Origin of the sequence: Methylocystis sp. WRRC1 (genome assembly GCF_020733155.1) — a bacterium.
GTDB lineage: Bacteria > Pseudomonadota > Alphaproteobacteria > Rhizobiales > Beijerinckiaceae > Methylocystis.
The window spans coordinates 725820-783490 of sequence record NZ_JAJFZJ010000001.1 but is presented as its reverse complement, the minus strand read 5'-3'; the positions used below and the strand labels follow the sequence as shown (position 1 = coordinate 783490).

General features: G+C 58.5%; 45 protein-coding genes and 3 pseudogenes (1 of these 48 only partly in view). 33 read left to right on the top strand and 15 right to left on the bottom strand.

The genetic code is table 11. The features are described 5' to 3' along the window. The first annotated feature begins 110 nt into the window (after positions 1-110). The 19 genes from asnB (LG047_RS03910) to LG047_RS03820 all read left to right on the top strand — a co-directional run bounded on the left by asnB (LG047_RS03910) (position 111) and on the right by LG047_RS03820 (position 22676). On the top strand, positions 111-1958 hold the full coding sequence (gene asnB, locus LG047_RS03910) for an asparagine synthase (glutamine-hydrolyzing) (RefSeq protein WP_227965563.1): 1848 nt from the start codon (positions 111-113) through the stop codon (positions 1956-1958). After that, positions 1943-3031 carry a glycosyltransferase family 4 protein gene (locus LG047_RS03905; RefSeq protein ID WP_227965561.1) on the top strand — a complete coding sequence of 363 codons (1089 nt, stop codon included), beginning with the start codon at positions 1943-1945 and terminating at the stop codon, positions 3029-3031. Before asnB (LG047_RS03910) ends, LG047_RS03905 begins: the two co-directional genes overlap by 16 nt. Further along, complete coding sequence (locus LG047_RS03900; protein WP_227965559.1) at positions 3000-3872, top strand: ABC transporter permease; 873 nt, start codon at positions 3000-3002, stop codon at positions 3870-3872. Before LG047_RS03905 ends, LG047_RS03900 begins: the two co-directional genes overlap by 32 nt. A gap of 3 nt (positions 3873-3875) precedes the next feature. Next, complete coding sequence (locus LG047_RS03895) at positions 3876-5132, top strand: ABC transporter ATP-binding protein (protein ID WP_227965556.1); 1257 nt, start codon at positions 3876-3878, stop codon at positions 5130-5132. A 3-nt stretch (positions 5133-5135) separates the two neighbouring features. Next, on the top strand, positions 5136-6134 hold the full coding sequence (locus LG047_RS03890) for a hypothetical protein (RefSeq protein WP_227965549.1): 999 nt from the start codon (positions 5136-5138) through the stop codon (positions 6132-6134). A 178-nt stretch (positions 6135-6312) separates the two neighbouring features. Continuing rightward, positions 6313-7284, top strand: coding sequence for a glycosyltransferase family 4 protein (locus LG047_RS03885; RefSeq protein ID WP_227965541.1), 972 nt, complete (start codon positions 6313-6315; stop codon positions 7282-7284). Positions 7285-7448: 164 nt separating this feature from the next. Beyond that, entirely contained in the window at positions 7449-8432 is a 984-nt protein-coding gene (locus LG047_RS03880) for a glycosyltransferase family 1 protein (protein ID WP_227965539.1), read from the top strand. Between the two features lie 86 nt (positions 8433-8518). Next, entirely contained in the window at positions 8519-9550 is a 1032-nt protein-coding gene (locus LG047_RS03875; RefSeq protein ID WP_227965538.1) for a glycosyltransferase, read from the top strand. 279 nt (positions 9551-9829) lie between these two features. Then, positions 9830-10897, top strand: coding sequence for a glycosyltransferase (locus LG047_RS03870; protein WP_370634985.1), 1068 nt, complete (start codon positions 9830-9832; stop codon positions 10895-10897). Then, positions 10882-11931, top strand: coding sequence for a glycosyltransferase family 4 protein (locus tag LG047_RS03865; RefSeq protein WP_227965536.1), 1050 nt, complete (start codon positions 10882-10884; stop codon positions 11929-11931). Before LG047_RS03870 ends, LG047_RS03865 begins: the two co-directional genes overlap by 16 nt. Continuing rightward, positions 11928-12662 carry an FkbM family methyltransferase gene (locus tag LG047_RS03860; RefSeq protein WP_227965535.1) on the top strand — a complete coding sequence of 245 codons (735 nt, stop codon included), beginning with the start codon at positions 11928-11930 and terminating at the stop codon, positions 12660-12662. Before LG047_RS03865 ends, LG047_RS03860 begins: the two co-directional genes overlap by 4 nt. Positions 12663-12665: 3 nt before the next feature. Continuing rightward, positions 12666-13985, top strand: coding sequence for a glycosyltransferase (locus tag LG047_RS03855; RefSeq protein WP_227965534.1), 1320 nt, complete (start codon positions 12666-12668; stop codon positions 13983-13985). 288 nt (positions 13986-14273) lie between these two features. Next, a complete protein-coding gene (locus LG047_RS03850; protein WP_227965532.1) occupies positions 14274-15164 on the top strand; it encodes a glycosyltransferase family 4 protein in 891 nt (296 codons plus the stop codon). Positions 15165-15205: 41 nt separating this feature from the next. Beyond that, positions 15206-16048 (top strand): FkbM family methyltransferase, encoded by an 843-nt coding sequence (locus LG047_RS03845; protein ID WP_227965530.1) that lies wholly within the window; start codon positions 15206-15208, stop codon positions 16046-16048. A gap of 3 nt (positions 16049-16051) precedes the next feature. Then, entirely contained in the window at positions 16052-17518 is a 1467-nt protein-coding gene (locus LG047_RS03840) for a hypothetical protein (protein ID WP_227965528.1), read from the top strand. Between the two features lie 6 nt (positions 17519-17524). After that, positions 17525-18673, top strand: a complete 1149-nt coding sequence (locus LG047_RS03835; RefSeq protein ID WP_227965526.1) for a glycosyltransferase — start codon at positions 17525-17527, stop codon at positions 18671-18673. Continuing rightward, complete coding sequence (locus LG047_RS03830) at positions 18667-19449, top strand: glycosyltransferase family 2 protein (protein WP_227965524.1); 783 nt, start codon at positions 18667-18669, stop codon at positions 19447-19449. The genes LG047_RS03835 and LG047_RS03830 overlap by 7 nt, the downstream gene beginning before the upstream one ends. Positions 19450-19821: 372 nt before the next feature. Further along, positions 19822-20889, top strand: a complete 1068-nt coding sequence (locus LG047_RS03825; RefSeq protein WP_227965522.1) for a methyltransferase domain-containing protein — start codon at positions 19822-19824, stop codon at positions 20887-20889. Then, positions 20784-22676 (top strand): carbamoyltransferase C-terminal domain-containing protein, encoded by a 1893-nt coding sequence (locus LG047_RS03820; protein WP_227965520.1) that lies wholly within the window; start codon positions 20784-20786, stop codon positions 22674-22676. Before LG047_RS03825 ends, LG047_RS03820 begins: the two co-directional genes overlap by 106 nt. Before the next feature lie 30 nt (positions 22677-22706). On the opposite strand, the gene LG047_RS03815 is transcribed toward LG047_RS03820, so the two are convergent. Then, a complete protein-coding gene (locus LG047_RS03815) occupies positions 22707-23246 on the bottom strand; it encodes a tyrosine-type recombinase/integrase (protein ID WP_227968425.1) in 540 nt (179 codons plus the stop codon). Positions 23247-23339: 93 nt separating this feature from the next. Between LG047_RS03815 and LG047_RS03810 the strand changes: the two genes are divergently transcribed. Further along, the gene (locus tag LG047_RS03810; RefSeq protein WP_227965513.1) at positions 23340-24449 is read left to right on the top strand and encodes an IS110 family transposase; all 1110 of its coding nucleotides are present in this window, start codon (positions 23340-23342) and stop codon (positions 24447-24449) included. A gap of 284 nt (positions 24450-24733) precedes the next feature. On the opposite strand, the pseudogene LG047_RS03805 reads toward LG047_RS03810, so the two are convergent. The 6 genes and pseudogenes from LG047_RS03805 to LG047_RS03780 form a co-directional block, all read right to left on the bottom strand. Next, positions 24734-25754, bottom strand: a pseudogene (locus tag LG047_RS03805) (IS66 family transposase). 69 nt (positions 25755-25823) lie between these two features. Continuing rightward, positions 25824-26177 (bottom strand): IS66 family insertion sequence element accessory protein TnpB, encoded by a 354-nt coding sequence (gene tnpB, locus LG047_RS03800; RefSeq protein ID WP_227965518.1) that lies wholly within the window; start codon positions 26175-26177, stop codon positions 25824-25826. After that, positions 26174-26608, bottom strand: coding sequence for a transposase (locus LG047_RS03795; RefSeq protein WP_227965516.1), 435 nt, complete (start codon positions 26606-26608; stop codon positions 26174-26176). Before LG047_RS03795 ends, tnpB (LG047_RS03800) begins: the two co-directional genes overlap by 4 nt. Positions 26609-26958: 350 nt before the next feature. Next, positions 26959-28068 carry an IS110 family transposase gene (locus tag LG047_RS03790; protein WP_227965513.1) on the bottom strand — a complete coding sequence of 370 codons (1110 nt, stop codon included), beginning with the start codon at positions 28066-28068 and terminating at the stop codon, positions 26959-26961. Between the two features lie 240 nt (positions 28069-28308). Continuing rightward, positions 28309-30885, bottom strand: a complete 2577-nt coding sequence (locus tag LG047_RS03785; RefSeq protein WP_227965512.1) for a cytochrome c peroxidase — start codon at positions 30883-30885, stop codon at positions 28309-28311. Between the two features lie 2152 nt (positions 30886-33037). After that, a pseudogene (locus tag LG047_RS03780) lies at positions 33038-33801 on the bottom strand (transposase); the annotation flags it as partial. On the opposite strand from LG047_RS03780, the pseudogene LG047_RS03775 reads away from it, so the two are divergent. The 10 genes and pseudogenes from LG047_RS03775 to LG047_RS03730 all read left to right on the top strand — a co-directional run. Continuing rightward, positions 33770-34064: pseudogene (locus LG047_RS03775) on the top strand (IS110 family transposase); the annotation flags it as partial. The pseudogenes LG047_RS03780 and LG047_RS03775 sit on opposite strands and share 32 nt — an antisense overlap. Positions 34065-34262: 198 nt before the next feature. After that, entirely contained in the window at positions 34263-35396 is a 1134-nt protein-coding gene (locus LG047_RS03770) for a nucleotidyltransferase family protein (RefSeq protein WP_227965511.1), read from the top strand. Continuing rightward, positions 35369-37036: an ABC transporter ATP-binding protein gene (locus LG047_RS03765; protein ID WP_227965510.1), complete on the top strand. Its 1668-nt coding sequence runs from the start codon at positions 35369-35371 to the stop codon at positions 37034-37036. Before LG047_RS03770 ends, LG047_RS03765 begins: the two co-directional genes overlap by 28 nt. Positions 37037-37079: 43 nt before the next feature. Beyond that, complete coding sequence (asnB, locus tag LG047_RS03760; RefSeq protein WP_227965508.1) at positions 37080-38984, top strand: asparagine synthase (glutamine-hydrolyzing); 1905 nt, start codon at positions 37080-37082, stop codon at positions 38982-38984. 315 nt (positions 38985-39299) lie between these two features. Next, positions 39300-39566 (top strand): hypothetical protein, encoded by a 267-nt coding sequence (locus LG047_RS03755; RefSeq protein WP_227965507.1) that lies wholly within the window; start codon positions 39300-39302, stop codon positions 39564-39566. A gap of 63 nt (positions 39567-39629) precedes the next feature. Beyond that, the gene (locus tag LG047_RS03750; RefSeq protein ID WP_227965506.1) at positions 39630-40499 is read left to right on the top strand and encodes a hypothetical protein; all 870 of its coding nucleotides are present in this window, start codon (positions 39630-39632) and stop codon (positions 40497-40499) included. Beyond that, positions 40496-40768, top strand: coding sequence for a PqqD family protein (locus tag LG047_RS03745; RefSeq protein WP_227965505.1), 273 nt, complete (start codon positions 40496-40498; stop codon positions 40766-40768). Before LG047_RS03750 ends, LG047_RS03745 begins: the two co-directional genes overlap by 4 nt. 173 nt (positions 40769-40941) lie before the next feature. After that, a complete protein-coding gene (locus tag LG047_RS03740) occupies positions 40942-41094 on the top strand; it encodes a hypothetical protein (RefSeq protein WP_227965504.1) in 153 nt (50 codons plus the stop codon). 43 nt (positions 41095-41137) lie between these two features. Next, positions 41138-43018 carry an asparagine synthase (glutamine-hydrolyzing) gene (gene asnB, locus LG047_RS03735; RefSeq protein WP_227965503.1) on the top strand — a complete coding sequence of 627 codons (1881 nt, stop codon included), beginning with the start codon at positions 41138-41140 and terminating at the stop codon, positions 43016-43018. Positions 43019-43447: 429 nt separating this feature from the next. Further along, entirely contained in the window at positions 43448-43870 is a 423-nt protein-coding gene (locus LG047_RS03730; protein WP_227965501.1) for a lasso peptide biosynthesis B2 protein, read from the top strand. A gap of 59 nt (positions 43871-43929) precedes the next feature. On the opposite strand, the gene LG047_RS03725 is transcribed toward LG047_RS03730, so the two are convergent. From LG047_RS03725 to LG047_RS03700, 6 genes are all read right to left on the bottom strand, one after another. Beyond that, complete coding sequence (locus tag LG047_RS03725) at positions 43930-44316, bottom strand: hypothetical protein (RefSeq protein WP_227964445.1); 387 nt, start codon at positions 44314-44316, stop codon at positions 43930-43932. Next, a complete protein-coding gene (locus LG047_RS03720; protein WP_227965493.1) occupies positions 44300-45901 on the bottom strand; it encodes an IS66 family transposase in 1602 nt (533 codons plus the stop codon). The genes LG047_RS03725 and LG047_RS03720 overlap by 17 nt, the downstream gene beginning before the upstream one ends. A 72-nt stretch (positions 45902-45973) precedes the next feature. Next, positions 45974-46321, bottom strand: a complete 348-nt coding sequence (gene tnpB, locus LG047_RS03715) for an IS66 family insertion sequence element accessory protein TnpB (RefSeq protein ID WP_227964450.1) — start codon at positions 46319-46321, stop codon at positions 45974-45976. Beyond that, the gene (locus tag LG047_RS03710) at positions 46318-46689 is read right to left on the bottom strand and encodes a transposase (RefSeq protein ID WP_051134341.1); all 372 of its coding nucleotides are present in this window, start codon (positions 46687-46689) and stop codon (positions 46318-46320) included. Before LG047_RS03710 ends, tnpB (LG047_RS03715) begins: the two co-directional genes overlap by 4 nt. 423 nt (positions 46690-47112) lie before the next feature. Then, positions 47113-48339 (bottom strand): glycosyltransferase family 4 protein, encoded by a 1227-nt coding sequence (locus LG047_RS03705; RefSeq protein ID WP_227965486.1) that lies wholly within the window; start codon positions 48337-48339, stop codon positions 47113-47115. Between the two features lie 12 nt (positions 48340-48351). Further along, complete coding sequence (locus tag LG047_RS03700; protein ID WP_227965484.1) at positions 48352-49653, bottom strand: UDP-glucose/GDP-mannose dehydrogenase family protein; 1302 nt, start codon at positions 49651-49653, stop codon at positions 48352-48354. Between the two features lie 222 nt (positions 49654-49875). On the opposite strand from LG047_RS03700, the gene LG047_RS03695 reads away from it, so the two are divergent. Beyond that, complete coding sequence (locus tag LG047_RS03695) at positions 49876-50862, top strand: UDP-glucuronic acid decarboxylase family protein (protein ID WP_227965482.1); 987 nt, start codon at positions 49876-49878, stop codon at positions 50860-50862. Between the two features lie 77 nt (positions 50863-50939). Here LG047_RS03695 and LG047_RS03690 read toward each other — a convergent pair whose 3' ends face one another. Continuing rightward, a complete protein-coding gene (locus LG047_RS03690) occupies positions 50940-52193 on the bottom strand; it encodes a sugar transferase (protein ID WP_227965480.1) in 1254 nt (417 codons plus the stop codon). A gap of 427 nt (positions 52194-52620) precedes the next feature. On the opposite strand from LG047_RS03690, the gene LG047_RS03685 reads away from it, so the two are divergent. Both LG047_RS03685 and LG047_RS03680 read left to right on the top strand, forming a co-directional pair. Next, positions 52621-53385 carry a metallophosphoesterase gene (locus tag LG047_RS03685; RefSeq protein ID WP_227965479.1) on the top strand — a complete coding sequence of 255 codons (765 nt, stop codon included), beginning with the start codon at positions 52621-52623 and terminating at the stop codon, positions 53383-53385. 478 nt (positions 53386-53863) lie between these two features. Continuing rightward, on the top strand, positions 53864-56377 hold the full coding sequence (locus tag LG047_RS03680; RefSeq protein ID WP_227965476.1) for an alginate export family protein: 2514 nt from the start codon (positions 53864-53866) through the stop codon (positions 56375-56377). Between the two features lie 206 nt (positions 56378-56583). Here LG047_RS03680 and LG047_RS03675 read toward each other — a convergent pair whose 3' ends face one another. Further along, positions 56584-57671, bottom strand: the 3' portion of a protein-coding gene (locus LG047_RS03675) for an arylsulfatase (RefSeq protein ID WP_227965475.1). It continues 1366 nt past the right edge of the window; only the last 1088 of its 2454 coding nucleotides appear in the window; the start codon falls outside the window, past its right edge; it ends in the stop codon at positions 56584-56586.

The window sequence follows — 57671 nt, the reverse complement described above, 5'->3', positions numbered from 1 at the left end:
ATTGGACCAAGCGGCCAGCTAATACGGGGCTTCCAGTCGAAAGTCCATGTGGCGGCGAAGTCATGAGTATGGGTTGTTGTTGTTTCAAAATTCATGCGGGATCATTGTGTATGTGCGGCGTCAACGGCATTTTCGCTTATCATTACGCAGCTAATCCGATCGATGCAGACGAACTGCTCCGCACGCGCGACCACATGATTGCGCGCGGACCGGATGCAGAAGGTTGCTGGACTTCCGACGACTTGCGCGTCGGGTTTGGGCATCGGCGCCTTTCGATCATCGATCTCTCAGCGGCCGGGCTCCAGCCGATGACGAGCGCCGATGGAAGATACGTCGTTACCTTCAACGGCGAGATATACAATTATCGGCAACTTCGCCAATGCCTGCAGGACAGGGGATGTGTTTTCCGCAGTCAATCCGACACCGAGGTTCTTCTTCACCTTTTCGCGCTCGAGGGCGAGGAAATGGTTCGTAATCTGCGCGGCATGTTCGCTTTCGCAATCTGGGACGCAACCGAGCGTAAACTGTTTTTGGCGCGTGACCCTTATGGCATCAAGCCGCTCTATTACAGCGACGACGGCTGGACGTTCCGCTTCGCGAGTCAAGTCAAGGCGCTGCTGGCTGGCGGCGCCATCCCAAACGACCCCGATCCGGCTGGCGAGGTCGGGTTTTATCTGTTCGGCCACATTCCGGAGCCGTTCTCGACTCATCGGGCGATTTCGTCTCTTCCGGCGGGCTCGACCCTTGTCGTTGACCGCACCGGCGCCCACGCGCCCTCGCGCTATCATTCGATTGCGCAAGTCTACTGCGACGCAGAAGCGGGTGGCGCGTCCGTCATGGACGCGAAAGCGGCGACTGAAGAGTTTCGCGCAGCGTTGCTCGACACTGTTCGCCACCATCTCGTCGCCGACGTGCCGGTCGGAGTTTTTCTGTCTGCAGGCGTCGACTCGGCGTCGCTGATTGGACTCATGCGGGACGTCGGTCAGGAGGACATTCAAGCCATCACGCTGGCCTTCGATGAGTTTGTCGGGTCCACGACCGACGAAGCGCCGCTTGCGGCCGAAGTTGCGCGAACATATGGAGCGCAACACATCGTGCGACGTGTTTCCAAAAAGGAGTTCGAAAGCGACCTACCAAAGATTCTTGCGGCCATGGATCTGCCGACAATCGACGGTGTCAACACTTGGTTCGTAGCCAAGGCCGCGCGCGAATGCGGGCTGAAAGTCGCTGTCTCGGGCCTCGGCGGCGACGAGCTTTTTGGCGGCTATCCTTCCTTCACCAATATTCCCCGGTGGGTGAGGCTGTTGCGCGCTCCCTCGCAGGTGCCGTTCCTCGGCCGCGCGGCGCGTAGCGTCGGAAGACCGTTGGCCCGCGTGCTTGGCGCCAATCCGAAACTTGCAGGAATGCTCGAATACGGAGGCGATTATGCGGGCGCCTATCTATTGAAGCGCGCTCTATATATGCCATGGGAGTTGAGCGAGGTGATACCGCACGAAACGGTTTCGGCGGGACTACAGCGTCTCTTGCCGCTCCGATTGATCGAACGCGAACTCGCGCCACGGCCGTCGACCCCCGCCGCGCGCGTATCGACGCTCGAGTCCACACTATACATGCGAAGCCGCCTGTTGCGGGATAGCGACTGGGCGAGCATGTCGCATTCGGTCGAAATTCGCACGCCGCTCGTCGACTCCGTTCTGCTGAGGCGAACGGCTGAGATCGCCGCCGCGTCGGGTCACGCGCCGGACAAGAGCATGCTCGCCAACGCGCCTTCGCGGCCTTTGCCTGTCGCCGTGCGGAAACGCCCAAAGACGGGATTTATGACGCCGATCGAACAGTGGCAGGGTCGGGAGGCGCGCTCGACACGGAGCGATGCGCCGGTCTCAGACCGGGCGTTCCGGCCTTGGGCGCGGGCTTGGGCAGAGGTCGTAACCAGAAAGACGCAATGGCGCGCGGCCTGAGTGTTCTCGCTCTGGTAACCGACGCTTTCGGCGGCTATGGCGGCATCGCCCAATATAATCGCGATTTCTTTCAGTCCCTTTCGGACTCGGACCTCGTCGAACGTATCGAGGTCCTGCCGCGCATTGCCGGCGAAGCATTTGGGAGACCACCGCTGAAGGTCCGGCAATGCAAGCCGCGCATCGGGCGGTTCAGCTATGCATTGAACGCGATTGCCACGGCGCGAAGCCGAGGCCCGTTCGATCTCGTCTTTTGCGGGCACATCTACCATGCCCCGCTCAGCGCAGCGATCCAGAAGATGTTCGGGGGACGGCTCTGGATACAGACACATGGCGTCGACGCTTGGACGCCTCCAGGTTTACTTGCATGCGCCGCCGTCCGGCATGCCGATGTGATCGCCACCGTCAGCCGTTATACACGCCGGAAATTGCTCGAATGGGCGGAAGTCTGCCCGGAGCGCGTCCGCGTGCTGCCAAACACCGTCCGGCCGATCTTCTCCCCAGGGCCGCGCAGCGAGGAAACGCTCGCCAAGTTTGGCCTGTCCAACCGGAAGGTCATTCTCACCGTGGCGCGCTTGAGCCGCGCCGACATTTACAAGGGTCACAGCCGGGTAATCGAGGCGATGGCGCGAGTTCGGCTGGCCGAGCCGAAAGCGGTTTACGTTATTGTCGGCGACGGTGACGGGCGTGCGGACATCGAAGCGCTAGCGGCGCGGCTCGAACTCAGGGACGCTGTGCGCTTGGTTGGAAAGGTCGACGACGTCGATCTGCTGTCACTCTATCGCTCGGCTGACGCATTCATCATGCCGAGTACGAAAGAGGGCTTCGGCATCGTTTTCGTCGAGGCGGCGGCGGCGGGACTGCCGGTGATCGCTGGAAATCGCGACGGCAGCGTAGATGCGCTCGCGGATGGTGCGATCGGTCGCCTCATCGATCCGATGTCAATTGACGAGATCGGGGGGGCGCTACTTGATGTTCTGCACGGGCGAGCGCCCATCGATCCTCACGCTGCACAACGTTTCTCCTACCCAAATTTTGCAAGCCATGTCGACGCTCTCCTCCGAACTCTCGCCTGACCGCCGACCGTCCGTCGGCGAACGCCTGACAATTCTCGAGCCGGGCCGCGCAGAGCGTAACTATTGGTCGGACCTCTGGCATTATCGGGAACTCTTCGCCATTCTCGCTTGGCGGGACGTGGCGGTCCGCTACAAGCAAACCGTGATCGGCCTGGCTTGGGCGCTGATCCGGCCGTTCCTCACGATGATCGTGTTCACCGTTATCTTCGGGCGGCTGGCCGCCCTGCCGAGCGATGGCTCGGCGCCTTATGCCATCATGGTCTTCGCCGGCATGCTGCCATGGTTTCTGTTTTCCAGCATTCTGTCCGACGCGTCCAGCAGCCTCATCGGCAATGCGAACCTCATCTCGAAGGTCTATTTTCCACGCCTCGTGATCCCATGCGCCGCCGCCATGGTCGCCGTGGCCGATTTTCTCGTCAATCTCGCCATGCTCATGGTGCTGATGCTCTGGTACGGGTTTTTTCCGGGATGGAGAATCCTGTTTCTTCCCGGTTTCGTTCTACTGGCTGTCGCGGCCAGTCTCGGACCGGCGCTGTGGGTCACCGCACTCAACGTCAAATACCGTGATTTCCGTTACGTTATTCCCTTCATTGTCCAATTCGGGCTCTATGTCTCGCCCGTGGGTTTTTCCAGCGCCGTGGTTCCGGAGGCGTGGCGTTTTCTCTATAGCCTCAATCCCGTCGTCGGCGTCATCGACGGCTTTCGCTGGTGTCTGCTCGGCGGAGAAAGCCGGCTGCACGTTCCGGGCTTTCTGGCGAGCCTTTGCGTCGTCACATTTTTCCTGTGGCGCGGCGTGCGCTACTTTCGCGCGACCGAGCGCAACTTCGCCGACATGGTGTAATCCGTGAACGACGTCGTCATCCGCGCCGAGGGGCTCGGTAAGAAATATCTGATCGGCCATCAGTCCAGCGAGCGCTATACCGCGTTGCGCGACGTGATCTCGCGCAATGTGAAAGGCCTCGTGCGCTCCGCGCGGGACATGATGGGCGGCCGCCAGCTGGTGCAGGGCGACGAGGTCGAAGAATTCTGGGCGCTGAAGGACGTGAACTTCGAAATACGCCGCGGCGACGTCGTCGGCGTGATCGGCCGCAACGGGGCCGGCAAGTCGACGCTGCTGAAAATCCTGTCGCGGATCACGGAGCCGAGCGCCGGCCGGGTCGAGATCAAAGGCCGCGTCGCCAGCCTCCTGGAGGTCGGCACGGGCTTTCACCCGGAGCTGACCGGGCGCGAGAATATTTTTCTCAACGGCGCGGTCCTCGGCATGACCCGCGCCGAAATCAAACGCAAATTCGACGAGATCGTCGCCTTCGCCCAGGTGGAAAAATTCCTCGACACACCGGTCAAACATTATTCCTCCGGCATGTATGTGCGGCTTGCCTTCGCCGTTGCGGCGCATCTCGAGCCGGAAATTCTGGTGGTCGACGAGGTGCTGGCGGTCGGGGATGCGGAGTTTCAGAAGAAGTGCCTGGGGAAGATGAGCGAGGTAGCGGGGCAAGGGCGAACGGTGCTTTTCGTCAGTCACAATATGGGGGCGATAAGGGCGCTGTGCCCACGAGCGATTTTACTGCACCGAGGAGCCTTTGAACTCATTGACGAATGTTCGAACGTAATCGAGCGCTACTCAATGATCTCTAAGGCGCGGACCATGGGTGCGTCGTCGGCCAAGAGAGCCGTCATTAATTGTTGCATTGATGCTGCAAATTCCAATAATGAGCAACTGATTTTGAATATTGAAGGAAATATGCTGGTCGAAGGGTCGTATGAAATGCGCGTATTTATCAATAGCGTGCATGGAGAAAGAATAGGTATCGTGTCGGTAGGGGGATTTGGCTCGTCAGGGGTCAATATCAATAGCCCCAAATGTAAAATTTGGGTCGATGTGACCTTTTTGGCCAAGGGAATTTATATGTTGGAGCCGGAGGCGATCCGGATTGCTGACGGGAAGATCTTCAAGTCGAATACAATAATCGATTATATTCATAGCCCGTCTCCCTTGAACGGAGAGACCGTCAGCCTCGATTCTAATTGGGGTATTGGCTACGCTAGGTTTCCAGCAGGTTTGCACAAAAATATATCGCCTTATCTTTCAGCTATTGTGTAGATTATGTCCTACAAAAAGTCAGTTTTTACAATCGCGACAGGACTTCCCGCCTTCCGAGAGATGGCGATTAATTTAGCGCTATCTTTTGAGTATTTCAACGGCGACAATGATATACCTTTTTATATAATCACTGATTACCCGTTGATTATAAATAACGCTCTCAAAAAAACTTACGTCGTAAATATATCTGGTTTCTCGTTGCCTCGTGGTTTCAGCATCAAATTACTCATTGACAATTTTGCTCCATCTGACAAGTCGATTTTTGTTGATGCGGATTGTTTGTTTACTGGCCCTGCGGACCCGCTGTTCGAAGCGTTCGACGGCCTTCCAGTCGGGATATTCGGCGTGACCATGACCTCTGGCGAGCGCTTTGGTGACGTAGAGTCCTATTTGAGGGTGCTTTCAATTGAGTTTATGCCAAACTTCAATGGTGGTATCTATTACGTGGACAAGAACGCAGGAGCAAAAAAGATATTTGACGAAGCACGGAAGCTCGAACCGCTTTATGACCAGGTTGGCTTTGTGAGGCTTCGCGGGCAACCGAACGACGAGATGCTGATCGGGGCCGCGTTGGCAAAACAACAAATAAATCCAGTTGAAAACACTGGGCGATATTATGCTGATTTTCAGTGGTGGCCGCAGGTCATAAAATTGGATATTTTGAAAGGAATATGTCACATGATGAATCCTCCCTATCCAGATAGTCGTCATCAAGATTATTTTCCGGCTTCTGATGCGACGCCTATAGTTGTTCACTTTCTTGGACATCATGTTGAGGGGCTCCTATATAAAAGATCCTCCGTCGCGTTACGACTTTGGTTTGCTCGTATTCCGGCTCCTTCGTTGTTCGCGGTAATTTTAACTAGTCATCTGTGTGCTTTTGAGCTTTTCAAGAACATGTTTCGAGGCATCTACCACGCCATATTCGGGGCTAGGCCGATTCAAAAAACAAAAAATAGATTCATTCTAGACAACACAAATAGTAGCCAACCAAAAAATTGAAAATTTTTTACAATTTTCTAGTTGGACAGCTCTACTGAATATCAACTACATGAAAATCCTCGTAATTGAGCCGCATCCAGAATTCGGCGGAGGAATGGAAGGCTTTACGCTGCGCATGAGCGGTGAGCTGTCCAAGAGGGGGCACGAGGTTTTTCTCGCCTAAGCCAAAGACGGGGCGATGATCCCGGCCTATGCAGCTTTCATCTCAGGACGCACGCGCCTCGACCTGCCCGGATTTCCGCTGCGCCAGCCTTTGCGAGCGGCGGCTCAAATCATGCGTCTTGCCCGACTAATCCGGGAAAACAGGATCGATACGATTTTTTCGTCGCATCTCGGCTTTTTGCGCGTCGCCGCCGTATTGCGGATATTGACCGGAGCGCGGGCGTTTTTCCACCTCGGTCTGCCGGCTGGCGATCTCCGTTGGACGGTGCGTCTTTCCGCGCCATTTCTCGGCGGCGGAATTGCGCCTGCTGCGCACACGAAAGAGACCTGGTTGGCGGCAGGTTGGCCACGGAAGACGCTACATGAAATTCGCAATTACGTGGACACGGAATTTTTTCATCCGGTCGCCGACAAATCAGAGCCGAGGCGTCGGCTGGGCCTGCCGACGGAAAAAAAACTGATCGGCTACATCGGACGGATCGTCCCCGAGAAGGGCGTGCGGACGCTCGTCGAAGCGTTCAACCAGCTCGCGACGACGGTGGCGGACGTGGATCTGATACTGATGGGGCGGGGAGAGCCGGCGTATAGACTTTCGCTGGTTTCCAACGCCGACCTCAGGTCCCGCATCCATATATTGCCGCCTGCCCCGAACACGCAGGAATACTTTGCTGCGCTCGATATCGCCTGCGTTCCTTCGGAATGCGAGGAAACGTTCCCTCTGGCGATGCTCGAAGCCATGTCCAGCGGCCTTCCCGTCGTCTGCAGCGACGTCGGGATGCTGCCGAAGATTGTCGGAGAGGCCAATCGCGATCTGGTTTTTCGCGCCGGCGACGCATTGGAGCTGTCGCACGTTCTCGCGCGTATTTTGTCCGCGCCGAATATGACGGAGCGCGGGATGTCGCTGCGTAAGAGAGCGATTGAATATTACGGTCCCCGTGACGTTGTCGATGCCTATGAACGCCTGATGAAGATCGAACTAGCTGATTGAGCATGAATATGTTTTCAATATGAGAAATTACTGGATCGATTGCCCTGTCGAGCGGCCTGTAACCCGCCTCGGGTCGAAATTGTTTCCGTCCTCTCAAAAAAGAGACGTTGAACCAAGCGTAAATGTCTTGTCGGCCAAAAAGATTTGAAAACCCAGGAAAGAGAATGGCTTCCAGTCGTATTTGCATCTTCTTCCGGGAAACGCCGGCCGATCGCTGGTTGAAAGGCGATCACCGCTGGCGCGCCAAGGTCAGGCGGCTGGTGCGCGGGCCCGATCCAATCGGCGGAATAAAGAGCGTTTATGTCAATCTGTGCAAAGGATTGGATCGGATCGGCGCGGACTATGCGGCCAATATCCCATACAGTGAGATTCGACCCGGGGATCTCGTCGGAGTCATCGGACTGGGCACGGATTGTCTCGATGGCTACGAGGCGAAAAATCCGATCCTCGCGGGCGTGGCGGTCTGCGCCCATTCTCTCGAATGGCCGACATTGTTCGAGGATTATCCCGTCGCCAGTTATGTGGTTCACTGCGACTGGGTGAAGGCGATGTACGAACGCCATTACGGCCCGAGAATCTCGACATGGGCCGTCGGCATCGACACGGATCATTGGGCGCCCGCCTCCACGAGCCGAAAGAGCGTCGATTTCCTCGTTTACGACAAGGTGCGGTGGGATCATGACCGGGTCCATCGTGCGATGGTCGATCCGATATTGGCGCAGCTGCGAAAGCGTGGGCTAACCTATGAAGTGATCCGCTACGGCTCTTACAAGCCGCGCGACTACGCATCAGCGCTCGCACGCTCGAAAGCGATGCTGTTTCTGTGCGAGCATGAAACGCAAGGGCTTGCCTATCAGCAGGCGATGTCCTGCAATGTGCCGATCCTCGCGTGGAATCCCGGCGCGTGGCTCGATCCTTGGCGTTTCCGATACGGGGAGGGTCATGTGCCGGCGACATCGGTTCCATTTTTCGATGAGCGCTGCGGGGTGGAATTTCTCGGTATCCCCGATTTCGAAGCTGCTCTGGAGCGGTTTCTTGAGTGCGCGCGCTCGGGAAAGTTCAGTCCGCGCGATTATGTGATGGAGAACTTGACCTTGGAAAGAAGCGCGCAGAAGTATATCGCGCTGCTAGAAGCCGTTGCCGAATAAATTGCTTTGCAGTTCCTTGTTCAATTACGTTTGTGCGTAGCCTTTGTATCGAAAGCTCATGACTCTTCTGTCAATAGGCCGATAAGATGTCATCGATTGACCGAGGCGAACAACCGCTTGTCGCCGTGTATGTGGTGACATATCGACGAAACGAGTTGCTCCGGCGAGCTTTGCGAAGCGTTATAAATCAGTGTTACCCATATATCGTAGTACGCGTAGTGAACGACGACCCGGAAGACAGCAACGTAGCCGCGATCGTGGATGAGCTGGGCGATTCTCGTGTGCGTATGTTCGAACCCGTTACAAAAAGAGGCGCGACAGCTAATTTCAATTTAGTCTTTGAAGAGACAGAGGCACATTTCGCTTCGTTATTGGAGGATGATAACTGGTGGGATCCGAGTTTTATCCGAACAATGCTTAACATATTGTTAAACAATGCAGATAGACAGATTGTTGTTGGAAATGAGCTGATTTGGCGAGAGGAGCAAGGCGGAGCCTGGACAAATACCAACAAAACAATATGGGATTTTTATGAATTGCGAAAGCTCCATTACGATCTTCCATCCATATGTGGTCACGCGGTTTTCTGTAACAGCTCTTTTATGGTAAGGCTGCCAGCCATCAACTTGAGAACACCTTTTTCTATACCTGTAGATGTGACCGAACACTTTCGTGAGCGATTAATCGACGCGCCTGTTCTTTTATGTGGGCAGCCACTGGTCAATTATGCAGAAACAATTACTACGGCGAGAGGAGGTGGTGAGATTTGGGGACAGTATCAGATAATTTTGATTGGGAGTTGCTTCATTGCTCTGGGTGATACGGCGTGCAAGAGCCAGCTCGCGAGCCAACTCTGGACAATCTGCGAGTCGGCTCTCTCGCCAAGAGCTGTGACGCTTGTGTCAACCGGGATCGCACTGCCGGAGGCTCGTTCATTAATAAGGGAAGCCCCGCTGCTCGCAATCTTACGTTGGATCGTAGCGATGATCCGAAAGCCAGGGCGATTGCTTTCTGTGATGAGCGTTCGGGCAAAGATGAGTGACAGCCTCAGTTTCCTAGTGGCGGCTCCTTTGACGCAGGCATTAGCCGCAAAGTACAAAAAGCATCACACAATTTGAGACTGAAACCGGAACTGAAAATTCCGTGATCTGTGGGTGGAGTGATAAATCAGTGTCTCGACTGTGGTGAATTGTAGGATCTGCCTCATCACCCCCGGGCATCTCTCGACCAATCCCCGGCTTGTCAAGGAGGCGGATGCTCTTGCCGCCGCAGGATACGCGGTCCAAACCATCGCTGCAGACTATCTGCGCTGGGCCCGGACGGCGGATGAAGAATTCGTTTTACGCCCTTGGTCCGTCGTAGAAAAGGTTCGGTTCGGCCCTTTAGGACCTAGGAGCTTGTGGCTGAAGCAAGGGCTTCGCCTCCGGCTGGCGCGGCAGGCGGTAAGAGCCGGCTTCACGAATGACGCGCTGTTGACCGCCGCATGGCATCCAGCCGCCTGTGAGTTAGCCGCAGCGGCCGCAAAAGTCGAAGCCGACCTTTACATCGCCCATTACCCCGCCGCGCTTCCGGCCGCCGCCGCCGCCGCTCGTCTTCACGGAGCGCGCTACGCCTTCGACGCGGAAGACTTTCATCCCGGCGACCCCCCGGAGGGCCCTGCGCATGAGTTAACGCGCCGGCTGACCCGAGCGATTGAAGGACGTTATCTTCCCGGCGCCGCCTATGTGACGGCCGCTTCCCCGGACATCGCCGACGCCTACGCCAGAGAGTACGCGATCGCGACGCCGAAAACGATCTTGAACGTCTTTCCCCTCGGCGACGCGCCGGCCGCAGCGTCCGCCGCAGGAACAGCCGCGCCGGGGCCGTCGGTGTACTGGTTTTCTCAGACCATCGGCCCTGACCGCGGTCTCGAATGCGCCCTTCAGGCCATCGCCAGATCCCGCAGCCGACCGCATTTTTATGTCCGCGGCCAGTTTGCGGCGGGATATCGGGAGCGTCTGACGGGCCTCGCTAAGTCGCTCGGCTGCGCGGACCGGCTGCACGTCCTCGCGCCCGAAGCACCGTCGCAAATGGTCCGGCTCGCGGCGCAAAACGATGTGGGGCTCGCGTCCGAGATTGGACATACGCCGAACCGCAAGATCGCGCTCACCAACAAGCTGTTCACCTATCTTCTGGCGGGTCTGCCCGTCATGATCTCCGACACGCCGGCGCAGGCGCGTTTCGCCGCCGAAGCGCCGTCGTGTCTGCGGCTTTATCCTTGCGACGAACCGCAATCGCTGGCGCGCGAACTCGACATGCTGCTTCTCGACCCCGCCGCGCTCGCGGCCGCGCGGGCGGCGGCGTTCGAGCTCGGCCGCACGCGCTACAACTGGGAAACGGAATCCCTCAAACTTATCGAACTTGTTGGCGAGGCGCTGTCCCGCGACGGTCGGAACACAGTGGAGGCTGTTTGCGCATCGCCCTGACCGCCGATCCCGAACTTCCTGTCCCGCCGCTGCATTACGGCGGCATCGAGCGCATTGTCGACATGCTGGCGCGTGGGCTCGCAGCGCGCGGCCATGAGGTGACGCTGTTCGCCCATCCCGAATCGCGCTCGGTGGGCAGGCTGGTTCCATGGCCGGGGAAAAGCAGCCGGTCGAAAATCGATACGATCCGCAATGCGGCGACGCTTGCACGCGAAGCAGCGCGGGGAGAATTCGACGTCGTTCATTCCTTCTCACGCATCGCCTATCTTCTGCCGATCCTGCCGCTGCGAATTCCCAAGCTGATGACCTATCAGCGCGAAATCAGCCGCAGCTCGATTCGGCTCGGATCCCGGCTTTCGCGCGGAACGCTGGAATTTTCCGCGATCAGCAAATTCATGATGTCGCATGTCGCCGATGTCGGCCGCTGGCATCTCGTTTACAACGGCGTGCCGCTGGAAACCTATTCCTTCGTCCCCTCACAAGACGACGATGCGCCGCTGGTGTTTCTTGGCCGCATGGAGGAGATCAAGGGGCCGCATGTTGCGATTGATGTTGCGCGCCGCGCTGGCGTCCGTCTGATCCTCGCCGGCAATGTGCCCGAGGCGCATCGCCGCTGGTTCGAGCGCAATGTCGCGCCGCATGTCGACGGCGACCGGGTGCGTTACGTAGGTCCCGTGGACGACGCGCAGAAAAATGCGCTGCTGGGCGCGGCGAAGGCGTTTTTGATGCCGATCTTATGGGAGGAGCCCTTTGGCATCGTCATGGCCGAAGCAATGGCCTGCGGGACGCCGGTGATCGGCTTTCGGCGTGGTTCGGTTCCCGAGGTCGTCGAGCATGGGGTGACAGGTTTCGTGGTCGATACGGCGGAGGAGATGGCGGCGGCCGTCGGACGCATCGACGAGATCCGGCGGGACGCGGCGCGGGCGCGGGTAGAGAAAATGTTTTCCGACGACGCGGTGGTAGAGGCTTACGTGTCTTTATATGGAAGGATGATTGAACGGTGTGAAGGCCATTTCAGAGAGGCTGTAATATGAAGGAGTTGATAAAAGCGATCCTCAAACGCACTCCGTATCGGATCGTCAGGCGCGGCGACCTGAACAGGTTCGACGCTATCGAAGAGATGATGCTTGCGATGCGTCGTCGTGGATTCAGCCCTAGCAGGATCATCGACGGAGGCGCTAACATAGGCGCTTTTGCTAAAAAGGCCGCAAACATATATTCGTCGGCCTTTGTCGACATGATCGAGCCTCAGCCCGAATGTCTTGACCAGCTGCATAATTTGAGCGCCGCACGGGGATTTAGTTTCCATCCGGTCGCTCTTGTCGGGCCGTCGTATTCGAAGGGCACAATTTCTTTGAATATCTCTCCTGGTGAGGTTACCACGGGCGCGCACATCAGCATCGCCCAAAATGCGAATTCAGTTGATGTGCGAGCCGCTACGCTCGATTCAATTTTTGCCAACGTCTCGCTCGACAACGAACGGATCTTTCTTAAACTGGATTTGCAGGGCTACGAGCTTGAGGCGCTTGCGGGAGGGGAAAAAACTTTGGAGCGAACGGAGGTTATTCTCACCGAGGTTTCATTTTTCGCTCAAGCCTACGAGCCTCCGATTGTGCAAATCATGGATTTCCTCGATGCGCGGCATTTTGAACTGTATGATGTAGCCGCGCTCGGCGCACGCGCGAGGGATGGTCGAGCAAGACAGGGAGACTTCATTTTTGTACGGCGGGATTCCGCTCTTTCGACAGACAAGAGTTGGAGTTAGGGAATGGGGAGGGTCATTCTTCTCTCCCCCCATTTTCCGCCGTCCTCCCTCGCCGGCGTACATCGGGCGCGGCTTCTAGCCACACATCTGCCCCGGCACGGGTGGCGGCCGATCGTTCTGCGGGTCGACGAGCGTTGGTATACGGAGACAAACGATCCCGCCCTTGCGGCGCTCGTTCCTCCGACGGTCGAACAAATCCGTGTCGGCGCCATTCCTGCGCCTGTCGCCCGCCTCGCCGGGTTCGGGGACATCGGCCTGCGTGGCTATTTTGCGCTACGCACGGCGCTGGGGCAACTTGCGGCGCGGGAAAAACCGGATGTTCTGTTCATCACCGGCGCGCCGTTCTTTCCCATGACGCTCGCTCGCTACGCCAGGGAAAAACTCGACATTCCCGTGGTTCTGGATTTTCAGGACCCATGGGTGTCAGCTGAAGGCGCGAAAAAGCCGCCGCTCTCCAAAGCTGGGCTCGCCCATAGGATGGCGACCGTGCTTGAGCCACGAGTCGTGCACTACGCCGATTTCATCACTTCAGTCTCCGTGCGTCAGAACGACGAAATGGCGGCGCGCTATCCTTGGGTTGACCGCGCGCGCATGGCGGCGATCCCGATCGGCGGCGATCCGGACGATTTTGTCGCGCTGCGAGCCGCCCCCGCACGAACGCCCCTGATCGATCCGTCCTTCATCAATCTGAGTTACGTCGGCACATTCATGCCGCGATCGGAGCCGACCATGCGGGTCCTCCTCGCGGCGTTCGCCCGCGCGAGGATCGATGCCCCGAACGCAATGGCCCGTGTGCGGCTCAATTTCGTCGGCACGAGCAATCAGCCGGGAATCAACGATCTCTTCAGAGTGCGCCCCCTCGCAGAGGCGGCCGGCGTCGCCGACGCCGTGTCGGAAATCCCGGCGCGCGCGCCTTATCTCGATGCGCTGAGCATTCTGGCCCGCTCGGACGGCCTGCTGCTGATCGGATCAGACGAGGCGCATTACACGGGTTCAAAAATCTATCCGGCGCTGATGTCTGAGCGGCCCTATCTGTCGCTGTATCATCGGGCGAGCAGCTCGCATGACATATTGGCGAAAGCGGGGGGCGGCCTATCTTTCGCCTTCGTTGACCGGACCGAACTCGAGGCGCTGGTGCCGGCGCTCGCGAACGCGTTCCTGCGGCTCGTCGTCAACGGGCGCGACTTCGAGGCGGCCGGACGGTCCGCCTATGGGAACTATTGCGCCGATTCGATCGCCGCGAAGTTCGCGGCAATATTCGATCGAGTCGCGAAGATCCCTTCTCATCCAATGATCGCCCGCGAAGCCGAAAGCGCAGCGTAGCTCTTCCCACCGATGCGCCTGGCAATTCTCGCCTCTCACCCAATTCAATATTATGCTCCCCTCTACCGAGAACTCGCAAAACGCGTGGATCTCACGGTTTTCTACGCGCATCGCGCGACGCCGGCGCAGCAGGCCGCAGCGGGATTCGGCGCAGCCTTCGATTGGGATGTCGACCTGCTCGATGGCTATTCGCACAGCTTCCTCCGCAATGTCGCGGTTCAGCCCGGGGCGGATCACTTTTCTGGTTGCGACACGCCCGACATCGGCCCCGCGATGGAGCGGGAGAATGTGGACGCCCTGCTCGTGATGGGCTGGCATCTCAAGACGTTCTGGCAGGGCATCTTTGCCGCGAAGCACCAACGAATCCGGCTTCTCGTGCGCGGCGACAGCCATCTCGGAACGAGGCGACATTGGTCAAAACGGGCGATCAAGCGCTTGCTGTATCCGCCACTTTTGCGGCTGTTCGACGCGGCGCTTTATGTTGGAGAGCGCAACCGCGCCTATTACGAACATTATCGCTATCCGGCACGACGCCTTTTCTTCTCACCGCATTGCGTCGACAACGCGTGGTTTGCGCAGCGAGCGACAGCAGAGGCGCGCGCTGCGCTGCGGGCGCATTTCGGCGTTAGTGACGACGCCTTCGTCGCCCTGTTCGCCGGAAAACTCTTGCCCTTCAAGCGGCCCGGCGATGTCATCGCGGCGGCGGCGTTGTGCCGGGCCGGCGGGCTGCCGATTGAAGTAATGATCGCCGGTTCGGGCGAACTCGAGGAAAGCCTTGTCGCCGAGGCGCGGCGCGCAGGCGTGCCGCTCCATATGCTCGGCTTTTGCAACCAGTCGAAAATGCCGTTGGCCTACGCCGCCTCCGATGTCCTTGTACTTCCATCGAACAGGGAAACCTGGGGCCTCGTCGCCAACGAAGCGTTGGCTTGCAGCCGGCCGGTCATTGTATCGGACGCATGCGGATGCGCGCCGGACTTGGCGGCGTACCGGGGGGTAGGGGCGACATTTCCGGTTGGCGACGTGGAAAAGCTGGCCCGCACTCTTACCGCATTTGTCGACCGACGACGGGACGTCCCCGCTTTGGAGCGGGCGGCACACCAATACAGTCTTGCATCGGCATGCAATGGAATACTGGCTGCGACGGAATATGTGACGAGATACAAAAGGCTACCCATATGATAGGAGAGCAAATTAGTCTTACGGGAGCAAGCCCCTCTGTCGTGCAGCGTTTAGCACATGTTGTAGGTAAGTTCCCCATTCCAAAGATTGAGACCTTATATTGGAAGATTGGATTGCTCGGAAAATCCGAGCCGAAGGAGTTTGATATTTGTTTCGAAGGCCTCCGTTACAGGGGGTCATTAAATCAATATATTGATCGGCACATATATTTCCTTGGTTCTTATGCCCCCGGAGAGCTTTGTTTCTTGAATTCAGCGGCATCCGTTCTGAGAAAGACGAGACGTTTTTTGAATTTTGTTGATGTCGGCGCAAATGTTGGTCAGCATAGTTTATTCATGTCGAAGCGTGTCGATCGCGTCATTGCTTTCGAGCCAAATAACGATGTCGCTGCTCGCTTGGAAATGAATGCTCAGCGGAACGACGTCAGAAATATACTTTTGCTTCACTATGCGCTGGGCGACGTCGACGGCGAGGGTCAACTCGGATCGGGATTCGATGACAACAGCGGCGCAAGATCATTGACGTGGACGCTCGATCCCGCAAAGGATATCAGAGTTGAAGTTCGACGCGGCGACGCGGTCATGGATAATCTTGGCGTCGAGCGCATCGACATCCTGAAGCTTGATGTAGAAGGTTATGAAAAGAAGGTTTTGGAAGGTTTGGCAGAGACGCTTCGCCGAGATCGACCCGTGATACTATTCGAATTGGTCGGTCAATCGATGAAAGGCGGTTTTCATTCGGAACAGGAACTACGCTCTGCGCTTTACCCTAACCACCGTCTGTTTTCGTTGAATGCCAAGGATGGCAGGCTGAGAGACTTCGATTGGTCAATTGAAGAAGCAGTTTGCTTGCCGGATGAGCTCTACGCGTCCTTCAAGCAGTAAAAAATGAAAGTGAACGCTTCTTTTGCGGTTGCTTCAAAGCCGCCGGCGGCGCGAGCGGCGATCGTCTTTGGATTTTTGATCAGCGCCTTGGGCAGTGTTGCAAGCCCGACGCCGATGCCCGTGGTGTTGTCCGGCCTGTGTCTGGCGTTTTTGGTTCATTTGCTCTGGGACGCGCGCGATCCACCGATCCTGCTGTTGCCAGCTCTGTTCCAGTGGTCGGAAGTGGCGATTCTTCCACTATCAACAATTTGGGAGCAAGTTCCGTTACAATCCTTGTCGATATATGGTGCCGATATCGAAAGTTCAGCTGCTTTTGGACTTGCCGGCGTTGCTTCTCTTGGTCTGGGGCTTCGAATCGGCTCAGGATCATCTAAGAGGCAATCGTTCAAACAAAGGATAGAAATTGAAGCAAGCCTATGGGGTTATGATCAAATAAAACGCTATGCCTTCACAATTATGGCTATGGGATATTTGTTTTCCGCTATTTCGAACGTTGCCGGGCCGGCCCGTGAACTGTTCCTGCACTTGGCAGAAATCAAATATGCCGGACTTTTTTCGTTCGCCTATTGGTGTCTCCGACGAGATCGCCACCTTGGAGTTCTCACCAGCGTGATGCTCTTCGAAATCACATTTGGAATGACGGGATTTTTCGCGGAATTCAAATTCTCCATCTTGACTCTATTCGTTGCCGCTCTCGCATCTCGTCCCCGGCTTGGATTCAGGGACGTCGTCATCGTAGGTTTGGCTGGCGCGACGATTATGTTCGTCGCCATTTTCTGGACCGCAGTTAAGCCTGGCTACCGCATGTTTGTTAACCGGGGTAGCGGCGCACAGTTTGTCGATGTGGCTTTGACAGATAGACTCGATTATCTTTCTGCCGCCGCCGGCGGGATTACAGGCGAGAAATTCGCCGACGGGTTCAATCGTCTCGTTTCCCGTCACGGGTACATAGAGTATCTGGCATTGACAATGGCGCACGTTCCGGCTGGCGCACCCCATGAAGATGGTAATTTGACAAAGGCAGTAATAGAACACCTTCTGTTTCCGAGAATTTTTTTTCCTGATAAGCCCCCTCTGCCGAGCGATACAGTTATAACGGCAAAGTATACGGGGCTTGGATACATATGGAATGAAAATACGTCTATCAGCATTGGAAATATCGGTGAACTTTATATAGATTTCGGGTATATCGGCGCGCTGTTTGGAATCGGAATAATTGGGATTATTGTTGGGTATGTCTACCACTTTCTCAGAGACCATTCTTCAACGTCTGCGCTAATATCTGCGTCTTTATGTATTTTGCCGAGCTTGTCGCTGGCGTACTTTGGGACGGCGTATATAAAACTCATCGGATCTGTATTTTATGCGTCAATAATCGCAATGCTAATACAACGTTTCATCGCCAGATTTAAAGACCTTAAAGCGAATGAATTCCTATCACGAAACACGGAAATGCACAAGTTAAGATAGTTATTGATGCGCATTCTTCACGTTGTTCCGACATACCTTCCTGCGACGCGGTATGGTGGGCCGATCTACTCCGTGCACGGGCTATGCAAGGCGCTGGCGGCGCGCGGGCATGAGGTTCATGTGTTCACCACCGATGTCGACGGGTCGAGCGTCTCCGACGTTCCTCTCGAGCAAGCGGTCGATCTCGACGGTGTTCAGATCTGGTATTTTGGCACGGGCCTCGGTCGGCGCCTTTATCGGTCTCCCCTGATGGCGCGGGCCCTCGATCAGCGCATCGACGCCTTCGACATTCTGCACCTGCATTCCGTCTTTCTGTGGCCGACGACCTTTGCGGCGCGCTTAGCGCAGCGGCGCCAAATTCCATACGTGCTCACGCCGCGGGGGATGCTTGTCGGCGATCTTATCCGCAAGAAGAGTTGGCTGCTCAAGACCTCTTGGATCGAACTGTTCGAACGCGCCAATGTCAGGGGCGCCGCCGCGCTGCATCTCACCGCCGAGGTCGAAGCAGTGGAGATACGTAAGCTGGGGTTCAAGCCGTCGCGCGTCGATATTATTCCCAACGGCGTCGACATGCCGCCGGAGGAGTTGGACGAGCAGTGCGAGAAGCGGCTGCGCGTGCTCTCGCTCGGCCGCGTCAACTGGAAGAAAGGGCTCGACCGACTGATCGCCGCCATGGCCTATGTTCCGCAGGCCGAACTTGTAATCGCCGGCAATGACGAAGAGGGGTACTGCGAGCGGCTCGAAGTTTGCGCCAAAGAGGCCGGCGTTGGCGACAGGATCCTTTTTCAGGGGCCTGTTCATGGTGCGGCCAAGTGGCGTCTCCTCCGCTCCTGTCACGTCTTCGCAATGGCCTCTTATTCGGAAAACTTCGGTGTCGCGGCTCTGGAGGCGATGGCCTGTGGGCGGCCGGTCGTAGTGACGCCGCAAGTCGGCCTTGCGCAGTCCGTGCGGGAGACCGGCGCGGGCGTCGTCGCGGACGGAGCGCCCGAAATGTTTGGGCGCGCGCTGCTCACGCTGCTGAACGACGCCGAGACGCGGGAGCGAATGGGCCGGGCCGGGGCGAAGGCCGCCGCCGAGCGCTTTTCCTGGGCGCGCGTTTCCGAACGGATAGAGAATGTTTATCAAGAGTGTTTGAACGTTCCGTCGTCATGCTGAAAGCCATCACTCCCGTCATCCTGACCTATAATGAGGAAGCAAATATTGGAAGAACATTGAGCGCGCTAAATTGGGCCGATGATATTGTCGTCGTCGACAGTTACAGTACTGATGCGACCATACCCATTGTTTCGGGTTTTCTAAACGTGCGGATCGTCCAGCGCCGATTCGACAAGCACGCCAATCAGTGGAACTTCGCCATTGCGGAGACGGACATTGCGACCGACTGGATATTGGCGCTCGACGCGGACTATTTGCTGACCGCCGAATTTGTAACCGAATTAGCCGGACTGGCGCCCGGCGACTGCGACGCCTACTCGGCCGACTTCATTTATTGCATCAAGGGCCACCGTTTGCGGGGAGGCTTGTATCCCCGTGCGACGCTGCTTTTTCGACGGCAAGGCGCACGTTACGTCCAGAGCGGGCATACGCAGCGATTGGAAGTCGCAGGGCCAGTCCAACGTCTGTCGGCGAAGGTCCTGCATGACGATCGCAAGTCGCTGGCCCGTTGGTTGCGTTCCCAGCAGAATTACGCTCGACTTGAAGCCGAACATCTGCTTGCAGACCCCCCTGCTGGATTGCGCGCGATCGATCGCCTGCGGCGCATGGCTTGGCCGGCGCCTATTCTCATGTTCTTCTATGCTCTGCTTATCAAAGGGTGCATTCTCGATGGCTGGCCAGGCTGGCTATACGTCCTTCAGCGCACGCTCGCCGAAATAATAATTGCCATGGAAATCGTTGACCGGTCGTTGAGAGAGGACAAGCCGACTCCGTGAAAAACCATACGGCTTCGCCAAGCTCGTCTGCGAGCGGATATTGGACGATTTTGGCGCGGCCTACGGGCAGCACTCGGCCCGCCTAAGTTACTTCAACGCTGCGGGCGGTGATCCTGAAGGCGCGATCGGCGAGGACGACGATCCCGAAATACATCTCATTCCCTTGGTGCGGCGCCGGACTCGTTGTCGACGGCGATCCTGAAACCTTTGGAAAAGCTCTTGCCGACCTACTGAGTGATGACGCCAGACGTCAGAGGATGGGAGCGCTCGGCGCGTCCGCCGCAGCCAGCAGTTTCTCTTGGCGTGGGATCGCCGAGCAGATGGAGGCAGTTTATTTGCGCGAGCGCCGCGGCACGTGTGAGGGAAAATGCAGTGAAACCGAATAGCGCAAGTTGCTTCGATCTCCTCTCCTGCCCGATCGATGGCGCCAACCTGATTTTCGAAGGCGATACTATGCGGTGCACGCATGGTCACGCCTTCCCCATCGTGCAGGGCGTTCCAGTTTTGCTGCGGGAAGATGTCGCGCACACAATCGGTTTGGCGCAGAAATCCCTCGATGCTGCAGCGAGATGGATGCGCGGAGAACGTGATGATCGGCTGTTTATCGAAACCCTTGGCGTCTCCGACGAGGAAAAACGCATAGCGTCGGCGGCGGCCGCTTCCAACGAAAATTGTATCGATCCGGTCGTCTCTATTCTCGTCGGCGCCACCAATGGCATTGCTTACAAGAATGTTATTGGCCGGCTCGACAAAATCCCGTTGCCGGAACTGCGACTCCCCCCAGCGGACGCCGATCGAAGACGGTTGCTCGATATCGGGTGTAGCTGGGGGCGGTGGTCGATAGCGGCGGCGGCCAAGGGCTATCGGTCGATCGGCATCGATCCGAGTCTCGGCGCGGTTCTGGCGGCGAAACGTCTGGCCGACAGGTTGGGACTCGCTTTTGACGTCGTCGTCGCCGACGCCCGTCATCTTCCGTTTCGTAAAGAGGCTGTCGACGTTGCCTTCTCCTACAGCGTCCTCCAGCATTTCTCGAAGACCGACTCCCGCCGCGCGCTCAACGAAATCGCCCGCGTCACGCGGCCGGACGGCACAGTGAAAATCCAAATGGCGTCGGCCATTGGCTTACGATCGTTGCAACATCTCCTGCGGCGTCGTTTTCGCGAACCGCAGGGGTTTGAAGTGCGTTACTGGATGCCTTGGGAGTTGCGGAACACATTTGAAGAGGTATTCGGGAATGCCGAAATCGAAGTTGACTGTTATTTCGGTCTTGGACTGCAACCGTCGGACGCAGAAATGTATTCGACTACGGGGCGTGCGGCGGTGGAACGTTCCGAATGGTTGCGCGGGATCTCCTTGGCGGTTCGGCCCTTGGTCTTCGTCGCCGACAGCCTTTATCTGACATCGCGGAATGCGCCGCAAGGCAAGGCAGTAACGCATTGATTATTCTAGGTTTAAATGCCTTTCATGGCGACGCTTCGGCATGTATCGTTCGCGACGGCGTTTTAGTTGCCGCCGCTGAAGAGGAACGATTCCGACGTATAAAGCACTGGGCCGGTTTTCCAGTCGAAGCAATTCGCTATTGCCTGGTCGAGGCCGGCGTCGACATCGGCAACGTCGATTGCATCGCGCTTAATCAAGACAGTCGGGTTAATCTCTCTCGTAAGCTCATCTTTTTACTCACGGGCCATCCGCACTTCTCACTCATTGTGGAGCGATTGAAGAATCGCGGTTCGAGAGAAGGCGTCAGTGAATTGCTCGAACGCCATTTTCCGGGAAGGCGTTGGCCACACGTTGTCGAGCATGTCGAGCACCATCTCGCGCATCTCTCCTCCGCTTTTCACGTTTCTCCATTCCGCGAGGCGGTTGTCGTTTCCATCGACGGCTTCGGCGATTTCGCGAGCGGCGCGTGGGGCGTCGGCCGCGGCGGCTCGATCGACATAGAGAAACGTGTGGGTTTCCCTCATTCGCTTGGGATCTTCTACCAGGCTATCACCCAGTATCTCGGCTTTCCGCATTACGGCGACGAATACAAGGTCATGGGGCTCGCGCCTTATGGCGCGCCTCGTTATCTACCGCAGATGCGTCAGATCGTTCGCCTGAAGAGTGACGGCGCGTATGAACTCGATCTTCGATACTTCATTCACCACAAGGAAAAGATCACTTTCGAGTGGCAGGGTGGTTCGCCCGAATATGTCGACCTCTTCACGCCGGCGCTCGAGCAATTGCTCGGTCCGCGACGCATGCCCAATGAGCCGTTGGAGGATCATCATCGAGACATCGCGCGCTCGGCGCAGGCGATGTATGAAGAGTCCTTCTTCAATCTGCTGAACGCGCTCTATGCGCGCCACAAGATTCCGAATATCGCGCTGGCCGGCGGCTGCGCCATGAACTCGGTCGCGAACGGCAAAATTCGTCGCATGACGCCGTTCAAGTACGTTTACGTGCAGTCTGCGGCGGGCGACGCCGGCGGCGCGATCGGCGCGGCCTTCGCGGTCTGGCACAAGAGCGGCGGCAAACGCTCCTTCCAAATGGACCACGCCTATTGGGGCCCGCAATATGGGACGGATTACATTGAACGGCTATTGACGGACCAATTGAGCCGCACAGCCGATGCCGGCTGCTCGGTGAAGAAAATCGAGAGCGAAACGGAACTCTGCAAACTCACGGCTGAAGCCGTTGCCAAAGGCAAGGTCATAGGGTGGTTCCAAGGGCGCATGGAATGGGGGCCGCGGGCGCTCGGCAATCGCTCGATCATTTGCGATCCGCGGCGCGCGGACATGAAAAATATTTTGAATGCCAAGATCAAACGCCGCGAGTCGTTTCGACCGTTCGCGCCCTCAGTTCTGTCAGAAGCGGTTTCGGACTGGTTCGAAGAGGACGACGACGTCCCTTTCATGATGCAGGTGTTTCAGATCCGGGAAGAGAAACGCGCGCTGATCCCGGCCGTCACCCACGTCGACGGGTCGGGCCGTCTGCAGACGGTCAAGAAAGCGACCAATTCCCGCTACCACGCGCTGATTTCAGCGTTCAACGACATAACCGGCGTGCCGATGGTGCTCAACACCTCTTTCAACGAAAACGAGCCGGTTGTGTGCAAGCCCGAGGAGGCGCTCGACTGCTTTCTACGCACCAATATGGACGTGCTCGTCCTCGGCGATTTCATGATCGTACGAAATAGAACGGTATCGGACGCGGCGGCGGATACAACGCTCCCAGCGGATGCATAAGCGGCGGCAGGCTCAATTTCGATCAGTCGATCAGCGGTTACCCATAATCGCGGCAAGGTCGGTGTTCTCTACGTAACGCGCGACTACGTTCATTGTACGCCAGCCGCCGGCCCGCATGATCGGCAATGCGCCCATGCCGGACGCGATCATATCTTGCGCAGCGCCAACGCGCATCGAGTGGCCGGACAATTCCTTGACTATTTCAGCTGGAATGCCCGCGCGTGAGGCGACGTCTTTGAGGACCCGATTGACGGAGTAGGGGTGCAGGGGCTTTTCGCCTATCTTGCCCGACCGGACGCGCCGAAAAATGAAGCCGCGATCGATCTTCGCGGCATCAGGCCAGCCGCGAAGCAGCGCGAATGTGCCGTTGGAGACATAGCCCAAACGTCCGTTCCCGTAGGGGTCGTTCTTGGAGCGGCGGATCAAAATCTGGGCCACTCCGCGAGAGGTCACCGACAAGGCCTCCGCCCTCAGACTAACGAGTTCCGAACGACGGCAGAGCGTGTCGTAACCGAATGCGATCAGAGTGCGATCACGTTTGCCGGCAAGCGTAACAGGGTAAGGCCGTATGTCCGCTTCTGCGACTGAGGTAGCTCGCTCTACGCTGTGCGAGCGAGGGTTGCTCGGTGTTCCGAGCCGAGCCTCAGCGCAGGAGAGCGAGCCATGGAGCGGTCTGCAGAAATTTTTGTTGGGATCGACGTTTCGAAGGCGCGCAATGCGATTGCCGTCGCCACGGAGGGACGCAGCGGCGAGGTGCGTTATGTCGGTGAAGTTGACTCCTCCGTCGACAGTATGCGTCGCTTGATCAAGCGCATTACCTCCAGACACCCGCAGGCACATTTTTGTTATGAAGCCGGACCGACCGGCTACGGCCTGCACCGGCTCATCATTTCCATGGGGTTCCCTTGCTCCGTCGTGGTGCCGTCGCTCATTCCGCGCAAGCCAGGCGATCGGGTCAAGACCAACCGGCGCGACGCCGTTGCGCTCGCCAAGTTGCTTCGAGCCGGGGAATTGACTGCTGTGTGGGCGCCGGACGAAAGCCATGAAGCGATGCGCGATCTGGTGCGCGCTCGATCCGCCGCGGTTGAAACACTGCGTGTGCATCGTCAGCAGGTGAGCGCATTCATGCTCCGTCACGGTCGGATTTTTCCGCGCAAAACGACTTGGGGCGCTCGTCATCTTCGTTGGCTGCAAGAACAAAAGTTTGATCATCCAGCCCATCAGATCGCGCTGCAGGAGATGGTCGAAGCCGTGAGAATCTCCAAGGAGCGCGCGGAGCGGCTCGAGGCGGCGATCAAAGAGTTCATACCCCAATGGTCGCTGGCGCCTTTGGTCCGGGCGCTCCTGACATTACGCGGGATTGATCTGCTTGTGGCAGTCACCTGCGCCACGGAGCTCGGCGATTTAAGCCGTTTCGATAATCCGCGTCAGCTTATGGGCTATCTCGGCTTGACCCCGAGTGAACGCTCGACGGGTGACACGGTTCGTCGCGGCGGCGTCACCAAGGCCGGCAACGGACGTGTCCGGCATCTGCTGATTGAAAGCGCCTGGACCTACCGTCATCCGCCAAGGGTCGGAAAAGAGAAGCTCTACAAAATTGAAGCCGCGCCGCCGCGCGTAAGAGAGATCGCGTGGAAAGCGCAGAGTCGCCTTACAGCTCGCTATCGCGCACTCAGCGCACGCGGCAAAAAGACAACCGTCGTCTGCGTTGCAATTGCGCGGGAACTCGTTGGCTTCATGTGGTGCATCGCAAAGGAGGCGCAAGTCGCCTAAGCGACGGTTGATTGTCCGCTCGCGCATGGGCGGGGACTGGATCACGGCAGGGGAATACCCGTCAGACGCTTTGTGGCCGGCGACAGCCGACGCCCGATGTAAGATAGGGAAAGCCCCAGACGCATTTTCGGGAATGCGGTAACCAACCCGCGCATAAGAGCTTGATCACCGACGTCTTTCAGATCCAGTCCCTACCCCTGCGCGATAACCTTCCCTTGACGCTGCTGCCCGTGGAGCGAAGTCGCTCGTCAAAATTGTTGACTGCGGACATAAGAGCGCTGTTTTCAGGCCACGTCTCTGAGGTCGGTGTGCGGGGCGTAGGCCCAGGGCATGAGCTCGTCGAGCTTGCTCGCGAGATGGCCGTTGACGATCTTCGTGAGGACGTCGGCCATGTAGGCCTGCGGATCGACGCCATGGAGCTTGCAGGTCTCGATGAGCGAGGCGACGATCGCCCAATTTTCGGCCCCGCCGTCGGAGCCGGCGAAGAGCGCATTCTTGCGATTTAGGGCGATGGGGCGAATGGCGCGCTCGACGATGTTGGAGTCGATCTCGATGCGCCCGTCGTCGATGAAGCGCGTCAAACCGTCCCAGCGCGAGAGCGCGTAGCGGATCGCCTCGGCGAGCTTGGTCTTCTGGCTGATCAGCGCGAGTTTTTCACGCAGCCATGGCTCGAGGGCGTCGAGGATGGGGCGGGATTTTTCCTGCCGCGCGTCACGACGCTCGTCGGGGCTGCGCCCGCGGATGTCGCTCTCGATGGCGTATAGCGCGCCGATGCGTTCGAGCGCCTGCGAAGCGATCGGCGCAGCGCCAGCGGCGGCGAGTTCATGGAAGCGCCGGCGGACATGCGACCAGCAGAAGGCGAGCGACACGCTGTTCGTAAGCGCCAGCGCGCGATAGCCGGCATAGCCGTCCACCTGCACTACGCTCGGAGACGTCTTCGCCGATCTTGTGCAGCAGTCCCTTGCAGCACGGGCAGGCATTGTCCTCGATGTCCACGACGGTCTCGATGCGCGGAAGATGCGCCGGCAGTGCGCCACGGTTCGTGCGGCGCTTTCTGGCCGCCTTCTCGCGTTCGGCGGCGGATTTGGCTTCCATTTCCGCCGCCGCGCCGGCTTCCGTCTGCTTGACCTCTTCGAGCGCCAGCAGCATCTGGCCTTCGGGAAGCGTTTCGGCGCGCCGTCCGAAGCGATGGCGCGGCATCTCCTTGATGATCTGAACGAGGCGCTCATTGCGCGCCCGCTCGGCGAGGAGCATCGCCTTCAGTTCGTTCGGATCGTCGGGAAGCGTCTCGATCGGCTGCGCCATAACCGCAGGAGAGCATATCTTCCGCCGCCTTTCGATACGCTTCGGCGCCCTGATTCACTGTGTCGCAGCTCATCCGGGCAAGGCCGGCGACGGCGTCTCTTTCGTATGCACGCGCTTCCAATCGAGCCCTTCGAGCAGCGCCGAAAATTGCGCCGCCGACAATCGCATCACCCCGTCTTCGATCTTCGGCCAGCGGAACTCGCCGTCCTCCAGTCGTTTGGCGAAGAGGCGCACGCCCGCGCCGTCCCAGAAGAGCAGCTTGATGCGGTCGGCGCGCCTGGCGCGAAAGACGTAGATCGCGCCGTCGAAGGGATCGCAATGAATCGTCTCGCGCACCAGCGCCGCCAGACCCTCCGCCCCCTTGCGGAAGTCGACCGGCTTCGTCGCCACCATCACGCGCACCGCGCCCGTCGGGCCGATCACTTTGAGCCCGGCGAGATTCGCAGCGCGCGCAGGATCGCCGTCGCCATGCCGATGTCCGCGTCACGCCAGATCCACACATGCGCCTCGCCGATCTCGATCTCCACGACGGGAGCGGCGGCCTCCGCTTTCGGCGCAGGTGATGGCCTATGCACAGCGGCGCCGCCGTTCTCCGCAATGGCCGGAACAAATGCCGGCGCGCCCTCCGACTCCGCCCTGCGGCGTGCCTCCCTTCGCCAGGTGAAAAGTTGCTGCGGCGTCGCGCCATGTCGACGCGCGACCTGCGAGACGACCGCGTCGGGAGCCTGCGACTCCTCGACCGCAAGAGCCTTCTCTTCCTCAGACCACCGGCGCCGCCCGCCAGCTCCAGTGATTACCTCGATGCGCCGTAACCCGGAGCCGTTCGGCTCAGTTAAAGTATCAAATCTAGACACGAGCCTTATCTCCAAATCAGGAGATCAGACTCGCCGCTTTAATCTCGCGCTTGAAGGTGGGGCCGTAACAGCGCCTCTTATGTCCGCAGTCAACAATTTTGACGAGCGACTTCGCTCCACGGGCAGCAGCGTCAAGGGAAGGTTATCGCGCAGGGGTAGGGACTGGATCTGAAAGACGTCGGTGATCAAGCTCTTATGCGCGGGTTGGTTACCGCATTCCCGAAAATGCGTCTGGGGCTTTCCCTATCTTACATCGGGCGTCGGCTGTCGCCGGCCACAAAGCGTCTGACGGGTATTCCCCTGCCGTGATCCAGTCCCCGCCCATGCGCGAGCGGACAATCAACCGTCGCTTAGGCGACTTGCGCCTCCTTTGCGATGCACCACATGAAGCCAACGAGTTCCCGCGCAATTGCAACGCAGACGACGGTTGTCTTTTTGCCGCGTGCGCTGAGTGCGCGATAGCGAGCTGTAAGGCGACTCTGCGCTTTCCACGCGATCTCTCTTACGCGCGGCGGCGCGGCTTCAATTTTGTAGAGCTTCTCTTTTCCGACCCTTGGCGGATGACGGTAGGTCCAGGCGCTTTCAATCAGCAGATGCCGGACACGTCCGTTGCCGGCCTTGGTGACGCCGCCGCGACGAACCGTGTCACCCGTCGAGCGTTCACTCGGGGTCAAGCCGAGATAGCCCATAAGCTGACGCGGATTATCGAAACGGCTTAAATCGCCGAGCTCCGTGGCGCAGGTGACTGCCACAAGCAGATCAATCCCGCGTAATGTCAGGAGCGCCCGGACCAAAGGCGCCAGCGACCATTGGGGTATGAACTCTTTGATCGCCGCCTCGAGCCGCTCCGCGCGCTCCTTGGAGATTCTCACGGCTTCGACCATCTCCTGCAGCGCGATCTGATGGGCTGGATGATCAAACTTTTGTTCTTGCAGCCAACGAAGATGACGAGCGCCCCAAGTCGTTTTGCGCGGAAAAATCCGACCGTGACGGAGCATGAATGCGCTCACCTGCTGACGATGCACACGCAGTGTTTCAACCGCGGCGGATCGAGCGCGCACCAGATCGCGCATCGCTTCATGGCTTTCGTCCGGCGCCCACACAGCAGTCAATTCCCCGGCTCGAAGCAACTTGGCGAGCGCAACGGCGTCGCGCCGGTTGGTCTTGACCCGATCGCCTGGCTTGCGCGGAATGAGCGACGGCACCACGACGGAGCAAGGGAACCCCATGGAAATGATGAGCCGGTGCAGGCCGTAGCCGGTCGGTCCGGCTTCATAACAAAAATGTGCCTGCGGGTGTCTGGAGGTAATGCGCTTGATCAAGCGACGCATACTGTCGACGGAGGAGTCAACTTCACCGACATAACGCACCTCGCCGCTGCGTCCCTCCGTGGCGACGGCAATCGCATTGCGCGCCTTCGAAACGTCGATCCCAACAAAAATTTCTGCAGACCGCTCCATGGCTCGCTCTCCTGCGCTGAGGCTCGGCTCGGAACACCGAGCAACCCTCGCTCGCACAGCGTAGAGCGAGCTACCTCAGTCGCAGAAGCGGACATACGGCCTTACCCTCAGCCGAGAAGTCCTCTCGAAGTTTGACCGCTGCTGGCATGGCGCGAATCTCCTCCGCGCCAAATGAGCCAGAAAATCCGCGCCAGGGGAATCCCCGGTGAGTCACGCAGCGAAGCCGTTGGCATTAGTCGTTCAGGGCGAAATAGGCGGCGCTAACGGACCGCCAGATGTCGCCTGCATCCCCGGCGCGAACAGATCGCCCGCATTCGGAATGCAATAACCCGGTTTCGTTGGATCGTACCCATTGGCGCCGACGGCGGGCAATACATGGACAATATCCTTGGCTCGTTTGTCCTTCAGCGGCGGGGTCAGCGGAATATGTCCGTCATTAACCGACAGCGACGGATGGTCAAAGGGGGCCGCGCTGCATTGCACGCGACGGTCGGTCAACGACTTCAGGAAACGCTCCAACGCCGCCAGGTCGTCGTTAGCGGATGTTTTTTGACCTGACCCAATTACACCCGTTCCGTCCCAACAAGGCTTTCCGGAGCCTGCCGACCCCCGATTGGCTTGCTGATCGCAATCCAGTAACCCCAATCGCTGAATAGCGCCGGTCGTATTGGTGCCGCAATCGGAACCCGTGCTCGCTAGTTGGGCGAGTGTGCGATTTCCATCGGCGCCGGTGCCTGAGTCATCTCCCGTGATGCAGTGCGTCGTCCCGCTGGGCCCGCTCGCGTTGTCAGGATCATTCGCCGCGTCAATCACACGCCGATTCATGCCCCGGTTGTAAGTCTTCAGCACCTGTCGTAGCGATGGGTAACCTCCCCAGCTGAAATATGGCGGGGTGAGCGCAACGTTACGCAGTATCGGAGCCTTGGAAGATCCGTCGTCTTCAAGCTTCGCAAACGGGGCGCCATTAGGCGGTAGTGGAGTTGCCAATGGCGGATCAAACGGGCGCGCAGGCCTGACCGCCCCACCCGCATAAGGTCCCGCGGGTCCCAGGACAAGTCGCCTGAGCACCGGATCAAGAAGCTTGTTCTCCGGGTTAGGCGCGCCAGCCGCTAAAGCGTCCAGATATTGCCAATACTGACGGCCGTATGCGAGCGGCCCACAATTAGGCGGGGTAGCGTTGTCGCAATAGGGATCTGCCCCACCGCTCATCATATCGGAGAACACAGGTCGTAGACCGATGCCTGCAAAGCCTTGGTCTCTGAGGGATCTCACTTGGTCAACGTCTGGGACCGGGTTCAGCAATATGCTGAACGTCTCGTCGGTCGGTGGAACGGTAGTTGACGGCGTAGCTCCGTACTCGGTTAAAGGAAGTGACGTCGTGCCCTCGGCCAGCAGAGGCTGGAAGGAGCGGGCCGGAGCAGCAGTATTATCACTTACCCTGTTTGTGCCTCCGCCAGTTGCATTGTGGCAAATGAAGCAGCCGCCCCCGCGGATTCCATCTGGCGGCGTGGCCACCGTAACATTCCGCGAAAAAATTGTGCAACCACGCTGCAGCAACGCCTTGTCGGGATCTGCAAGCAGCGTCGCAGACATATTACAGTTTCCGGGACCGGGCGGGCCTCCAAATGACGTCCTCATCACCAGATCGCCCGTTTGTTGAAGTCTGTCGAACTCACTCTGATTGGAGATCAGCGACGCCTCGTAGAGCATGACGGCGAGACCCCAGAACATCGAGAAGTTATTCTCCATCTGGGTGTAGCCCTTTGCGCTATTGTCCTTGTTCCAGATCCCACCGGGAGAGATGCTGTATTTCCCGGGCGTATTCCACCATTTCTCCTGAAAAGCCCTCTTGATAAGGTCGGTGTATTGCCCTGAGAGCCCCTTACCCGAAGCATGGACCAGACCACCAAGAACGCTGTCGGTCTCCGAAACATCTTGGCCCTTGAGCGGCTGGGCATTGATCATCTTTCGTCCCAGGTCAGGGAAGGTTCTTCCAGAACATGAGCTTTCAAGGTCGCTAAGGGGCGGCCCGACCGACTGCGATGCGAGGCTGGCGTTCTCGATGGCAAGCAACTGAGCCTGAGGAGTGCTTCCTGCAAAAGTGAGCAAGCGCTTCGTGGGATCAGCGTAATCGCGCATGCCAAACACGCCAACGCCGTTGAAGAGGTTGTTGGCGCGCCCATCCCAGAAATTGCGATGGAAAAACACCGCATTGATCATCGTTGGCGTATTGCGAGGCTCCACCTGCCGGGCAGCGCCTCTCCCTGCATGGAAAATCGAAGAGTCAGGCTTCTTGCAATGCTCCTTGTAAGGGTTCATTCGAATGAAAGAGGAGTCAAATGCTCCCTGGGATGAAACGCGGTCGTTGGTAGTGCTCTCAATCGCCGAGTCGCGGTTGGATTCGTCGCTAAGCTTATGAAAAGGCATGTCGCTGGGCTGCAGAGTGTAATTTGAATCCGCTTTGGCGCCTGAACGCATATTGCCTGGAAGGACGGCGCCCGTATCCGATCGGATGGACCCGAATTGAAAATCGCCATTCGGGCCGAAGGAGATGTCCTTGAAGCCTGGATTAAGTTGGTTGGTGCGGCGGGTGTCTGCGCCAGCATGGAAGTGACAGCTGGCGCACGCTACACCATCGCTTCCTGCTTGCTGGTCCCAGAACAGCGCCTTTCCCAGTTGTATAGCCGCCTGCGTGTTCTTGATTACATCGCCGCCCTGATTGAGGACATTTTTGTCTGGGCCGTTCCACGTCCAAACAAATGTTTGTGGCGGGGTAAGAACTGTTTGCGCTACTGCAGCTGTCGCTGTGGCAAACAAACCGGCGGCCCACGCGCTTCGCGACGCGCCACGCATTAGCTGAGTGCGAACTCCCATGGCTTAGCTCCATTAATACTCAAGATATTGACCGAGCCCTATCCTACATGATGTATGTAACCCTCGATCAGATGAGATCAATGTGCCGACAGCGAATGATTCATCAAATCAACTGCTAAGCATTATTCCAGCTACTTCGTCGATTTGCGCTTCGATGTGGTCGAGCGCGACATCCGCGGGCTAGAGCGTCTCATAGCAACAGTAGCAAAGAAGTTTTGCGTCGAGTTGACGCTTGTAGGTTGATGACTATGCAATAGATGCACGGCACAGTTTACTGAATGCCGCAGCGAAATTCGGACTAACATCAAAATAGCTAGAGCGGCGTCGCCACCGACGTCTTGCTCAAGCTTCGAGAGCCGCATAGCATCTTACCCGGCGTTGCGCGCTGCTCGATATCCAAAAGCAGGCGCCAGGCGGCGCAGGAACGGCGGTGCAGAACAATTGGCGTTCTGGGCGTTTGGGGACTCTTCGCGCCCTCGCACTTTATGCTCCAAAGCGGCGCTCGGTGATCATCACCTCATGGGGACACTCGGACGGTTGGCCACTTTCTGAGGACGCGCAGATAAACAAGTACAGCACCGGCCTTATCACACCATCCCTTTTAGGCGCCGCAGAAAAAACGCGGGTGCCCACAACAGCGTTAAGCTATTTAGTGATTGCGGTCGACAAGAAAAATCCCACCAGCAGAGCCACAACCGCGATGCTCGCGACCTTCACAATCGACATAAGAAACTGTCGATGGGCGTCATCGGGATCAATCGCGGTTCTCAAATGCAACGACATCGTTACCTCCGTTACCTGATCTGCGGTGCAGGACGGTAGTGAGCAAACAGAATCTTCGAAGCGCAATCGGGCAGATCTCTTTCAGTCAGGCTCACAATAAATTGCCGGACGAACTTTCTGGTAGCGCACAAGGATCCCGACGCCATTGGTAGCGAATAGATTCCCAACGCATACGCGGCCGGCGCGAACATAGGGCGCCGTGTATCCCCAAGGGTACTGGGCCGTCATTATCGCATCCGGACCAAAAACTCTCCAGCCTGGAGAGCCCGACCCTCCGACATAGCTCCCGTTGGGATCCCATACGCCGGGAATCCAGGGTCCAAGGCCAGGTGGACCGTTGCTGCGGACCCAATGCTCCCTGCCGCTGCGATCAAAGGCCGAAACCCCGGCGATCGGAGCGACACAAGCGGCGATCGATGTCGCGAAATGCAAACATACCAACAATCTTCGTGTCTTACCCATCACCGCCTCAAAGTCCTTGCCTATCTGACGCGATTGGCGTCCGACAGCGCGAAAAGTTATTACCTCCAATACATAACAGCGAGTTTGTCAGAAGCCACCCTCCCATTCGTGTAAGTTTCCGGACAGATTTTTCGTTCTCTCCCGCTTCTGCCAAAGCCCAATTCCCATTATTTTATACTCCTCAGTCGAGGAATCGCTCAATACACGAATAATATACGACAGTATATTGCTACAAGGCGGCATTCACCAACAGCTCGGCTTGCTTAAGCGCGGCAATACTGAGCCCTTTTCAGCAAGAATTGGTTAACCCATCGACATTGCGAATCCAGTGTTCATGATTCGATCGATCTTCGTTCACGCTCGGGGCATCATTCCATATATGAGACTGCGCCCTTTCTGATCGCATTTAAGATATTTTTAGAATTGCCAATCGTCAGACTCCAAGATGGAGTCAACAGCAGAGGATTTTATACATTTTTGATGACATGTTTTCCCCGCTCCACCTACCGACGCCGCTGAAGCAGTTCAGGAGCATAGTGGCAACATTGTTTCTACTATTTATACCCGTGCTCACTGACGCTGACTCATCTGGGGATATGAACTGATGGTGTCGTCTAATCGCGGGTGTAGATCCAAGCGATTATGCGAGCGTCGAACGCGTATGCGGGGTGCAGGGTCGCCTTCGCGGTCGACATCGGTCGCCGCACGATGGGGCTTCGCGGGAAGAGCCTTCAAATGTGGATGTCGCACTTCGTTGAGGCAGCGGCGCATCGTATCAAACGGAATGGCTCGGCCCACGTCCCGGCAGGGACGTTCTGGCGCGCTCGATGCGAACGCTATCTCGAAACTGTTATGCGGCTATCCCCGCCATTCGGTTGAAGAAGGTCCCCGTTTTTTTGAGCATTGCGTGCATTATGACCGCCCGCTTGCGCGCGACTGCGACTGCGGCTCGCTTGAAACCAAGCCTCTGTTTGAGCGCGAGCCCCCATGTCCGCAAGCCGCTGTCGGCTGAACTGCCCGTCAGGATGACTGTCGCCGCCTTGTAGAGAAGCCCTCGTAAATGGCGATCGCCGCGTCGGGATATGTGGCCGTCATAGTCCACCTCACCTGACTGATAGCGCCGGGTCGTCAACCCAGGCAAAGCGCCAGCCGAGCGCGAATTCTTGAAATTATTCGGGTCCTCGATCGCAGTCGCGAAGGAGGTCGCCGTGATCGCGCCGACACCAGGAATTGACATAAGGATACGGCAAGCATGGCTTTGGCGTGCAGCCGCTATGAGCTGGCGTCCAAGTTCGGCGGCGCGAATTCGAACGCTTCGCCACGCGTCCAGCATCGGCAGCACGATCGACGCCAGCCTGTCCTGATCAGCAGGAAGGGGGCGGACATTCTTCTCGAATGAGCCGCCCTTGCCCGGTGGCGCGATCAAACCGAACCTCTTCATGATGCCGCATTCGCATCGGTCTTGTTCGCGGCCATGTCGAGAGCTGCCTTCGCATGACGAGCGTCAATGCAGATTGCGGGCAATCCTTCTTCTTGAAGGGCGTGATAAAACCACACGGACAAGGGGCCTGTTTCGAACACGATGCGCCGCGCCGGTGGCGCCCGCGCCGACAGCGGCGTGGGGTTCCGCAAGAAGCTTTCTCGAGGAGAAAGTTCTCGTTTTCTTTTCCGAACAGGCGCGCTGCGTCGTCGCGATGGAGGCCTGCGGCAGCGCGCATCACTGGGGGCGGGCCATCGGCGACCTTGGCCATGAGGTTCGGTTGATCCCGCCAGCATACGTCAAGCCCTTCGTGAAGCGGCAGAAGAACGACGCGGCTGACGCGGAGGCGATCTGTGAGGCGGCGAGCCGGCCCACCATGCGGTTTGTCGCGGTCAAACTCGAGGGGCGAAGTTTTGCGGCGGGCCGCCGGCTAGGTCAGGCTCTGCAGCCATTCAATCCGTTTCCGGACGTCTGAATAGCCAATCTGACAATTCAAGCCGACGAGGCGCTGGATGTCATTTGACTTTAACGAGCCCGAATATGGCCGGGAGATCCCTGCTTCCCGCAATCAAGAGGCGCTGTCGACTTGCATTCAATGGAAGCCTTGATATGCGATGTCCTGCGCGGAGAGCGCGCGCCATGGCCCGCCGCGCGGGGCGAAGACTTTGCCGACGCGCTCCTCGATAAGGCGCAATATCACGGCGTGCTGGCTCTTCTCGACGAACGCAGGGCGCACATGGTCGGCTGGCCCCCCACACTTCTCGAGACCCTGCGTGGCTGCAGCCGCGCCGACGCGATGTGGGAGATGCGCCATCAGATAGTCCTGGCGCAACTTCACGACGCTCTGGTTGCGCGCGACGTGTATCCGATCGCGATCAAGGGCACTGGGCTCGCCTATTCGCTCTATCGCAGCCCATTTCTGCGCGCGCGCGGCGATACGGATCTTTTCATCGCGCCTGATGAGCGGTCCAAGGCGGAGGAGGTTCTCGAGGGCCTCGGCTTCCTCCGCGACATGGGAGTTTCTGGCGCGTACGTCAGTTATCAGGCCAGCTACACGTCGACGGTAGATGACAGGAGCACCCATACGATTGACCTGCATTGGAAAATCAACAATTCCGAGCTGCTGTCACGGTTATTCTCATATAACGAACTGCTGGACCGGGCGACAAAAATACCGCGCTTGTGTGGCAAGGCGCTTACAGCGGGGCCAGTCGACGCACTGATGCTTGCGTGTATGCATCGGGCCACACATAAAGTTGCTCCCTATTATGTTGACGGAAAAGCCCATTACAGCGGCGATCGACTCATCTGGCTCTATGATATCCATCTGCTGGCGCAAAGTTTCACCGACGCGATGTGGCAGGATTTCCTCCGCCTGGCGACAGCGAAGGGGTTGTGTGAAGCCTGTCTGGACGGGCTCGAAGGCGCCCGGACTTCTTTCAGGGCCAATTTGCCACACTATGTGTCCGTGACTCTCAAGGAGGCGGCTGGCGTCGAGCTCGCCTCGAAATATCTTCGATGCGGAAGCTTGCGTCAAAAATGGATGGATTTTTGTTCGCTCGGTTCGGCCGGACAAAAGCTGGCGTTTCTGCGTGAGATGATCTTCCCGCCGCCACCCTATATGCGATGGAAATATGCCGACGCCCGATTCAATTTTTTACCCTGGCTCTATTTGCGACGGTCGGTTATGGGGGGCGTCAAATGGCTCAACCTCCGTCGACAAAGTTGAACCTTCGCGCTCTTGTCGCTTACGCGGCGCCATATCGCGTCTCTCTGCTCTTCGCGAGCGGCGTTACGCTTGCCGAAACGGGCGCGGCGCTTGTCGTGCCCTGGCTTGGCGGCCGATTTGCGGGGGACATGCTGTCGCAAGGGCCGGGGCCTGTCGGTTCGACGCTGCTGGCGCTCCTCGCCGCATTGGCGGCTCAAGCGCTGTTGAAGTTTCTCAACGGATATTTGGTCGCCAGCGTCTCCGAACGCATATTGGCCGACCTACGCGTCCGCATCTACGATCATTTGCAGGCGCTGCCGCTCTCCTTTTATCATCAGCGGCCGAGGGGAGACATTCTTGCGCTCATAACACGTGAAATTTCGCAACTCAGCGAATTCATTACCGGCACCTTCATCGCTGCGGCGCCGAATCTGCTGACGATCTTTGGCGCAATCCTGCAAATGTTTTCGATCGATGTCTTGCTCGCGGGGCTTGTCGCGGGCCTGACGCCGATCTTCATCCTGCTTTTGAAGATCGTCGGTCGTAAACTGCGGCCGCTTTCCTGCGAACTCCAGGAAGCGGAGGCGACCTCTGTCGCCATCGCCGAGGAAAATCTCGGCATGCTACCAATCATAAAGATGTATACGCGGGAGAAGCAAGAAGGGCAACGTTACCGCAGACAGATATACAATGTCGTCCGTCTAAGCACGCTTCAGCAGCGAATCTATGCTGCGCTCGATCCGGCGGTGCAGCTTATCGCCGCGAGCGCAGTCGTGCTTTTGCTCTGGGTCGCCACGGGTCAAATGGCGCAAGGTTCCCTGACGCCTGCCGGATTGGTCAGTTTCATTCTCTACTCTGCGATGCTGTCGCGTCCGATCGGCGCGATAGCTGGCCTGTATGGCCGGACGCAGATGGCGCGCGGGACTCTGGAGCGCCTGCATCGCGTGCTTGCCGAGCGGCGAGAGCCGATCGCTCAAACAGGCCTCACCTTGCAGCGCGTTCGCGGCGAAATTGAATTTCGCGGCGTGAGTTTTCATTATCCGGGCCGACCGCCCGTTCTGAAAAGCCTCGATTTTCATATCAGGGCGGGCGAAACCATTGCGATCACCGGTCACAACGGCGCCGGCAAGAGCACGCTAATGCACCTCTTGATGCGGCTCTATGAGCTCGACGCTGGCCGCATTTTCATCGACGGCGTCGATATTGCAAACGTCGACCTGCATAGTCTGCGCAGTCAGATCGGCGTCGTTCCGCAACGCGTGCTTTTGTTCAATTCGAGCGTGCGCGCCAATATCGGATTCGGCGATCCGCGGGCGGAGCAGGCCGCGATTGAACGTGCTGCGCACTCGGCCCAGGCGCATGATTTCATAAGCCGACTGCCGGCCGGTTATGACACCGTCATCGGCGATGACGGCGTCAGATTGTCAGGTGGGCAGCGCCAACGCATTGCTCTTGCGCGCGCCTTGATAAAGAATCCGCCGATCCTCGCGCTCGATGAAGCGACGGCCATGTTCGACCCGCAAGGCGAGGCTTCGTTGATAGGGGAATTGCGCGATTGTCTGGCGGGTCGCACGGTCATTCTCATCACGCACCGCCCGGCAAGTCTGGCGCTGGCGGATCGCGTGGTGAAGCTCGAAGGCGGCGTGATTTCGACAATGTGAGCGGCGCGGTTCGGTCGGTTTCACGGCAAGGCGCCAGGGAAGCATGAGCGGAATCGCCGGGATAGTGAGATTTGACGGCGCTCCGGTCGAGCGGGGGCTGATCGAAAAAATGACGGCCGCAATGGCTTATCGCGGCCCCGATGGCGTCAATCATTTCGTGCGCGGCTCGATCGCGCTCGGCCACTGCATGTTGCGCACGACGCCTCACTCGCTGCACGAAAATCAACCGCTCTCCAGCGATGATGAAGCCGTGACGCTGGTCATGGACGGTCGGGTCGACAACTGGGAGGATTTGCGGCGCGAAGTTGTGATGCGCGGCGCAAGGCTGCGCGGAAAATCTGACGCCGAGCTCGTGCTGCGCGCCTATGAGATTTGGGGCGCAGACTGTCTTGGCCGGATCGACGGCGACTTCGCCCTTGCGATCTGGGATGAGCGGCGCCGGGAGATTTTTTGCGCCCGCGACCGCATCGGCGTCAAGCCGTTCCATTATCATTGGGACGGGAAGACGCTCGTCTTCGCCTCCGATCTTCATGCAATTCTTGCCTTGCCATGGGTTCCCCGAACGCCCAACGAAGGGATGCTGGCGGAGGTGATGGCGGACGAATGGTATACGAGAGACGAAACATTATGGCTCGGGGTGATGCGTTTGACTGCGGCGCATTGCATGAGCGTTGGCGGCTCCGCTCCGCTGCCGCGGCAGTATTGGGCTCCCGATCCATGGGCGACGCTTCCCTGCAGCAGTGACGACGACTATTTCGCCTATTACCGCGATCTGCTGACGGAGAGCGTCAGACGGCGCAGTCGCTCGCATCGAGAGCTTGCTTGCGAAGTGAGCGGCGGTCTCGACTCGTCAGCGCTCTTTTGCCTAGCCGATTCGCTCGAAAGGCAGGGAAGACTGCTTGCGCCGGGCCTCGAGGGATACACGGTCGATTTCTCGGACGACGCCGCCGCAAACGAACTGTCTTACGCACGAGCTGCAGGCGCGCATGTCGGAAGAACGATACATGAAGTATCACCGACATTTCACGATATCGACTGGTTTGCCGAGCGGGCCGCAGCTTTTCTCGATATGCCTGGCGCGCCGAATGGCGTCGCGCTCATGGGGCTCCATGAGCATTCTGCGTCGCGAGGCGCCCGGGTGGTCCTGTCTGGCGCCGGCGGCGATCATTTCCTGAGTGGATCGCGAGTCTACTATTTTGAAGAATTTGAACAACGCAATTGGCGTAATCTGATCAATTGCTTCATAGCCGATGTTCATGCGGCGGGCGGCGTCCGCGCCATATCGTGGTTGATCAGCAATGGGATGGCGCCATTGCTGCCACAAAGGGCGAAAGCAGTGTTACGCACGCTCATCACATCTGTGATGGGACGATCCGAAAAGGCCGCATCCTGGTTGACGCCTCGCATGCGTGCGAAGCTCGACGAGCGCCGCATGCGCGCCTGGAATATTCCCGAAGAAAGCTTGCGCCGAAAGAGTCAGCGATCGATTTTGGAAGCATTATACTATCCTCCTGACGACTGGGGTCGCGTTCAAAGTGAACGTCTCGACGCGAGTGTCGGGATCGAAACCAGAGCCCCTTTCTACGCGCATGAATTGGTGCAATTCGCTCTTTCGACGCCAGAGCGATTGCGGCTACGCGGGAATCGAGACAAATTCATTCACACCGAGTCCCTGCGCGGCATCCTTCCGCCAACGCTGACCGCCAGAACGACCAAGGCCGATTTCGGCGACATCTTCCATCGTTTCCTTCTTTCGCACCGGGGACTTGTCTCCAAGGTGGTCCCGAGCGCGCGACCGGAATGGCTGGATTCGAAGGCGATGGAGGAACTCCTGCCGAGTGATGCGCCGCATCCGGGGCAGATCCCGGAAAGCTGGGCTTTGTGGAGTGTTTTATGTATACATATGGTCATGTCGCGATTCGATTGGCGTTCGGATGAGGCGATATAGCTGCGTCCTTGAGCATTTATGCTTGAAGGCGGGCAAATGGGGCAGTCTTGACCCGGTTTTACTCCGTCAAAACAAGAGGCGCCGTCGGTGACGTCAGATCGACCACCCCTTGGTCCCGGCAAAATCATCGCCGAAGAAACGAACGCGGCGGTTTGCGGAGCCGGGAAGAAGAAGGCGTATTCGGCGCCAATCCTGCGGGTCTATGGCTCAGTGATTGAATTCACCAAAGGTTCTAGGTCGACAGGCATAGATTTTGGATTCGGCAATTCGCGACGGCGTCGGAGGTTGTCTGAGCGCGGGGCCAAGGAACACATAATGCGTATCGGCAAGCATCCGCTCGGCATTGGCGTCTATCTTTTCGACTACCGACCGGAGTTTCAGCAACAATATGGATATGGGCGTCAGTTTGGCGTCATGGTGGATGAGGTCGAGACGGTGGCGCCACAGGCGGTATCGATATCTTCGATTGGTCGCAAAGTCGTGGATTACGAATCTCTCGGGATCTGGCAATTTGATGTAGGCCAGCCCGAAAAGATTTGTGGCGTACCAACAACCGCTGAAAGCAGATCAAAATCAAAATGACGCGGCGGCACAGAGTGAGGAACGAAAATATACCTTGCTTCGCTAGTTCAGTGAGTGCTGGCGATGTTTGTCGAGCTTAAGCAGGGCGCTCCTCGACGGCAGTCGCCGGTGACGCCGCGGCCGTTCCACGTCGCGGTTTTTCCTGACGGGACTCCCAGCACTCTCTTCTTTCGCACGCCCGCCGGGTACCTCCTCCGTTTTCCTGATCACGCGGATTTCCACATCTCGCTGAAAGATGCGCCAATTGTTTGGTGCCTCCCTGCGCCCGGCGCCAGAAAAGCAATAGTGGAGCATCTTTATCTCAATCAGGTTCTTCCGATGCTGCTTGGAAAGCTCGGAAACCTGGTGTTTCACGCCAGCGCTGTCGAGATTGCGGGCGAGGCGGTGGGCTTCGTCGGTCAATCCCGCAGCGGTAAATCGACGCTAGCCGCCGGTTTCGCGCTGAAGGGGATACCCTTTCTGACTGACGACGCGCTGGTGCTGGAGCCGCAAGGTCCGATTTACCTCGCCATCCCGAGCCATCCGTCCGTTCGACTGTGCAAGGACAGCGAGCGGGCGTTGATGGGCTCCGGTAAGGACGTTTCCGTTTCATCCTCTCTCGCTCTCAAAACCAAAATTGCCGCGGGCGGGAGGGTGGCGTACTGTGATCGGCCTCGCGTCCTGCGGACGGTCTATTTTCTTGGCGACGGCGCAGACCAGGACATCAGTATCCATCATCTCGGCGCCGCGGAGACCTTGATTGGTTGGCTGAAACATTCCTTTATCCTGGATGTAGAGGATGAAGCTCTGCTTCGCGACCGTTTTACGCAGACTGCGACTCTCGCCAATCGAGTGACGTGCCACCGCCTGAATTTTCCGAGGCGCTTCGACCAGCTCGATCGGGCATTGACCGCAATAATCGAACATGTCGACGCATGGAGGGCTGCCCCATGAGTATGAACAGAAGGTTTAATATCGGGCCGCGCGTCGCGGCGACGGCGGTCGCCGACGAAATCGTAATTCTCGATCTCGCCAGTGGAACATATTACGGTCTTGAAGCAGTTGGGGCGCGGGTTTGGGGGTTGATTGGCGAAGGAAAAAGCTCCGGCGAAATTTGCAAGATTTTGTTGGAAGAGTACGAGGTGGAGCAGGCAAACCTGGTTTCCGACGTTATGCGATTGCTTGATGACTTGAGCGCTCGCGGCCTGATCAATGCAGAATAAGTTCCTCGGCAGCCGAGAGATACTGTCAGCGATCCTGCGTGCGATAAAATGTTTCAACCTGGATCGCGAGCAGCATTTCGCGGTTCGTATCGGACGTCTGGCTGCCAACCTGCTCGGGATGACCGATGCGGCGTGCGAGTCGCGCCTTGGCGCCATCGTCTTCTCACAAAGGCATGTTCGACCCGCAAGGCGAGGCTTTGTTGATAGGGGAATTGCGCGATTGTCTGGCGGGTCGCACGGTCATTCTCATCACGCACCGCCCGGCAAGTCTGGCGCTGGCGGATCGCGTGGTGAAGCTCGAAGGCGGCGTGATTTCGACAATGTGAGCGGCGCGGTTCGGTCGATTTCAAGGCAAGGCGCCAGGGAAGCATGAGCGGAATCGCCGGGATAGTGAGATTTGACGGCGCTCCGGTCGAGCGGGAGCTGATCGAAAAGATGACGGCCGCAATGGCTTATCGCGGCCCCGATGGCGTCAATCATTTCGTGCGCGGATCGATCGCGCTCGGCCACTGCATGTTGCGCACGACGCCTCACTCGCTGCACGAAAATCAACCGCTCTCCAGCGATGATGAAGCCGTGACGCTGGTCATGGACGGTCGGGTCGACAACTGGGAGGATTTGCGGCGCGAAGTTGTGATGCGCGGCGCAAGGCTGCGCGGAAAATCTGACGCCGAGCTCGTGCTGCGCGCCTATGAGATTTGGGGCGCAGACTGTCTTGGCCGGATCGACGGCGACTTCGCCCTTGCGATCTGGGATGAGCGGCGCCGGGAGATTTTTTGCGCCCGCGACCGCATCGGCGTCAAGCCGTTCCATTATCATTGGGACGGGAAGACGCTCGTCTTCGCCTCCGATCTTCATGCAATTCTTGCCTTGCCATGGGTTCCCCGAACGCCCAACGAAGGGATGCTTGCGGAGGTGATGGCGGACGAATGGTATACGAGAGACGAAACATTATGGCTCGGGGTGATGCGTTTGACTGCGGCGCATTGCATGAGCGTTGGCGGCTCCGCTCCGCTGCCGCGGCAGTATTGGGCTCCCGATCCATGGGCGACGCTTCCCTGCAGCAGTGACGACGACTATTTCGCCTATTACCGCGATCTGCTGACGGAGAGCGTCAGACGGCGCAGTCGCTCGCATCGAGAGCTTGCTTGCGAAGTGAGCGGCGGTCTCGACTCGTCAGCGCTCTTTTGCCTAGCCGATTCGCTCGAAAGGCAGGGAAGACTGCTTGCGCCGGGCCTCGAGGGATACACGGTCGATTTCTCGGACGACGCCGCCGCAAACGAACTGTCTTACGCACGAGCTGCAGGCGCGCATGTCGGAAGAACGATACATGAAGTATCACCGACATTTCACGATATCGACTGGTTTGCCGAGCGGGCCGCAGCTTTTCTCGATATGCCTGGCGCGCCGAATGGCGTCGCGCTCATGGGGCTCCATGAGCATTCTGCGTCGCGAGGCGCCCGGGTGGTCCTGTCTGGCGCCGGCGGCGATCATTTCCTGAGTGGATCGCGAGTCTATTATGCGGAGGAACTGGCCCAACACAATTGGCGAAAACTCAATTCATGCCTGCGGGCTGATGTGAAGGCTTCAGGCTTCTTTCAAGCAGTCTGGTTGTTGTTCCGATACGGATTGGCTCCGCTGCTTCCCCCGGCCGCAAAAAATGCCTTACGCGCATTAGTTTCACAGGGAGGCGCAGGATCACGCTCGAGCAAATATTGGCTGTCATCCTCCATGACCGTGAAGCTCGACGAGCGTCGAAGCCGACTTTCGATGCGGCGCTTTCCGGATTTGCGCTTCAGGAGCCAGCAGTATTTGCTTGAGGCTCTTTATTATCCGCCCGACGACTGGGGGCGCGTTCAAAGTGAGCGCCTCGACGCGAGTTTTGGTGTTGAAACGCGCGTGCCGTTTTACGACCACAGGTTTGTGCAATTTGCAGTTTCAACTCCGGAGCGTTTACGTTTGCGTGGTCATAGGGACAAGTTTATTCATGTTGAGGCGCTAAGGACGGTTCTTCCGCCGGTAATCTGCGAGCGAGTTACAAAGGCCGATTTTTCGAATCTCTTCAGAATGCTCTTCGCGCCGCGACAAAAGGCCTTGGTGAAAATTCTATCGACACGCGCCGATTGGATAGAACCGCGCAGAATCGCAGAGCTTTTTGAAAGTTATGTTGACAACCCGCGGAATGGTCCCGAAAACTGGATTTTGTGGGGCATTCTATGCGCCGATTTGGTCATGCCGCGGTCGAGATGAATGAGCAGAAGTAATGGGCGAATGAAAGATTCGGTATATTGTTCTATCGTGTCTCCACGCACAGCTAATGGAAGGCGCCACTTTCGCATGAAATCCGAGTTCCGGCCCGAAATCGAGAAACAAGACGATTCGACCCAATCTACGTCGGATGAAAATAAGCCGTGCAACAAAATTGTTTATTCGCAGCCAGTCCTGCGAACATATGGAATGGTCATTGAATTTACAAAAGGTTCACAAACCACGGGCAGTGACGGAGGGTTCGGTAGCACGAGACAGCAAAGGCGCTGAGGTCGGGCAGCTGATTTGTGCACATCGATTTTGGGGCGTCGGTATGGTTTTGCCGTGGACTAGCAACAGGGGCTGTTGCGTCGTCAATTGTTTGCATAGCGCTCCTGATGTCGAGAGTAATGATTGAACAGATGGCGGCGCATGACAGGCCTCTCGTTCTCCGACTGTCGCTATCTTCTGACGGCTTGCGCCGAACTCCTCCTCGCGCGACTCATTTTTCGGACGGTCTCTATTGACCGGATTTTGGTCGGTTTTCAGCCGCGTACATCCGCAGTCGAGAAGAGATTGTCGCTGCCGGAGTCGCCGGTAGATGTGGAACGGGTCGGATGGGCGCTCGCGGCTGCGGCGAGCCGTGTTCCCTGGCGCTCGGATTGCATGATTCAGGCGCTTGCAGCCAATAACTGGTTGCGTCGATATAATTTTGACACTGAGTTTTATCTCGGCGCGACCAAAGATGCGTCTGGCGAGCTTTTAGCGCATGCCTGGTTGCGGTGCGGGGGCGCCACTGTCGTGGGAGGTCATCATGAAGAGTTTTCGGTAATTATCGGGCCATCTTCCCCGTAGCCGTCCGGCGTAGGCCGCAGGCGCTGCGTGCGGGATGATTGGCGGGTCGATCTGCCAATTTATACGGGATGCAGGAGTCCGTCGGATTTTAGAGTTTCGATGGCCTTGTGTAGATTTAGGCCGCGATAGACTCGGAACCACTCGCCGGTGTGGCGACGCCACTGAATGTCGAAGCGGTCGGGGCTGATCCAATCGAGGCGAGCGAAGGGCGCATCGAACTCTTCGCCCTGATTGTCGGGGAAGCCGGAACGGTAACGTTGGATGAGGCGATATTTGGCGCCGTGCCATTTGCCGAGAATATCGACCGGATAGTTGAACTCGGTCGGTTGGATCGAAGGCAGGAAGCGAGGCTTCAGGAAGTCATTGATCAACAGCTCGCAGGCGGCGGTGACGCGCGCTTTTTCGGCCTCGGAGAATGCGGCGTTCGGCTTAAGCAGCTTGCGCATGGCTCATATGCGCCTTCCGCCAATTCCATGGCAGCAGTTCATCGAGCCGATGCGCGGGGTGCGCGGCGATGCGGGCGAGGACGTCGGCGAGCCAGGTCTGCGGATCGACGCCGTTCATCTTCGCCGTGACGATGAGGCTGTACATCGCCGCGGCGCGTTGACCGCCGCGATCAGATCCGCAGAACAACCATGACTTTCTTCCCAAAGCGATGCCGCGCAGGCCGCGCTCGGCGGCATTGTTGGACAAGCAGACGCGCCCATCGTCGAGGAACAGCGTGAAGGCCGGCCAGCGCTTCAGCATGTAATGGATCGCCTTGGCGAGATCGTGCCCGCGCGAGAGTTTGGCGAGTTGTTCGCGCAGATAGCTTTCCAGCGCGTCGACGAGCGGGCGGCTCGACGCCTGTCGAACGACGAGGCGTTCCTCCGCGCTCTTGCCTTTGATCGACCGCTCGATCGCAAACAGCGCGTCGATCCGACGAACGACCTCGATCGCGATCGGCGACAGCGGCATCTCCTTCTTGCCCGAAGCCTTGCGCCGCGCATTCTCGTCGATGTCCGCCATTGCGAAGAACGGGCGCCTCGCATGGACCCAGCACGCGGCCTCGCGGATCGGGCCGGGCGCGCGCCCTGCCAGATAGAGCTTGCCGTAACCGTCATTGGCGTCGGCTTGCAGGATGCCGGACCAGTTCGCCAGATGGCCCTGTGGATGTTCGCCGCGCCGATCGCGCGAGTAATAGAACATCGCCGCCGGCGGCCCGGCGCCGCCGAAGGGCGCGTCGTCGCGCACATAGACCCAGCAGCGGCCTGTGTCGGTCTTGCCCTTGGCCAGCACAGGAACCGTGGTGTCGTCCCCGTGCAGCCGCTCGGCTGCGAGGACATGCGCCTCGACAAGACGCCGCAGCGGATCGAGCGCGGCGCAGATGGAGCCGACGGCGTCGGCCATGGTCGACAAGGCGATCGGCGCGCCTTCGAGCGCATAGCGCTCGGCTTGACGGTTCAGTGGTTGATGCTGGCCAAACTTCTCGAAGGCGATCATCGCCAAGAGGCTCGGCCCCGCCCAGCCGCGCGCAACGACATGGAACGGCGCCGGCGCCTGGGTGATCTTCTCGCAGTCCCGGCAGGTGAACTTCTCCCGCACGGTCTCGATGACCTTCCACTGGCGCGGCGTCGTCTCCAGCGTCCGCGTCACATCCTCGCCGAGCTTGCGCAGGCGCGAACCACCGCAGCAGGCGCAGGTCGTCGGCGCCTCGACGACCACGCGCTCGCGCGGCAGATGCTCAGGAAAAGTGTTGCGCTCCGGCCGCTTGCGCTCGAAGCCGGCGACGGTGGTCGTCTTTGCGACGGCGCGCTCCGCAGCGAGTTCGTCCTCGGTCGCGCTCGCTTCCAGCTCTTCGAGTTCGAGCGACAACTGATCGAGCAGCCGCGCCGAGCGCTCCGACTTTTGCCCGTAGATCTGGCGCTGCAATTTGGCGATCTGGAGCTTTTGCGCGGCGATCAGCGCCATGTCTTCCGACGCCTTCGCGAGCGCGACGGCGAACTGCGCTTTCAGCGCGGCGTTTTCGTCGAGAAGGGCGGCTGCGTCCATGAGGCGAAGTGAATCACAAAACCCGCGATTTGTGGCGCCTCAAACAGCAGACGACCCCAGCTTTTTTGCGTCTCACCCCGCGCTTTGCGGCCTGAAGGTGAGTTGCGGGTTTCGCCAGTCGATCCCTTCCAGCATATAGGCCATCTGCCCGGCCGAGATCGACACCGCGCCCGCGCTCGCCGAGGGCCAGATGAACTTTCCGCGGTCGAGCCGCTTGGCGTAAAGCGACAGCCCGATCCCGTCGTGCCAGAGGATTTTCGCGAGATCGCCGCGGCGACCCCGGAAAATGTAAAGGTCGCCCGCGTGAGGGTCGCGCTTCAACTGCTCCTGCACCTGAAGCGCCAGGCCCCGCATGCCCCGCCGCATGTCGGTATGGCCGGTCGCGATCCAGACCCGGCAGCCCGCCGGCAACGGGATCATCGGCGCAGCGCCTTCACGACCCGCGACAGCGCGGCTGTCTCGACATCGGCCCACACAATGATCCGATCACCGTCGGCGAGCACGATCTCCATCTGGCCGGTCGACCCTGGAGCGGAATACTCCGCCGTCGCGTCCGGCGTGATCGTCACCGGCAGGATCGGCGCGCGTCCCTGCGGCGCAGCCAGATCGAGGCCGAACTGCCGGCGCCAGGTGAAGAGCTGGTTGGCGTTGAGGTCGTAGCGTCGTGCGACCTCGGCGATCGAAGCGCCGTCCTCGAGGCTCTCGTCGACGATCCGGCGCTTCTCATCGAGAGCCCATGATCGGCGCTTGCGACGGAGAGCCGGCGGATCGTCATCGTTGCGCGACATCGGCGATAGTGCCCGCTTGTAATAGTAGTGGACACGATCATCGCGCCAGCCGTCACCCAGCTATTCCGAAATCCGAGCTCACCGCCAGGCGGCCGCCGCCGGAGGGATACTCTTCCCCGGCGGATTGCGCCCATCAAAAGAATGGATAAGGCCCGCCTGGACCGGCTCTCGAAGACGCCGCGCCTGTCTGATCCTACCGTTCCAACCTGATGCGCCACAAATAGTTGCGAGATATTCCAGCTGTTGTTCCCATGGCTTGAGGCGTTGCGCCGTTCGAAGCCATCTGCGATATTATCATGGTTGGACCCGGCGTTGGACGCTGATCAAAAGTAGTCCGCTGTTTCGTTTTACTCGCCATGCGCCGTTCGACCAGCTCTACTCAGCGCGGTGGAGGGGTCGAAACACGCGCAATTTCGCGCCGACCTATTGGCGCGACGTCGCCTCCAACAAATGTTCCCACCGCTGCAATGCCTCGCGTCTTCGATAGTTGGCCTCAAGCATACTGCGCGCATTGTGTCCCATTTCTTGCAGGCGACTTGCGTCGCCTTTCAGTTCAAGTATCAGGTCGGCGAGGCTAACGGAGTCTCCCGGCGAGACCGTCGCCCCACAGGCATAACGAGCCGTCAGCCGCGCGATTTCACCGTCAGGATCACAGACGGCGATCGTTGCGCGCCCGGCGGCGGCGACGCCATAAAATTTGCTTGGAACAATTAGGCCCTCCATGGAGGGGCGTAGGGAAATCCAGTGAACATCCGGAACGGAAAGGGAAAACGCCAGTCGTGACACGTCCTGATACGGTTGAAACCGAAACATATGGGCGAGATCGCGCTGCTCGATGTCCGCTTTCAGTGTTTTCGTGAGGTGGCCGCCGCCGATAAATAAAAAGATGATGTCCGGTTGTGCCCGCAATCGCTCGGCGGCGCCGAGAAGCGTATGGTATTCGTGGGCGCGGCCCAGGTTGCCGGAATAGCCGACGACGAATTTCCCTGTCATGCCCCATTCAGCGCGCAGAGCATTGCATTTGGCCGACCGTGGGACGATGTTTTCGTCGTCGCACCAATTCGCAATCGTTTCAATTCGCTCAGAGGAGACTCCGCAGGCCCCGACCCGGTCACGCATGCGCTCGCCGATTGCGACATTTTTCGCTGCGATCTTAAGGCTTGCATTACGCGCCGCGACGAGTAATGGCGTCACAGGCGCCAGCGCCGTCATGCCCAGCCCGAGCGCGACTTCGGGATAGAGATCCTGCAGCCAATTGATAAGGCGCACTCCTTTGGCGCGCGCGATCGGCGCCAGCGCGGCGCCAATGAGCGGGGGATCGGTCTTAACAACAAGACAATCGTCTCGGTTCGCGAGTCGCAGGGCGGCAACTGCAAATGTTCGATACATCGCGAGGTAATCCGCGGCCCGACCGAAAGTCGTGTTGCGGCCAAATCTCGGTTCACAAACGCGGTGCACTGTTACGCCGTCGACCGTTTCAAGCGGCGGGAGGTCCGCGGCTGGATCGTCGTATAGCCCGCGGCTCGTGATGACCGAAACATTCGTGCCGCGACGCGCGAGATGGAAGGCGAGATCCGAAAGAAGTTGACTGGTCGCGGAATGATCCGGCCAGAAGAATCGATTCACGAATATGACACGCGACGCAGGCATCGGCGGTAAGAGTCAGCGCCCGACGCTGACATAGGCGAAGCCGCGCTTGCGGATGTCTGCGGGTCGGTAGACATTGCGCAGATCGACGATGATCGGCTGTTTCAGCAGGCTCTTTACGCGGTCGAGATCCAGCGCGCGGAAAGCGTCCCATTCGGTGACGATGGCGAGCGCGTCGGCGCCCTCGAGCGCCGAATAGGCGTCGTCGTGGAAGGTCACTTCCGGCATCAGCGGGCGCGCCTGCTCCATGCTCTCGGGATCATAGGCGTGCACCTCGGCCCCGTCGCCGGCCAGCGAGGCGACGATGGCGAGCGACGGCGCGTCGCGCATGTCGTCGGTGTTGGGCTTGAAGGCCAGACCCAGCAGCGCGATCTTCTTGCCGCGCACGGAGCCGCCGAGCGCCATGATGATCTTGCGCGCCATGGCGCGCTTGCGGGCGTCGTTCACCGCCACCACCGTCTCGACGATGCGCAGGCTCGAGCCTTCGTCCTGCCCGGTCTTGATCAGCGCCAGCGTGTCCTTCGGGAAGCAGGAGCCGCCATATCCCGGCCCGGCGTGCAGGAATTTGGCGCCGATGCGCTTGTCGAGACCGATGCCGCGCGCGACCTCCTGCACGTCGGCGCCGACCTTCTCGCACAAATCGGCGATCTCGTTGATGAAGGTGATCTTGGTGGCGAGAAAGGCGTTGGCGGCGTATTTGGTCAGCTCCGAGGTGCGGCGGCCCACGAAGACCAGCGGCGGCGCGTTGAGCGACAGCGGCCGGTAGATCTCCTCCATCACCTCGCGGGCGCGCGGGTCTTCCACGCCGATCACGACGCGGTCGGGCCGCTTGAAATCCTCGATGGCGGCGCCCTCGCGCAGGAACTCCGGATTGGAGACGACGGCGAAATCGGCGGCGGGATTGACCTCGCGGATGATGCGCTCGACCTCGTCGCCGGTGCCGACGGGCACGGTGGATTTGTTGACGACGACGGTGAAGCCATCGAGCGCCGAGGCGATCGTCTTCGCGGCGGCGTAGACGAAGGAGAGATCGGCGTGTCCGTCGCCGCGGCGCGAGGGCGTGCCCACCGCGATGAAGATGGCGTCCGCGCCCTTGACGGCGGGTTCGAGATCGGTGGTGAAGGAGAGGCGGCCCTGCCTGACGTTATTGGCGACGAGTTCGTCGAGGCCGGGCTCGAAGATCGGAATTTCCCCCCTCTTCAGCCGATCGATCTTGGAGGCGTCGGCGTCGACGCAAATCACCTTGTGACCAAAATCCGCAAAGCAGGCGCCCGACACGAGACCCACATAACCCGAACCAATCATCGTGATGTTCACTTGACGCCTCGATTTAATTCAAAGTCGCTACACTCGACAGCGATTTAACATCTTCAATACCGGCGAGCAATCCGGTTCAGCAATACAACTTAAGGTCGTATAAGTGACTTGACGATTGTGGGAGCACTTGTAAATCAAATTATATTGCAGGAAAAATATCTAGACAACAACGGCTCTTGACTGCTTATAGATTGTCGTATTGTGAAATGGCGGAGTGAACATATGCACAAGCGCATACTTGTGACGGGAGGCGCTGGGTTCCTGGGCTCCCATTTATGTGAGCGCCTTCTCGACGCCGGCCACGACGTGCTCTGCGTCGATAATTTTTTTACCGGGACGCGAAGAAATATCCGCCATCTCCTCGAAAACCGTTCGTTCGAGCTGTTGCGACACGATGTCACTTTTCCACTTTATGTAGAGGTCGATGAGATTTACAATCTTGCTTGCCCCGCGTCGCCGATTCATTATCAGTTTGATCCGGTTCAGACGACAAAGACCAGCGTGATCGGCGCGATCAATATGTTGGGGTTGGCGAAGCGGTTGAAAATCAAGTTGCTTCAGGCGTCGACATCGGAAGTTTACGGCGATCCGACGATCCATCCCCAGAAAGAGGAATATTGGGGCAACGTGAATCCGATCGGCTTTCGGTCCTGCTACGACGAGGGGAAGCGTTGTGCTGAGACGCTGGTGTTCGATTATGTTCGACAGCATAGGATGCCGGCGAAAGTTGTGCGTATTTTCAACACTTACGGACCCCGCATGCACCCGAATGACGGGCGCGTCGTGTCGAATTTTGTGGTACAGGCGTTGACCGGGAGAGACATTACTCTTTATGGCGGCGGCAGTCAGACACGCTCGTTCTGTTATGTCGATGACCTTGTGGATGCGATGATGCGGATGATGGCGACCGGCCCCGAAGTCACAGGACCGATCAATATCGGCAATCCGACAGAATTTACGATCCGGGAGCTGGGCGAATTAATTCTGGAATTGACCGGTTCGAAATCGAAACTTGTATTCGAGCCGTTGCCCTCCGACGATCCGAAACAGCGTCAGCCGAACATTGACAGGGCCAGGGATATTCTCGGCTGGGAGCCGACCGTAGGACTGCGCGAAGGATTGCTCAAGACGATTGAATATTTCGACGATCTGCTCAGGAAAGGCGACAGGCCGAACGAAGTTGGGGCTAGCCGCGTTCTCGTAAGTTGATTCAAAAAGCAAAAGAGCGACATCGATGAACGTCGCTCCTGGGTCAAAACGTGGCGCGCCGCCGAGCGCGCCTTTTTTTATTCCGCCGCCTGCGGATACTCCATTTCACGCTGACGCAGGGAAATAGCCTCTTCGATGGCGTTCTGATTTATTTTCTCACCCGTTAGCGCGAACAAGACCGTATTCACGAGAATCTTCAGATCGAGATAGAAGGATGCGTTGCGTATGTACCACACGTCCAGCGCATCTTTTTCTTCAGGCGTGACGATCGTGCCTCCGTTGATCTGCGCCCAGCCAGTGACGCCGGGGCGGACAAGGAGGCGCAATCGAGGATCGCTCGGCTGATCGTGCGGGAGAAGCGGCCGCGGACCGATCAATGACATATCGCCAATCAGCACATTGAAAAGCTGCGGAATTTCATCGAGTCGAGACGCGCGGATTAAGCGGCCGATCTTCGACAGCCGTTGCGCTTCAGGAATGAAACGTCCGGTTCCGTCGAAAGGCGCATGATAGGTGCGGAACTTGTAAAGAAGGAATTTGCGTCCGTTTCGACCGACCCGCTGTTGCCAGAACAACGTCGGCGCACCGACGTCGTAAAACGTGACGCCGGCGACGAGGAGGGCGATCGGCGCTAGCCCAATCAGCAGTCCGGCGGCGGCGACGACGTCGAAAAATCTTTTAAATTCCATATATCCATTGAATTGTTCGTCGCCGGCGAGCGTCGAAGGCGGCTGGGCGCATAGCGGAGCGAGATTGAATGCCTCGGAGAGACGCTGGAAGGGAAGGCCGAGAGAAGCGCATCGCGCGCCGATGCGGTCGATGACGTCGAGAGGAAGCGGAGCGTCGTCGGAGAGCCAGACTTCGTGAATATCGACGCCATGCACGGCATATTCCTTGATGACGGCTTCCAGATCGTCGGCAAGGCCGACGATTTTGATCCCGCTGATTTTTCTTCCCACGTTGGAGGTGCGCTGATCCAGCGCTGCGATGACCTGAGTCGTTCGCGGCTTCTGGTATTCCGTCAGTTTGATCGCGACGGCTGCGAAACGGTCGACGCCGATGAGGATTATGCGGCGGAGATCCGGCGACGCCGGGGTCGTGGGGGCGTTCGTCATGTCCCGGGGTGACTTGAACTCCCTATACAGCGCTCTTGCTGCAATTCGCGTTGAAATCAGGCCGCAACCCAAAACGAGGCCGAAGATCAGCGGCGTCGAGCGAGGAACGCCATCGAGGCGCGTGAACACGAAGAGCGTGGAGCTGCTCGCGGCGACGGTGCAGGCGACGGCGCCGCAAATAGCGAAAGCGTCATGAATGGAAAAGAACCGGCTCATGCTGTCGCTGAGCCGGAAAAAGAGAAAAGAGGCGAAAGCGCAAAGAATTGATACGAAGGCGTATACATAGGTTTCGGGGACGTGCGCAGGGAAGCCGCTGGGGTCGAGGAGGGCAGGGTCTCGTAACGCAAGCGCGACAAAGGGTGCGCAGACGGCCAAAAAAGCATCGTAAGAATTAAGTTTTAGCCTGAGTTTTGTTCTTGATGTGGGCGCAGAAATTCGCATGCCGAGCCCTTTTGTTCTAGATCGCGATTAAGAAAGAAAGTAGTGTTGTCTGTAAACAGATGTTTTCAAATTCAGGCAAAAATATGGCGCCGTGATCGCGGCTGTGGAAAGTCGGCGACATAATATGGTAATCCGGTTTCGTTTTTGGACTTGGCCCGGCAGCGCGCCTTTGCGCTCGGGCCTTGAAGTTTGGGCCAGACCAATGGCGCTTTCGCGACTGAAGCAATTCCTGAAGCCGGCCCCGAAGGCGTCTGCCTCGATTGAGGCCGGGCTGCGCCTTTATGTCATTGGCGATGTGCACGGCCGTCTGGATCTGCTCGATGATCTTTCGAAGCAGATCGCGGCCGATCTCGACGATGCGCCCGCGGACGTCCTGACAATATTCGTCGGCGACTATATTGATCGCGGCAGGGAAAGCGCGGGCGTCATCGATCGCCTGAACAGAGGCGAGTTTCCGACGCCATTTCACGCATTGCGTGGTAATCATGAGGAAATACTGCTGAAATTTCTGGAAGATGAGTCGGTGCTGGAGAGCTGGAGGAAATTCGGCGGGCTCGAGACGCTGCACTCCTATGGGGTTGATGTGAGCGAAGCGATGCGGGGGCGGGGGTATGACGCGGCGCGCAAGAAACTGCTGGAGCTGATGCCGGAGACACACCGCCGCTTTCTGGAGGGGACGGACTTATTCGCAACTCACGGGGATTATTTCTTCGTGCACGCCGGGGTTCGCCCGGGCGTCCCTGTTCACTTGCAAAATGCGGATGACCTCCTTTGGATTCGCGAAGAATTTCTTCGCTTTCGCGGACAATTCGACAAGGTTGTCGTTCATGGCCATACTCCGGTCGATGCGCCTGACGAGCAAGCCAACCGAATCAATGTCGATACGGGCGCCTTCGCCACCTCCGTCCTGACGGCCCTCGTCCTGGAGGGTGCAGATCGTCGGTTTCTTCAGACGCGGGCTCCCTGAGCGCGGCGAGATGTTTTGCCATCCAGCGCCGCTGCAGGGGTCGTAGTTCTCGCGCGGCAGCGTCCGCCCGGCTTGGTCACGAACGGCGGGCTGGGCGGCAATTGTTGATGAAAGCTACGGCGTCGCAGGCGGTCTTGTGATTGAAGCAGATCGCCTTCAGCTGCATTGGCGATTCCGCCACGCTCCACAGAAGGATTGCAGCATAGGAGTCTGCTCCCTCGCGACGGCAGTAGCCCCCCGCTGCGCCCTGCGAGCAAGGCGTCCGCTCTGTCGTCGTTCTCGCGGCGACATTGCCCGCGACGCTCCCGTGAGCGAAACATATTTGCAACAGGCCAGATATTGGATTCTGCTGTTCAAAATTTGCGCTTGAACTTGGGATCGCACAGCAGATAATCGCTATGTAAGAGACCTATATAGCGACTCGGCATAGCGCAACCGCTGTGAGCCGGGACGCTAAGCAGGAATGGAGCCATGGGCGATGGCGCGGGCGGAAAAAGAAGGGACGCTGGGCGTTATCGCGCTAGGCGCGCTCGGCGGTTTTTTGGTCATTGCGCCGGTCCCGGCTGGGGCCGGTGACAATAGCGCCGACAGCTATACGGAGACGGCGACCGCCAAAAAGAAAATGTTGGGCGCTGAGGCGAAAGGCGCTGCGTCAGGGTCGACCGAAAAAGCGGGAAAGAAAAGCTATTATGTTCCAACCCGCGGCTATCGGTTGGAGCCGCAGCCTGATGTGCCGCCCTATGTTCGGGAGCTTGGCAAGACATACAAGCAATTCGAGGGGATCGACTGGCTGGACGTCGGCCTCGATTCGCGCGTTCGCTTCGAATATCGGACAAACGACTATCGCCCGTGGACCGACACGAGCGGCAACCTGCCCATCCTGCAAAGACGAAATTTCCCCAACTCGCTGTGGCTTGAACGCACGCGCGCCTACCTTGGCGTCAAGAACATACTCGATCCATTGCGTTTCGTCGTGGAGTTCCAGGATTCGCGCGCTTTCAACAGTATTTATGAATTGCAGGGACAGGAAATCAATCAGTCAGAACTGATCTCGGCTTATGGAGAGCTGTATTTCAAGGACGCGTTTGGGAAAGATGATCGCGGCAATGATCGTCCCCTTATCCTGCGCGCCGGTCGATTTCACCTTGAACTGCTCGACAGGCGCCTGATCGCGGAAAATGAGTTCCGCAACACCACCAATAACTTCGAAGGCTTCCGCATCAAGGTCGGCAAGAGGGACAATGACTGGGATCTCGACAGTTTCCTGATGCGCCCGGTGGTGCGCTATCCGTACTGGTTCGACCGCCCCGACTGGCAGAACTGGATATATGGCAGCGTTCTCAGCATTCGCCGCTGGTCGGAATATGCGACCGTTCAGCCCTACTTCATCGGCCGCAAGCAATATGGCGACCCGCTGAACGTCTCCAGCGGACTCAAGGTTCATCGCGACACCTATGCGCCGGGTCTACGCGTTTATGGCGTGCTCGGCAACTTCGACTATGACTTCGACATCAACAAGCAAATGGGCGAAGTTGGAGAATTCCGCGATCTCGGGACGCGCAGAAACGCCATTCAGACGACACTCCAGCATGACGCCATCGGCTATGGTTTTGAGGCGGGTTACACGTTCTCGGACCATCCGTGGAAGCCGCGCGTGAGCGCCGTCTATGTCTACGGCACCGGGAACAAAAGTCCGTATGACAGCGTCAACCAGAACTTCGATCCCTTCTATGGCTTCAATCAGCCATTTTCGCGCAATGATTATCTCGGCTGGAACAACGCGAAGAACGTCAAGGCGCGGCTGGAGTTCGAACCGGCCAAAAATACGCAGATCGACACGGCCTTCAGCGCCTATTGGCTGGCGAGCACGGCGGCTGCGTGGGATCGCGCCAATTTATACGCCCCCCTCGGCAACAGGGGTGATTTCATGGGGACAGAATATGACATCCGTATCCGTCACAAGTTGAATCAGTTCATCAATCTCACCGCCAGCTATGCGCGTTTCTGGCCGGGCTCCTTCACCTCGAGTTTCGCGCCGCCGACGTCGCTGCAATGGCCGCCGGTCGCCTGGCCCGGGCAATCCGCGCTCGGACAGACCGGATCGACGAACGGCCTGACCGCGCGGCCCACCGATTTCTTCTATCTGGAAGTCTCGGCGAACGGCTTCGGCGACGGACAGCCCATCGCCAAACCGCCGGGTTCCGATTTCTTCGCCAGCATGGCGCCGGATGCGCCGCCCGCGCCGCGTCCCAGCTGGACGGACGTCTATGTCGGTCTCAATGGCGGCGGCGCATGGTCCAGCCCTGCGTCGAACGTGCAGGTTGTGGGCGTCGGCCCGGCGCCGGCGAGCTTGCCTGTCGCTTTCAGCGCGGCGCCGATCGATACGGGCAACCATCTCGCCGGCTTCATCGGCGGTCTGCAGCTCGGCGCGAACTGGAATTTTTCGGGCAATTTCCTCGCCGGCGTCGAGACCGATCTCCACGGCGTCTCGGGAAACACGGACACGAAATGGCAGCTCACGTCGGCCAATGGCGGCGGCGATACGTTCCTGACCTATGAGCAGCGCACGGCGACGCTGAACTATCTCGGCACGGTCCGGGGCCGCCTCGGCTATCTCGCGACGCCGACGCTGGTCGTCTATGGAACCGGCGGCATGGCCTATGGCGGCGTCGTTTCCAATACGGCGATTTTCACCCGACGCGTCGGCGGCACGAGTCAGACGCAGGTCAATCCCGTGTTCCAGGACACGCTGGTTGGATGGTCGGCCGGCGGCGGCGTGGAGTGGATGTTTTTGCCCAACTGGAGCGCCAAGGTCGATTACCTGCATTATGACCTCGGCAATGCGCGCGCCTCCGGCTTTGCGGCGCCGAGCAGCGGCGCCTTCAATTACAACGCCTCGACGTCCACCCGGTTCAACGGCGATCTGGTTCAGGCAGGCGTGAACCGCCACTTCGATCTGTTCGCCGCAGAGCCGGCCGTCGCCAGGAATTGATGAAGTATCCGCAGCGGCGCGGAATCTCCGGATAGCCTCGAGCCGCACTTATGCGGCAGGAGGGCTTCGTCGGCATGAATAACGATTGTGGACGCGCCTTCATGCTCGATCAAACTCGGCGAATTTGGATTCGCCGAATTTGCCCTCGCATCATGTCTTGTCGCGCGTTCGAGCGGAAAATCGCCCACACATATCCTGAACGAGTTTTAATCCGCGATTGCCTTCGCCGCAGCGCCGTACTTTCGCGCTTTTTCTGCGTCGTCGATTTCAACCTTTTTTCCCGGCTTCAGCTCGACCGTCACCTTCTCGATCGCGCCCGTGAATTCGGCGGGCGACTTATAGGTCTCCGTGACGGGTGTGCTTTTGTCGGCGCCGACGTCGACGCCGTCTTCCAGCGAAAAGGCGCAGCATTGCGTCTCCTCGACGCGTCCGCTCGCGACCTTTTCATCATTCACGTAAAGCGTAGCGTTTCCGCCTTTTCCCAAGCCGCCGCCATCATAATCGAAGTCTAGGCGGATGGACGACTTGCCTGCGCGGAGCGGCTGTTTCGCGGCGACGACGTAGTGACGAAGACCGACGAAGTTATATTCGTAAGTCGGTTTGCCGTTCTTCAGATAGAGACTCCAGCCGCCGAAGCGCCCGCCCTGCGCCAGGATGACGCCATTGGCGCCGGACTTCGAGACATTCACATCTGCGTTAATCGTGTGAGAACGGTTTTTCACATTGATGAAGGCGTTTTCGGAAATGCCTGTCATTCCTTGATAAACAGTCAGCGAGGCGCGACCGGCCATCAGGTCGGGGCGTCCAACCAGACCTGCATTGAACCGCTCCGCGGTCCGGTCGTCGATGGGCAGCACGGAATATTTAACGGCTTCCTTCATGAAGAGGTTCTGCAGTTCCTTCAGCTTCTCGGGCTTGTTCGTCGCGAGGTCATTCACGAGACTGAAGTCGCCGCGCGTGTCATAGAGCTCCCATTTGTCGTCTTCGAGCTTGGCGCGTGGCTGATATTCCCAAGGCGCGCGGTGGACAGTCCCGGCGATCCAGCCATCGTGATAGATCGCGCGATTGCCAAACATTTCGAAATATTGCGTGGTGTGACGATCGGCGGCCTTGGCGTCCGCGAATGTATAGAGCAGGCTCACGCCTTCGATCGGTTCCTGCATCGTCCCGTTGACGGTCTTGGGTTCGGGCAGGTGAGCCGCCTCCAGAACCGTCGGCGCGATGTCGATGACGTGATGCCATTGCGAGCGCACCTCGCCTTTCGCCGAGACGCCCTTTGGCCAGTGCACGACCA

Coding starts and splice junctions, on each gene's coding strand:
- asnB (WP_227965563.1), top strand. CDS start 111: ATGTGCGGCGTCAACGGCATTTTCGCTTATCATTACGCAGCTAATCCG.
- LG047_RS03905 (WP_227965561.1), top strand. CDS start 1,943: ATGGCGCGCGGCCTGAGTGTTCTCGCTCTGGTAACCGACGCTTTCGGC.
- LG047_RS03900 (WP_227965559.1), top strand. CDS start 3,000: ATGTCGACGCTCTCCTCCGAACTCTCGCCTGACCGCCGACCGTCCGTC.
- LG047_RS03890 (WP_227965549.1), top strand. CDS start 5,136: ATGTCCTACAAAAAGTCAGTTTTTACAATCGCGACAGGACTTCCCGCC.
- LG047_RS03885 (WP_227965541.1), top strand. CDS start 6,313: ATGATCCCGGCCTATGCAGCTTTCATCTCAGGACGCACGCGCCTCGAC.
- LG047_RS03880 (WP_227965539.1), top strand. CDS start 7,449: ATGGCTTCCAGTCGTATTTGCATCTTCTTCCGGGAAACGCCGGCCGAT.
- LG047_RS03875 (WP_227965538.1), top strand. CDS start 8,519: ATGTCATCGATTGACCGAGGCGAACAACCGCTTGTCGCCGTGTATGTG.
- LG047_RS03860 (WP_227965535.1), top strand. CDS start 11,928: ATGAAGGAGTTGATAAAAGCGATCCTCAAACGCACTCCGTATCGGATC.
- LG047_RS03855 (WP_227965534.1), top strand. CDS start 12,666: ATGGGGAGGGTCATTCTTCTCTCCCCCCATTTTCCGCCGTCCTCCCTC.
- LG047_RS03840 (WP_227965528.1), top strand. CDS start 16,052: ATGAAAGTGAACGCTTCTTTTGCGGTTGCTTCAAAGCCGCCGGCGGCG.
- LG047_RS03835 (WP_227965526.1), top strand. CDS start 17,525: ATGCGCATTCTTCACGTTGTTCCGACATACCTTCCTGCGACGCGGTAT.
- LG047_RS03830 (WP_227965524.1), top strand. CDS start 18,667: ATGCTGAAAGCCATCACTCCCGTCATCCTGACCTATAATGAGGAAGCA.
- LG047_RS03820 (WP_227965520.1), top strand. CDS start 20,784: ATGGTTGCGCGGGATCTCCTTGGCGGTTCGGCCCTTGGTCTTCGTCGC.
- LG047_RS03810 (WP_227965513.1), top strand. CDS start 23,340: ATGGAGCGGTCTGCAGAAATTTTTGTTGGGATCGACGTTTCGAAGGCG.
- LG047_RS03790 (WP_227965513.1), bottom strand. CDS start 28,068: ATGGAGCGGTCTGCAGAAATTTTTGTTGGGATCGACGTTTCGAAGGCG.
- LG047_RS03770 (WP_227965511.1), top strand. CDS start 34,263: ATGGAAGCCTTGATATGCGATGTCCTGCGCGGAGAGCGCGCGCCATGG.
- LG047_RS03765 (WP_227965510.1), top strand. CDS start 35,369: ATGGCTCAACCTCCGTCGACAAAGTTGAACCTTCGCGCTCTTGTCGCT.
- asnB (WP_227965508.1), top strand. CDS start 37,080: ATGAGCGGAATCGCCGGGATAGTGAGATTTGACGGCGCTCCGGTCGAG.
- LG047_RS03755 (WP_227965507.1), top strand. CDS start 39,300: ATGCGTATCGGCAAGCATCCGCTCGGCATTGGCGTCTATCTTTTCGAC.
- LG047_RS03750 (WP_227965506.1), top strand. CDS start 39,630: ATGTTTGTCGAGCTTAAGCAGGGCGCTCCTCGACGGCAGTCGCCGGTG.
- LG047_RS03745 (WP_227965505.1), top strand. CDS start 40,496: ATGAGTATGAACAGAAGGTTTAATATCGGGCCGCGCGTCGCGGCGACG.
- LG047_RS03740 (WP_227965504.1), top strand. CDS start 40,942: ATGTTCGACCCGCAAGGCGAGGCTTTGTTGATAGGGGAATTGCGCGAT.
- asnB (WP_227965503.1), top strand. CDS start 41,138: ATGAGCGGAATCGCCGGGATAGTGAGATTTGACGGCGCTCCGGTCGAG.
- LG047_RS03730 (WP_227965501.1), top strand. CDS start 43,448: ATGACAGGCCTCTCGTTCTCCGACTGTCGCTATCTTCTGACGGCTTGC.
- LG047_RS03725 (WP_227964445.1), bottom strand. CDS start 44,316: ATGCGCAAGCTGCTTAAGCCGAACGCCGCATTCTCCGAGGCCGAAAAA.
- LG047_RS03720 (WP_227965493.1), bottom strand. CDS start 45,901: ATGGACGCAGCCGCCCTTCTCGACGAAAACGCCGCGCTGAAAGCGCAG.
- tnpB (WP_227964450.1), bottom strand. CDS start 46,321: ATGATCCCGTTGCCGGCGGGCTGCCGGGTCTGGATCGCGACCGGCCAT.
- LG047_RS03710 (WP_051134341.1), bottom strand. CDS start 46,689: ATGTCGCGCAACGATGACGATCCGCCGGCTCTCCGTCGCAAGCGCCGA.
- LG047_RS03705 (WP_227965486.1), bottom strand. CDS start 48,339: ATGCCTGCGTCGCGTGTCATATTCGTGAATCGATTCTTCTGGCCGGAT.
- LG047_RS03695 (WP_227965482.1), top strand. CDS start 49,876: ATGCACAAGCGCATACTTGTGACGGGAGGCGCTGGGTTCCTGGGCTCC.
- LG047_RS03690 (WP_227965480.1), bottom strand. CDS start 52,193: ATGAGCCGGTTCTTTTCCATTCATGACGCTTTCGCTATTTGCGGCGCC.
- LG047_RS03685 (WP_227965479.1), top strand. CDS start 52,621: ATGGCGCTTTCGCGACTGAAGCAATTCCTGAAGCCGGCCCCGAAGGCG.
- LG047_RS03680 (WP_227965476.1), top strand. CDS start 53,864: ATGGCGCGGGCGGAAAAAGAAGGGACGCTGGGCGTTATCGCGCTAGGC.